The following is a 51,395-nucleotide window of genomic DNA, read 5'->3' as shown; positions in this document are numbered from 1 at the left end:
ACCGTGCCCACCCCCGCGCCGCCGCCGGCGCCCGAACCGGCGCGGGCCCACCGGCCCGCGCCCTGGGTCCGCACCCGGCTGCGCGCGATGCCGCTGGCCGCGCTGCTCACGGCGGCCCTCGCGCTCGTCACCGTCTTCCTGGCGGCGGCCTTCCCGCGCATCGCGGACCGGAACGCGGACAGCGCGCTCCAGGAGTTCACGCGCGGCCTGGGCACCAACGTCACCAACCTGGAGGTCACCTCCGGGCTGGCCCCCGGCGACGACGGCGCCGCCCTCGAAGCCCTGCAGCGGAAGTTCGACGCGCAGATCGGACGGCAGCTGCCGCTGAGCGCGTCCGCGCAGGTCCACGGCACCCGGATCAAGACCGAGCGGAAGATGTTCAACCCGGGGTTCACCCGGCTCTCCGACCGGGCCGTCCCGGGGCTCGGCCTGTTCTACCTGCACGGCCTCGCCGACCGGGCGACGCTGACCGCGGGCACCTGGCCGGGCCCCGCCCCGGTCGACGGCCCGCTGCCGATCGCGCTGAGCCAGCAGGCCGCCGAGGCCATCAACATCAAGGTCGGCGACGTCATCGAGAGCGGCACCGACGGACCGGTCGCGCTGCGCACCACCGTGACCGGCCTCTACCGGGTCAACGACCCCCAGGACCCGTTCTGGGAGGGACTCGGCTGCCCGTCCAGGGCCTGCCTGGGCGTCAAGGGCGAGGACGCGTGGTACTGGACCAGCGGCTTCGTCGACGGCGGCAGCCTGACCGCGCTGGCCCGCTGGGGTTCGAGCGGCCAGAACTTCTGGCGGCTGCCCGTGGACCCCGGCTCGCTGCGCGCCGACGAGCTCGACCACACCCGCGAGGTCCTCGGCTCGTACACGGCCGGCCCCGGCATGACCGCCCTGATCGACGCCACCCTCCGGGCCGACCTGCACGCCACCTCGCTGATGCCGGACGTCCTCGCCCGGGCCACCGCCCGCTACCAGGCCGCGGCCCCGCTGGGCGCGATCGGGCCGGCCGGTGTCGCCGGCGTCGCGGTCGTGGTGCTCTGCCTGGCCGCGGCGCTCAGCACGGACCGGCGCACGGCCGAGATCCGGCTGCTCCAGGCCCGCGGCGGCTCGCGCACCGGAGTGCTGCTGCGGCTGCTCGGCGAGGGCGCGGTGACCGTGCTGCCCGCCGCCGTGCTCGGGACGGCCCTCGCGCTGGTGCTGCTGCCCACCCCGCGCTGGGGCACCCCGGTGCTGCTGGCGCTCGCCGTGACCCTGCTCGCGATCCTGGTCTTCCCGGTCCGGGCCGCGCTGCTCTGGGCGCGCCCGCGGGCGGCCGGCGGCTGGCGCCGGATGGTCGGCGAACTCGCCGTGCTGGCCGTCACCGCCGCGGCCGTGGCCGAGGTCCGACGTCGCGGCGTCGGCCACCCCGGTAGCGGCGTCGACCCGCTGCTGGTGGCCGCCCCGCTGCTGCTCGCCGTCTCCGGCGGCCTGCTGCTGGCGAGGATCGAGCCGGTCGTGGTCGGCTGGCTGGCCGCACTCGCCGGCCGCGGCCGTGGCCTGGTCGGCTTCCTCGGCCTGGTCCGGGCCGCCCGCGACAACTCGGGCCGGCGGCGGCCCTCCGCGCTGCCGCTGCTCGCCCTGCTGATCGCCGTCACCGCCACCGGCTTCGGGGCCACCGTGCTCGACACGGTGGACCACTCCCGGGCGCGTGCCGCGCGGCTCTCCACCGGCGGCGACGTGTCCGTCTCCGTCCCGCTCTACGCCAACCTGCCGGAGGCCTTCACCAAGGCGGCCGGCGAACTGCCCGGCGTCCGGGCGGCGACCGGCGCGTGGATCGAGGAGCGGGCCACCTTCGTCGGCGCCGACCGGGAGACCGCCGAGGCCGTCCTGGTGGTGGTCGAGCCCGAGGCCTACGCGGAGATCTCCCGCACCGTCGGGGTCGGCGGGTACGACCCGGCCAGGCTGACCGCCGCCCCGGGCGGCAAGGACGGCCCGGTCCCCGCGCTGTTCAGCCGGGACCTGGCCGCGCACCTGGACTCGGGCGCACCGCAGGTGCGCACGCCCTCCGGCAGCCAGATGGCCACCAGCGTCGCGGGGATCGTCACCGCCACGCCCGCCTTCCCGGACCCCGGCAAGCCCTTCGTCGTGGTGCCGGCCAGCCCCGCCGCGGAGCACCTGCCGGAGCTCAAGCGGTCGAACCGGGTGAACAAGTGGTTCGCCGTCGGCGACGTCGATCCGGACCGGGTCCGCGCCCTGCTGCGGGAGCGCGCCATCGGCAGCGGCGAGCTCCTGGGGCGCGTCGCCAAGCTGATCGACGCGGAGGCCACGGCGGCCGGGAAGACCACCGCCGGCCTGCCCCCCGGCTATGTGGTGCACAGCAGCCGCGAGAAGATCGCCGAGCTGGCCGGCGACCCGGTGCAGCACGCCGCCGGGCGGCTGTTCTGGTACTCGGGCTTCGCCGCCGCCGGGTTCGCCCTGCTGGCCGTGCTGCTGACGCTGCTGCGGGCCGCGCCGGACCGTACGGCGGTGCTCGCCCGGCTGCGCACCATGGGCCTGCGGCCCCGGCAGGGCCTGGTGCTGATCATCGCCGAGGCGCTGCCGCAGACCCTGGCGGCGGCCGTCGGCGGCGGGCTGGTCGCGCTGGCCGCGGTCGCCCTGCTCGGGGGCGCCTTCGACCTCTCGGCGCTGGTCGGTGCCACCGTCGGCGAGACCCTGGCCCCGGCGGTGCTGCCGGTGCTGCTGCCCACCGCCGGTCTGGCCCTGGTGGTCGGCCTCGGCGTGGTGCTGGAGACCCTGGTCGCCGGCCGGCGCCAGATCGCCACCGAACTGCGAGCGGGGGAACGGCAATGAGGCCGGCACGGATAGCGGCGGACCCGCCGGGAGCGGCGGGCGGGGGCGGTGCACGGGCCGTGACAGCGGCCCGGTCCGCCGGGACAGTGGAGAGCGGTGCGATGAAGCAGACAGTCGAGACAGGAGACCACCGGTGAAGAGCACTCCCCAGGAGCGGACGGTCACCGAGGCCCCCAGCCTCCAGGAGCTCCAGCAGCGGGCCCTCGCCGCCGCCTCGCCCAAGGCGTACGGCGAGGGAGCGGCCATCGTCTGCGACCGGCTGGTCCGGATCTTCAGCGCGGAGGGGGTCGAGGTCCAGGCGCTCCAGGGCCTGGAGCTGACCATCCGCCAGGGCGACCTGGTCGCCCTGGTCGGCGCCTCGGGCAGCGGCAAGTCCACGCTGCTCACCATCCTCGCCGGGCTGGACGTGCCGACCGCCGGCACCGCCACCGTGGCCGGCTGCGACCTGCTGGAGATGTCGGTCAAGGAGCGGCTGCGCTACCGGCGCGAGGTGGTCGGCTTCATCTGGCAGCAGACCGCCCGCAACCTGCTGCCCTTCCTCACCGCCGCCGAGAACATCGCCCTGCCGATGCAGCTGCGCGGCCGTCGTTCGGGCGCCGGCGGGGCCCGGCAGCAAGCGGCCCGGGTGGCGGAGCTGATGGAGGCGCTGGAGATCGGCGAGCTCGCCCACCGCAAGCCCAACGAGCTCTCCGGCGGCCAGCAGCAGCGGGTGGCGATCGCGGTGGCGATGGCCAACAACCCGCCGGTGCTGCTCGCCGACGAGCCCACCGGCGAGCTGGACTCGGAGACCGCCGGGATCATCTTCGAGTCCTTCCGCACCGTCAACCGCGAACTGGGCGCCACCGTCGTGATCGTCACCCACGACCCGATGGTCGCGGGCGAGGTCCGTCGCACGGTCGCGATCCGGGACGGGCGGACCGCCAGCGAGGTGCTGCGCCGCACCGTGACGGACGAGCACGGCGAGGAGTCGGTGAACGAGCGCGAGTACGTGATGCTGGACCGCAGCGGCCGGGTGCAGCTGCCGGTCAAGTTCCTGGAGTCGCTCGGCATGGAGCACCGGGTGGCGGTCGATCTCGCCGCCGACCACATCGAGGTCCGGCCGGACGACATCGCCGGGCACTGACCGGCGGTGGGCGGCGCGGCGTCAGCTGTCGCCGCCCATCCGCTGGAAGAGGCCGCTGCCCTCGGCGTCCGCCCGGAGGTCGGGCGGCGCCTCCTCCGCGGCGCGCTCGCCGTGCGAGGTGGCGGTGCAGAGGGCGAAGACGATCAGGGCACTGGCCGCCACGGCGAGGATGCCCAGTGCGGTCAGGACGCGTAGCCAGGTCAAGGGAGTGCCTCCTGGGGGGACGGTGCGGCCCACAGCGACGTGCACGGCGCTGCCGGGGATGTATCGGCAGGTCGGGCCGCACGATCGAGTGCCCACGGACGGTTCTTCCCGCCGGGTGGCGCACGAGAGGTCGCCCGCGTAGGCGCTCGATGCACTCGTCGGGCGCGTCACACCCCGTCGCGCGCCCCCGCGGTGGCGGCCGCCCGTCCGCTCCCGGCGTCCACCTGGGCCCGCAGGGCGGCGAGGTCCGGCTTCCCGAGGCCGTTCAGCGGGATCGCGGGCAGCAGCAGGAGCGAGTCAGGGGCGCACCGGCCGAGGCCGTGCGCCCGGGCCCAGCGGTGCAGCTGCCCGGCCGTCAGCCGCGAGCCGGGGACGAGGGCGACGGCGGCGTGCACCCGCTCCAGGCGGTCCGGGTCGGTGGTCGTGAACATCACCGCCTCGCGGACCTCCGGGTGGGTGCGCAGTGGCTCCTCGATCTCGCGGGGGAACACATTGTGCCCCTCGACGACCGCCATCGGGTCCCGCCGCCCGGCCACCGTCAGATAGCCGGCCGCGTCCAGGCTGCCCAGGTCGCCGGTGTGCAGCCAGCCGTCCCGGAGCACCTGCCCGGTCAGCTCCGGGTCGCGCCAGTAGCCGGCCATCGCGGTCGGCGTCCGGACGCAGATCTCCCCGGTCCGGTCCGGCGGCAGCTCGGCGCCGTCCTCGTCCAGGACGCGCAGCCCGGTGTCCGGGTACGGGCGGCCCGCAGTGGTCAGCAGCCGCAGTGCCAGGTGCTCGTCCGGGCCCAGCCGGGAGACCGGCCCGCACTCCGTCAGGCTGTAGGTCTGGTGCAGCACCCGGCCCAGCCGCCGGGTCGCCTCGGCGAGCCGCCGCGGCGAGGGCGCGCAGCCGGTGTACCCGACCCGGCGCAGGCTGCCGGTGTCGGTCGTCGGCAGCAGCGGGTGGTCCAGCAGCCGGTACAGCAGGTGCGGCGGCAGGTACATCCGGGACACCCGGTGCCGCTCGACCGCCGCCAGCACGGCCCCGGCGTCGAACCCGTCCTGCATCACCACCGTGCCCCCCGCCGCCAGCGCCAGGTCCGCCGTGGTGCCGCCGCCGTGGCAGAGCGGGGTGCACAGCAGGAAGACCGAGCCGGCCGGCAGCGGGGGGCGCGGCGGACGGGCGAAGCGGCGCAGCACGCCCTTCGGGCGCCCGGTCGTGCCGCCGGTGAACCGCACCGCCATCACGTCCTCGGGCCGGTAACGGGGTGCCATTGGGGCGGGGGAGCGGCCCGCGGCGAGGTCCAGCAGGTCCGTGCCGAGCCCGAGCGGCGACGGGCCCAGCGAGAGCAGGACGGCCGAGGGCACGGCCCGCGCGACCCCGTCGGCCGCCGCCGCGCACCGGACCGGGTCGAAGACCAGCGCGGACGTCCCGGCGAACTCCGCCAGCGCCACCTGCTCGGCGACCGGCCCGTCCGGGAACGGCATCGCCACCCGGCAGCCCAGCAGATTCGCGGCCAGCCGCACCAGCAGCGCCTCCGGCCGGTTCCCGGCCAGCACCGTCACCCCGTCCCCGCGCCCGAGCCCGGCCCGCTCCAGCGCGCGGGCGGCGCGGTGCACCAGGTCCAGGCAGCGCTGCCCGGTCCACTCCTCGTCCCCGTACCGGAGCGCCACCCGGGCGGGATCGCGGGCGAGCCCGTCCAGCACCAGCGCGGTGTACGTCGGAGCCGCCTCCGCCATGGCCCGTCCTCCTGTCTGACGGCTCGTCAGCCTAGTGGACGGCGGGCCCACGGGTGCACTGCGGTCGCCGGGGGCCCAGGGGCACCGACGGGTGCGGGTAGGCGCCGACGGACCGGTGCGGGCCTGCGGGGTCCCCTCGGCCCCCGGCCGGAGGGCGCCCCCGCTTCCTCTCCATGAGGCGCGTACGCCCGACGCCGAGGCCCGGTCCGGCCGGATCCGCCGAGCGGCCGGCCGGGCGTTGTTGTTAGGGTTCCCGGTCGGACGTGAACGGGGGCTCGGACTGGTGGGCGGCGGGGTGGATGCGGTCGTGGCGCCGCGCGGCGTGGTCGATCTGCGGGGCGAGGCCGGGGCGGGGTTCGTCACCGCCTACCCGGCCGACGCCGTCGTGGTGGTGTCCGGGCTGCCGGGGGCCGGGAAGAGCACGCTGCTGCGGCGCTGGTCCGGTGCGGCGGTCCGGGCCGTGGACCCGCGGACGGTGCACGAGGCCTGCGAGGCCGTGATGCCCGCCGCCCTGCCGTACGCGGTGTACCGGCCGTGGGCCCGGCTGGAGCACTTCCGGCTGCTGCGCTCCTCGGTGCGCGGTGGCGGCCCGCTGCTGGTGCACGACTGCGGCAGCCGCGCCTGGATGCGGCGCTGGCTCGCCCGGGAGGCGGCCCGCCGGGGCCGCGAACTGCACCTGGTGCTGCTGGATGTCGGCGCCGCCACCGCGCTGGACGGCCAGCGGGCCCGCGGCCGGCACGCCTCCAGCCGGGTCTTCGCCCGCCACCGCCGCGGCCTGGAGCGGCTGTTGGCCGCCTTCACCCGGCACGTGCGCGCCGGCGGCCCGATGCCGACCCCGGAGGCCTCGTCCGTCCTGCTGCTGGACGCGGCCTCCCGCTCCCGCGCCGAGACGGTCCGCTTCGGCGCGGCGGGCTGAGCCGGGCCGGCGGCCGCCGTCACCGACGGGCCCGGCGCTCGGCCTCGGCGTGCCACCAGCCGGGCGGGGAAGGTCCGTTGACGACCGCGGACGCCTGCTCGGGGTGCAGCCCGATCGTCCGCAGGGCGTCGGCGTGGACCCGGACCTCGAACCAGCCGTGCCAACGGCCGTCCGGGCCGACCCCGCAGAGCAGGTCACTGCGCACCGCTTCCGCGGCGATGGGCATCCAGTCGATGCCCCGGTCGCGCAGTCAAGCGCGGAGGGCGGCCGGCGGGGCACCGGCGAGAACCGGCCTGCCGGAGGGTCATGATCGTCACTTCGCGCCCGCGGCGGGGCCCGGCACTGCCAGACTGGGGCCTGCAGAGTCCGTCACGGAGAGAGGTCGCACCCCGCATGTCCAGCAGCGCCGTCGTCGAGAATCCGTGGTTCCGCAGATTCAACCCGTCCGACTCCGCGCCCGCCCGGATCGTGATCTTCCCGCACGCCGGCGGCTCGGCCAGCTACTACCTGGAGTACGCCAACGCGCTGGCGCCGCACGCCGATGTGCTCGCCGTCCAGTACCCGGGCCGGCAGAACCGCATCGGCGAGCCGACGATCGGCTCGGTGACCGGCCTCGCCGAGCAGCTCGCCCGGGAGCTGCGGGAGTGGGCGGACCGGCCGCTCACCTTCTTCGGGCACAGCATGGGCGCGGCCGTCGCCTTCGAGACGGTCCGCTGCTTCGAGCGCGACGGCGTACGGGGACCGGACCGGCTGGTCGTCTCGGCCGGCCGCGCGCCCTCGCTGCCCCGGACGACCAGGGTCCACCAGCTGCCGGACGACGAACTGCTCGCCGAGATCTCCGCGCTCGGCGGCACGGACGACCGGATCTTCGCCGTGCCCGGCCTGCGCGAGCTGGTCCTGCCGAGCCTGCGGGCCGACTACATGGCCGTCGAGACCTACTGCAGCACCCCGGACGCGACCGTGTCGCTGCCGATCACCGCCCTGGCGGGGGAGTCCGACGCGCACGCCACCGTCGACCAGGTCGGCCAGTGGGAGCGGCACACCACCGGCCCCTTCGACCTGCGGGTCTTCCAGGGCGGGCACTTCTACCTGGCCGACCGGACCCACGACGTGGTGGAGGTGCTCACCGCGCACCTGCGCGGCTGAGCCGGCCCGGGGCACCCCGGGCGACCGGGGCGGCGGCGCGGTCCGCACGCCGCCGCCTCCTTCGAACGGATGCGCCCGCCACCGGTGACCGGAGCGCGCCCGCTCGACTACTGTGCCTGCTTGACGGACCGTCAACAGACCACCAGGAGGCAGCGTGCGCCGGATCGCCGTCGTCGGAGCGGGCCAGGCCGGCCTCCAACTCGCGCTCGGGCTGGTGGCGGACGGGTATCGGGTGACGCTGGTCGCCGAGCGCACCCCGGAGCAGCTGCGCGGCGGCCGGGTGCTGTCCACCCAGGCGATGTTCGGCCCCGCCCTGCGGATCGAGGCGGCGGCCGGGCTGGACCTCTGGGCGGAGCGGGCACCGGCCGTCTCCTCGGTGGAGGCGGTGCTGGCGGCGCCCCCCGGCGTGCGGGCGCTGGAGTACACCATGACGCTGGACGAGCCCGCCCAGTCGGTGGACCAGCGGCTCAAGCTGGCCGGCTGGCTGGAACTGCTGGCCGAGCGCGGCGGCGTGGTCGAGTACCGCACGCTGGACCGCGGCGGGCTGCACGAGCTGGCCCGTCGGCACGAGCTGACCGTGGTCGCGGCCGGCCGCGGCGCCCTGTCCGGGATCTTCGAACGCGACGCCGTCCGCTCGCCGTTCGACGGGCCGCAGCGGGCCCTGTCCTGCCTGTACGCGCACGGCGTCGGCTCGCCGGACCCGGCCGGCGGGCCGAGGGCCCGGATGAACGCCCTGCCCGGCCTCGGCGAGCTGTACCTGCAGCCGGCGCTCACCCTCTCCGGCCCCTGCGACATCCTGCTCTGGGAGGCGCTGCCCGGCGGACCGCTGGACGCGTTCGGCGATGCCCCGCCGCCGGACGTCCAACTGGCCCGGATCCGCGAGCTGTTGGCCGAGTACCTGCCCTGGGAGGCGGAGCTCTGGACGGAGGCCGAGCCGACCGACGCCGGGGCCGGGCTGTTCGGCGCGGTCACCCCGGTGGTCCGGCGCGCGGTGGCGGAGCTCGGCTCGGGCGTGGACGCCGTCCACGTGCTGGGCCTCGGCGACGCGGTGGTGGTGACCGACCCGATCGCCGGACAGGGCGCCAACAACGCCGCCCGGGCGGCCGAGGCCTACCGCCGGGCCGTCGTGGAGCACGGCGACGCCCCGTACACGGCCGACTGGATGTGCCGCACCGCCGAGCGGTTCTGGCAGCAACAGGCTCGCCACAGCGTCGAGTTCACCGCCGCGATGCTGACCGTGCCGGACCACCTCCAGGGGGTGTTCGCGGCCGCCGCCGAACACCCGGAGGTCGGCCGCAGGCTCGCCAACACCTACGCCGAAGCGCGCGACTACGCCGCCTGGCTGGCCACCCCCGAGCTGACCGCCGCCTACCTGGCCTCGGTGGGCAACTCCTCAGCGGGGAGCCAGGTTCGGCTCGGCGACGAGGACGGGTCCGGCGGCTCCTGTCGGCAGGAACCGCCGGACCCGGGGGCCTAACGACAGCACGACCGGACACCGGCCTTCCGGGCCCGAGGCGGTCGGGCGCGGGTGCGGCCGGCTCAGCGCGGCCCGGTGCCCGTGGCGCGCAGTCTGTCGAGGGTGTGGTCCAGGTTGGCCTGGGTCGCCGCGACGGCGGCGTCCGGGTCGCCCGCGGCGATCGCCTCGACCAGGGTGCGGTGTGCGTGGGTGATGCCCTCCGCTTCGACGCCGTCGTGGAGCCGGTTGTCGGCCACCACGTGGCCGGCCGCTTCGCGCAGCGCGTCGACGAAGGAGTCGAAGAGGCGGATGAGCACCGGGTTGTGCGCCGCCCGGACGACCTGGCGGTGCAGTTCCAGGTCGGTCTCGACGAGCTCGGCCGGGTCGGCGGCCGCGTCGCGGGCGGCCAGCGCCGCCCGGAGCGCGGCGACGTCCGCCTCGGTGCGCCGCTGCGCGGCCAGCCGGCCCGCCTCCACCTCCAGCGCCGCCCGGACCTCGTACACGTCGAAGACCTCCGAGCGCCGCAGCTCCCGGTCGAACTCCGAGACCGGGGCGGCGGCGGCCACGTACGTGCCCGAGCCCTGACGGGCGCGCAGCTGGCCGTCGGCGATCAGCACCCGGACGGCCTCGCGGGAGGTGGTCCGGCCGACTCCGAGGAGTCGGCTCAGCTCCACCTCACCGGGCAGTTTGCTGCCGACCGGCCACTCGCCCGTGCCGATCAGTCGGCGCAGCTCGGCCGTGGCTTCCTCCACCAGTGAGCGATGGCGTACCGGGCGAACAGTCATGAGGACGACCCTATCGTCCTCCGGGTGCCGCACCCGTGGCGGCCTGCTCGTTCACCCGTTCCGGGGCCGGTTCCGGCCCCTGCTCCGGCCCCGCCTCCGGCAGTACGCGGTCGCGCAGCCGCAGCGCGGAGCCGAGCCCGAGCGCCAGCACGCCGAGGACCAGGGCGAGGACGGTCCGCAGGCCGTGGGCGTCGGCCAGGCCGCCGAGCGCCGGTGCGGCGAGGCCGCCCACGGACATGGCGAGTCCGAGGGTCAGCCCGCTGGCGGTGCCGGGCCGGGTGGGCAGGTAGTCCTGGGCGAGTGTCACCTGCGGGGCGAAGGGCAGGAACATGGCCAGCCCGAACGCCACCGCGCCGGCCATGGCGACCGCGACGGAGGGTGCGAAGGCCACGGCGGCCAGGGCGGGGACGGCCAGCAGGTAGCCGGTGCGGATCGGGGTCATCCGTCCGTGCCGGTCGCCGAGCCAGCCGCCGAGCAGGGTGCCGGCCGCCCCGGCCAGGGTGAGCAGGGTCAGCGCCGCGGCGCCGGTTCCCGTCGAGCCGTGGAGGTCGCGCTGGATGTGGAGGGCGAGCATCGAGGTGACGGTCACGTAGGGGATCGACCAGGCGACGGTGGTCGCGGCGAGGCGTCCGAACGCCCGCCAGTCGTCGCGGTGGGCGCTCGTCGCCGCACCCCGGGCGGCGGCCGGGGTCGCCGGGGTGTGGCCGCGGTACCGCAGCCAGCGGCCCTGCGCGGCCCACAGCAGGGCCGTCACCAGCGCCGGGACGGCCAGCAGCCAGCTGCCGCCCAGGCCGTACGCGCCGACCACGAGGGTGACCAGGGCCGGTGCCAGCGAGGCGCCGAGGGTGCCCCCGACGGAGAACAGGCTCATCGCCCGCTGGGACTGTCCGCCGGCGACCCGGGCCTGGTTGGTGGCGGCCGGGTGGTAGGCGGCGATGCCGATGCCGGCCAGCGCGGCGAAGAGCCAGGTCAGCGGGTAGCTGTCGGCGAGGGCGGCGCCGGTGATCCCGGCCGCGGCGGTGAGGAAGCCGGCCGGGATGAGCCAGCCGCGGGGGCGGCGGTCGACCAGCAGGCCGAACAGCGGCTGGACCACGCTCGACAGGCCGCTCGCGGCCAGGGCGATGCCGGAGACGGCGGTGTAGCTGTAGTGCCGCTGGGACATCAGGAAGGGCAGCAGGGCCGGGACAGCGCCCTGGTAGAGGTCGTTGACGATGTGGGTGCCGGTCAGGAAGGCCAGCTGTCCGCGCTTCACCGCGTCCCCCGCTCGGGCCGCGCCGTGTTCTGCCCGGTCGCCCGCTCCAGGACGGCCGCCTGCCGGGCGGCGTGGTGGTGCCAGGGCCGGGCCCGTTCCAGCTGGGCGCCGAGGGAGAGCAGGAGGCCCTCCTGGTGGAGCCGGGCGGTCAGCATCACGCCGATCGGCAGTCCGTCCGGGGTCCAGTGCAGCGGCAGGCTGATCGACGGCCGGCCGGTGAGGTTCGCCACCGGCGTGCGCGGGGTGACGGCGAGCATCCGGGCGTAGGTCCGCTCCGGGGCGTCCGGGTCGGCCAACGACCCGACCGGCAGCGGCGGTTGGTCCGTCGTGGGGCTCAGCACCGCGTCGAAGCGGTCGTACCGGTGGCAGATCGTCCGGGCGGTGGCGGTCAGCGAGGCCATCGCCGAGGCCAGCCGGACCGCGCTGTGCTCGTTGCCCCGGGCGCGCAGCCAGCGGGTCAGCGGCAGCAGCCGGTCCTCCCGCTCCGGCGGGACGGGCACGGCGGCGGCCAGCACGCTCCACAGCACGGTGAAGTCCGGCACGTACTCGGCGGGGTCGAACGGCGGGGCCTCCTCCACCCGGTGGCCGAGGTCGGCGAGCAGGTCGGCGGTGCGGCGGGAGGCCAGCGCGGCCTCCGGGTGCCACCCGTCCGTCCGGGGCAGGACGCCGATCCGCAGCGGGCCGGGCTCGCGTTCGACGCAGGCCCTGAAGTGGCCGGCGGGGGAGGCGGGCAAGGTGCTGCCGTCGCCCGGGACGCTGCCGGCCATGACGTCCAGCAGGAGAGCCGCGTCCAGTACCGTCCGGGCCAGCGGGCCGGCGGTGGCCAGCCCGAAGGCGTCCGTGCCGGGGGCGGTCGTCACCCGGCCCCGGCTGGGCTTGAGGCCGACCACGCCGCAGGCGGCGGCCGGGATCCGGACCGAGCCGCCGCCGTCGCTGCCCAGAGCCCCGGCGGCCAGGCCGGCGGAGACCGAGGCGGCCGCCCCGCCGCTGGAACCCCCGGCGCCGCGGCCGGGGTCGTACGGGCTGCGCGCGGTGGCGTGGACCGTCTCCGTGTAGGCGGAGCAGCCGAACTCGGCGGCCGTGGTGGTGCCCAGCAGCACGCCGCCCGCGGCCCGGAGGGCGCCGACCACGGCGGCGTCCTGCGGAGCGGTGCGGTCGTCGAAGGCGGCGGAGCCCGCGGTGAACGGGAGCCCGCCGACCGGCCAGGTGTCCTTCACCGACAGCGGCACGCCGAGCAGCGGCGGCAGCCCGGCGCCGTTCCCGGTCCCGGCGCCGTCCCCGGCGGCGGCCAGCCGGGCCTCGGCCGCACGGGCGGCCCGGCGGGCGCCGGGCGCGTCGACCGTGCGGTAGGCGCCGAGCACGCCGTCGAGTTCCTCGATCCGGCGCAGGTGGTGGTCGACCAGTTCGGTCGGCGAGACGGTGCGCCCGCGGATCGCCGCCGCCTGTTCGGCCAGCGTCAGGGCATGGAGGTCTGACATGATCACTCTCCCCAAGTAGTCCTCAGGTCCCCAGGTCTTCAGGTCCTCTGAGGACTTCACCATAGAGGCGGGCCCGACTCGATGGCAAGGCAAGCCTTACCGGCTGCCCGGGTGCGCGTTGGTCCTGCACCGGAGGGTCCGGGGAGGGGGGATGGGTGGTGTGTCGCCCCTTCATCTCCCTTGATGGCACCCGCCCTTCCGGACACTACGGTGACCGTACTATGGTGATCGGCGTGACGAAGAAACGCTCCATGCAGGAGCCCACCTTCCTGCTGCTCACCGCCCTCGCCGACCAGCCCCGGCACGGCTACGCGCTCGGCGACGAGGTCGCCACGATCTCCGACGGCCGGGTCCGGCTCGGCGCCGGAAGCCTGTACGGCACGCTCGACCGACTGCTCGCCGAAGGCCTCATCCGGGTCGAACGGGAGGAGACGGTCGACGGGCGACCCCGCCGCGTCTTCGCCCTCACCCCGACCGGCACTCAGGCCCTCACCGACGAGAGCCGGCGGCTGCGGGCCGCCCTCCGCGAGGCCGACCGCCGCCTCGCCATCACCCGGAACAGGCTCGCGGGAGGCCCGGCATGACCGTGCACCAGGACCACCAGAATCACCAGGACCACCAGGATCAGAGCAGGGAGGGCCGCCTGGCGACCCACCTGCTGCGCCGCGCCCTCGCCCTCTACCCGGCCTCCTACGGCACCCACGCGCTGGCGGAGGTCGCCGATCACGCCGAGCGCCGCGTCCGAACCGCGAGTCCGCTCGCCGCTCTGCGTGAGGTGGCCGATGTGGCGGGGCACGGGGTCCGGGTCCGGCTCGGCCTGGTCTCCCACCGGCCGGCGGGCCGGGCCCTGGCCACCGCGGCCCCGCTCGCCGCCGCACTGGCCGGCGGCTACGCGGCCGTGCACCTCTATTGGGCGGTCCGGGCCGCCACCGACCCGGACGGCGGGATGCGCGTCGGGTCGCTCGGCGCCACGATGGCGCTGCTCGTCCCGGCGGTGCTGATGGCCGTCGCGGCGCTGACCGGCCGTTGGACGGCGGCCCGCGCCCTGGCGGCGGCCACCGTCGTGGCCCCGCTGCTCGTCCTGCTCGCCGGCCCCGAACTGCCCGGTGCGCACGCGCGGGGCCCGCTGACCTACGGTCTGGTCGGCCCGGACACGGTGCTGTTCGCCCTCAACGCCCTGGTGCTGCTGGCCGCCCCGCCGGACCGCACCACGCGACCGCGCTCCGCCGTACCGTGGGCGGTCGTGCTCGCCACCACGGCCTCGGACGTCGCCCTCGTCCTGGTCTCCGGCCCGGGGGAGGGAGTGTTCTTCCGGACCGGATTCCCCCTCGTCGCCCCGGTGGTCGTCGGCGCGGCCGTCGCCTGCACCACCCGTACGGTCCGCTCGGCGGCCCTGACGGCCGTCGTCCTGGGGGTGCCGCCCGTGGTCGCCCCCACGCTGACGGGCTACTACGTCATGAACGCGACCGCTGTCCTGTTCCTGGTGGTGCTGTTCACCGTCGGGTACGCGGTCGCCCTCGCGGCGGTCCGGCTGACGGGCCGGTTCGGCCCGCGGACCGACCCGCGGACCGACCCGCAGCAGCCCTGACCCCCGGGCACGGCCCCGGCCCCGCGTCGTGAACCCGCGCGTACGCCCGCGGGTCCGCGCGGCGTCGGACGAATGGTGGCATCCGGCCTGGTCGGGTCGGATGCCATCATGGCCGGCCACCCACGCGGGTGGCAGCCGGGGCCGGTGGGTCAGGGCGTCCTACGCCCCGGCGAGGAGCATCCCGCCCATCGCCAGCATGGTCGCCGCGACCAGTCCGTCCAGCACCCGCCAGGCCCTCGGCCGGGACAGGACGCCGCTCAGCAGCCGGGCGCCGAAGCCCAGGGCGGCGAACCAGCACAGGCTGGCCAGCGCCGCGCCCGCGCCGAAGGCCCAGCGCAGGTCGCCGCGGTCGGAGGCCAGCGAGCCCAGCAGGAGCACGGTGTCGAGGTACACGTGCGGGTTCAGCCAGGTCATCGCCAGGCAGGTGAGGACCGCTCGCCGGACGGAGCCGGTCTCCGGTCCGCCGCCGGTGAGCGCGGCCGCCGGATCAGGGCGCAGCACCCGTCGGGCCGCCAGGAAGCCGTAGCAGAGCAGGAACGCCCCGCCGACCAGGCCCACCGCGGTCAGCGCCGCCGGCCAGGCCGTGACCACCGTGCCCACCCCCGTCACGCCGAGCGCGATCAGCGCCGCGTCCGAGACGGCGCAGATGGCGACGACCGCGAGGACGGCGTGCCGGCGGGCGCCCTGGCGCAGGACGAACGCGTTCTGGGCCCCGATGGCCACGATGAGGGAGAGTCCGGTACCGAATCCGGCGAGGGCGGCGGCGATGGTGCTGCTGGTCATGGGTCCGACCGTATGGACCGCGTATAGATGAGTACAGCTAAAGATTCTAAAGTAACCTTAGCCGTACTTATGGACGAGCTTCCCCTGGACCAGGTCCGGACCCTGCTCGCGGTGGTCGACGAGGGCACCTTCGACGCCGCGGCCGCCGCCCTGCACGTGACCCCCTCCGCCGTCAGCCAGCGCGTCAAGGCCCTGGAACAGCGCACCGGTCGGGTCCTGCTGATGCGCACCAAGCCGGTGCGGCCCACCGAGTCCGGCGAGGTGGTGGTCCGGTTCGCCCGCCAGCTCGCCCGGCTGGAACGCGACGCCCGCGCCGAACTGGGCCTGGCGGCCGAGCAGGGCCCGGCCCGGGTCCCGATCGCGGTCAACGCCGACTCCCTCGCGACCTGGTTCCTGCCCGCGCTCACCCGGGTGCCGCAGGACCCGCCGATCTGCTTCGAGCTCCACCGGGAGGACGAGGCCCACACCACCGCCCTGCTGCGCGAGGGCCAGGTGATGGCCGCCGTCACCTCCTCGCCCGACCCGGTGGCCGGCTGCACCGTGCGGCGGCTCGGGCTGGCCCGCTACCTGGCCGTGGCCACACCGGAGTTCGCGGCCCGTCATCTCACCGGGGACCTGGCTGAGGATCTGGGCCGGGCCCCCACCGTGGCCTTCGACCGGCGCGACGAGCTCCAGGACGAGTTCGTCCGGTCCCTCACCCGGGGGCGGTCGGGCGCCGGGCGGATCCGCCACCTGGTGCCCGCCTCGGACGGGTTCCGGGACGCGGTGGCCGCCGGTCTCGGCTGGGGCCTCGTGCCCGAACCCCAGGCCGAGCCGCTGCTGCGGTCCGGGCGGCTGGTGGAGCTGGCACCCGCCCGGCCGATGGACGTTCCCCTGTACTGGCAGCAGTGGAAGCTGGACTCGCCCGCCCTGTCCACGGTCGCCGAGGCCGTCGCGGCGGCCGCCGCCGAAGCCCTGCCGGCCGGGCCCACCCGCCGCCGGCCGTAGACCGGCCGGGGCCCGGCCCGCCTTCGCTATCCCTCGTGTCCCTGGTCCTGCCCGCTCCGCAGGGCGGCGCCGTGGGCGAGCAGGACGCTCAGCGCCACGTAGTCCGATCCGGGGCGGCGGACGGGCACGAACACCTCCAGCCGGTCCCCTTCGGTGCGGTAGCCCGCCTTCGCCGCGCGCCCCGACAGGGCCCGGCTGCCGACGTGCGAGGCCAGTCCCCGGACGTCGAGCCGGACACCGTCCGCCGGGCGCGCGGAGACGAGTGTGATCCGGGACCAGGCGATCGGCGCGGGGAACGGGGAGAGGGTCATCCCCTCGGCGGTGAAGGTCAGGGCGCCCCAGCGGAACGACCCGCCCGCGCCGAGCTCGTCCAGGAGGCGTTGCGCACGGGCCACGGCGACGGACTGCGTAGCGTCCGAGACGAAGCGCGCGCCGGTGGTGGGGTGCGCCTTCGTGATCATCCGCCAGAAGCCGCACTCCTCCTGGACCCTGATGTAGTCCAGGCCCCGGAGGCGGATCCGGCCGCCCGAGTGGGGGCGGATCACGGTCTTGAGCACGTCGTGCGAGTGCGCCGAGTTGAAGTGGACGGACACCCGGGTCGACTCGACGGAGGCGATCTCCTGCCACGCGTACCGCAGCGTGCGGCGCCCCGGCCGGCGCAGCTCGAAGCCGTGCTCGTACTCCCGGATCCGGATCCGGGCGTGCCGCACGCACAGGGCGAGGCACCCCAGGGCCGCCACGGGCAGGGCCCAGAACGCGAGGCGGAACGAGGAGTCCTCGTCGTAGTACTTGCCGACGAGCGAGCACAGCACGCCGAACAGGATAAGGAGCACGACCAGCGCGGTCGTCGGCCTGCGTACGTAGGCCCCCTGGTAGGTCCACACCCGCTGCCCCAGCAGCCGCCCGCTCCGCTCCGACCCCGCCGCCGTGCCTGCCGTCACCACACACCTCGCATAGCCGTCCGATACCGCGTCGTCGAGTCTCGGGCGGGTGCGTGCGGGGGACAACGGGAGAACTACTCAATTCCCGCACGCTTTCCGTGCCGGTACCGTCAGCGCGCGTCCGTAGGATGACCACCCATGGGAACGGGGGCAGCCGCGGGGACGTTCGCCGGCCTCGGCGGCTTCGACGCCGAACTGACGCCGCTGATCGGGCGGCGGGCGGACACGGCCCGGATCGCCCGGCTGCTGTCCGGCGCGCGTCTGGTGACGCTCAGCGGCACCGGAGGTGTGGGCAAGACCCGGCTGGCGCTGCGCGTGGCGGCGGACGCGGCGCGCTCCGCCTTCCCCGACGGCGTGTACGTCGCCGAACTCGCCGACCTCCGGGACCCGGAGCTGCTCGCGTCGAGCGTCCTCGGCACCCTCGACGTGGCGAATCCGGGGCACCCCGGCGCCGACGCGGCGGCCGTCCTCGCCGCCCGGCTGCGCGAGCGGCGCGCCCTGCTGGTCCTGGACAACTGCGAGCACCTGGTCGACGCGTGCGCCCGCCTCACCGACGCGCTGCTGCGGGCCGCGCCCGGACTGCGCGTCCTGGCGACGAGCCGGCAGCCGCTCGGCATCGCGGGCGAACAGGTCTTCCCCGTGGAGCCGTTGCCGGTGCCGGACGCGCGGGCGGGTCACGGCCTGCGCGACCTGAACGGCAATCCGGCCGTCGCGCTGTTCGTCGACCGGGCCGCCGCCGTGCTGCCCGGCTTCACCCTGACCAGGCCGGACGCCGCAGCCGTCGCCGAGCTCGTCCGCCGCCTGGACGGGCTGCCCTTCGCGATCGAACTGGCCGCCGCCCGCATCCGGAGCCTGACGCCGCAGGAGATCCTGGAGCGGCTCACGGACCGGTTCGCGCTGCTCACCGGCGGGAGCAGCGTCGCCGCCGACCGGCAGCGCACCCTGCGCGCGTTGATCGACTGGAGCCACGAACTGTGCACGGGGCGCGAGCGGTTGCTCTGGGCGCGGGCCTCGGTGTTCCGCGGCGGCTTCGACCTGGAGAGCCTCGAACGGGTCTGCGCGGACGCCGAACTGCCGCCCGCCGCCCTGCTCGACGCCCTCGACGGCCTGGTGGCCCGGTCGATCGTCAACTGCCGCCACGTGCAGGGACGTTCGCGCTACCACATGCTGGAGACGGTACGGGAGTACGGGCACCAGCGGCTGGCCGCGTCCGGCTCGCTCGACGCCCTGCGCGGCCGTCACCGGGACCGGTACGCCGAACTGACCGCACGAGCAGGGCGGGAGTGGTTCGGGCCCCGGCAGGTCGACTGGTTCACGCGCCTTCGCCTGGACCACCCGAACCTGCGCGCCGCCCTGGGGTTCTGCCTGGAGCGGCCCGGGCAGGCGCGGGCCGGTCTGGCCCTGGCCGTGTCGCCCCGGCACTACTGGATGACCGCGGGCCTGCTCTCCGAGGGGCGCCACTGGCTGTCGCAGCTGCTCGCCGCCGACCACGCGCAGGACGGCGGTGACGCCGACGGTGACGGCACAGCGGGCCCGGATGCCGCCGTCCGTGTCCACGCCCGGGTCACCGACACGTACCTGCGCATCCTGCAGGGCGACCCGGACGCCGACGTACGGCAGGCGCTCGCCGCGTGCGAGGCGGCGGCCGAACAGGGCGGCCACCGGCAGGAGTCGGCGTGGGTGTGGCACCACCACGGGATCCTCGCCGTCTGGCGCGAGGACTACGCGAGCGCCGCCGAACTGTTCGCGCGGGCGCGCACCGAGTTCCGCGCGCTGGGCTGCCTCGACGCGGCCCTCGAGTGCCGGGTCAAGTTCGCCATCGCGCACGCCTGCGGGGGCGAGGCCGCCGTGGCCGAGGAGGCGTGCGGCGAGGTCGAGGCGGCCGCCCGCACGCACGGCGAGTCATGGCTGCACGGCATGGCCCTGCTCGCCCGCGCCCTGCTGGCCCTGCGCGCGGACGCGCCCGCCGACGCGACCACGCACGCCAGGGCGGCCATCGCCCGGCTGCGCCCGTTCCAGGACTGGTGGGACGTGGCCATGTGCGTGGAGGTCATCGCCTGGAGCACCCGGAACGACCCGCGGCGCACTGCCCGGCTCCTGGGCGTGCTGCACCTGTTGTGGGAGTCACTGGGCGGGCGGCTCGGCGCGGCGCCGTTCATGCGCACCCAGCACCTGCGCCTGGACGCCGCGGTACGGGAGGCGTTGGGCGCGGCCGCCTTCGACCGGGAGTTCCGCCGCGGAGCTCGCGCCACCGTGGACGAGGCGATGGCCCACGTCCTCGACGACCCGGCCGGGGTCCCGGGACTGACGAAGCGCGAGAGCCAGGTCGCGGAACTGGTCGCCGAGGGCCTCACCAACAAGGACATCGCGGCGCGCCTCACGATCGCGCAGCGGACCGCGGAGAACCACGTCGAACGCATCCTGGGCAAGCTGGGGCTCGCCTCGCGCACGCAGCTGGCGGTGTGGACGTACGAGCAGCGGGGCGGTCCCGCCCGGGGCCCGCGGCGCCGGGGGCCCACGGAGCGGTCGCCGGCGGACTGAGTCGGAGAACTGGGTTGTTCAACCCAGCCGATGGACTTTGTCGTTCGACCCAGCCGATGGACTGGGTTGCTCGACCCAGCCGCCGGACTGGGTTGTCCGACCCAGCCGGCGGACTGAAGTAGCAGACCGAGCCGACCGTCCGAGTCGGTGGACCGAGCCGACAGGCAGAGTTGATGGACCGAGCCGACAGACCGAGTCGGTGGACCGAGTCGACCGCCCTCAGCCGCGCACGTGCAGCCCGAACCCCGTGCGGCCCGCGGGCTCCAGCCCCTCCTTCAGGTGCAGCGAGGGGATCTCGTAGTCGCCGAAGTTCTGCCGCCGGAACGCGATCGGCTCGGTCGACTCCAGGGTGAGCAGGCGCTGCTCCCAGGCCCGGGCGACGGCCGGGTAGTCCTCGTCGGTCATCCGGTCGCTGCCGTACAGCACGAACGGCGGCAGCACCTCGATGCCCGGGTAGTAGAGGACGCCGTGCTGGAACGGGAACAGCAGATCGTCGATGGGGCCGCTGATCCCGCGAGCGGCGTAGTGCGACTCCGGGCCGCCGACGGTCACCGACAGCAGCGCCCGCCGGCCCGCGAGGGTGCCCTCGCCGAAGCGGTCGCCGTACCTGGTGGCGCTGTGCTCGCCGACGCCGTACGCGAAGCGGTAGGTGAACACCCGGTCCACCCACCCCTTGAGGATCGCGGGCATCGTGTACCACCACAGCGGGAACTGGAAGACGATCGTGTCGGCCCACAGCAGCTTCTCCTGCTCGGCGCGGACGTCCGGGGAGAGCGTGCCGGCCTCGAAGGCCCGGCCCGAGTCCAGGGCGACCTTCAGCGGACTCGAGGCCTCGGGGCCGTAGTCCGCGGCGTCCACGACCGCCTTCCAGTTCATCGCGTACAGGTCGCTCACCCGTACCTCGTGCCCGGCGGTCTCCAGGGTGGACACCGCGAGGTCCTTCAGCGAGCTGTTGAGCGACTTCGGCTCCGGGTGGGCGTGGACGATCAGCGTCTTCACGGGGGACTCCTTCGGATCGGATGCCTCTGATCCTGGACGCCGCGGCGCCCGGCGTTCAGGGGCGCCGCTTCCGTCGGACCGGACTTCCTGGTACCGGCAGGGCCACCCTCACGGGCACCCGAGCCGGCCGTACGGGCGCCCGCCGCGGCCATACTGAGGGGCATGGACGATCTCGCGGGCTTCCTAGGGACCAGGCGTTCCCGGGTCGATCCGGCCACCGTCGGCATCCCCACCGACAGCCGCCGCCGGGTCGCGGGGCTGCGCCGCGAGGAGGTCGCGCACCTGTCCGGCGTCAGCGTCGACTACTACGTACGCCTGGAGCAGGGCCGCGCGACCCAGCCCTCCGAGCAGGTCCTCGACGCGCTCGCCCGCGTCCTCGACCTCGACGAGACCGAACGCGGGCACCTCTACCGCCTCGCACGGCAGCGCCGCCGCCGCGCGACGGCGCCGGGCAGCCGGGTCCGGCCGGAACTGCTGCGCGTCCTCGACCTGGTGGCCGGCGCACCCGCGCTGATCATGAACCACCGCCTGGACGTCCTCGCCGGGAACCGCCTCGCCGGACTCCTCCTCGGCCGCCCGATGCCGGGCCTGAACACCGCCCGGCACATCTTCCTGGAGGAGGCCGACCGCGGCCTCTACGCCGACTGGGAGAACTGCACCCTCGACGTGGTCGGGCACCTGCGGCTGGCCGCCGGCCAGTACCCCGACGACCCCCGACTGGCCTCGCTCATCGGCGAGTTGGCGATGGGCAGCGAGCGCTTCCGCCGCCTCTGGGCCCGCGCGGACGTCCGCGCCCGCACCCACGGGCGCAAGGCGTACCGGCACCCCCTGGTCGGACCGCTGGAACTGCACCAGGAGAACTTCGCGCTGCCGGACGAGCCGGGCATCGAGCTGCTGGTGCTGTCCGCGGCCCCCGGCAGCCCCGCCGAGGACGGACTGCGCCTGCTCGCGGGGCTGGGCACGGACACCGGCGAGCCCCGCGGCGCGGCGGCCGTCGGTGCTGCGGGCGCCGCGGGTGACGAAGACCTGCTTCGGCGGGCGGGGAAGGCGTAGCGGCGGGGTGCCCCGTCAGCGGGTGAACTTCGCGATGGCCGCCGGGGTGACGGGCGTGAAGAAGTTGACGAGGTTGCCGTCGGGGTCGCGGAGCAGCAGGGAGCGGTTGCCCCAGGGCATCGTGGTGGGCTCGGTGACGAAGTCCGTGACGAATCCGGTCAGGTCGCGGTGGACGCGGTCCACGTCGTCGACGAGGAACTCGGTGATGACGCTCTGGTTGGCGGCCGGGCGGGCGGAGCCCGGGGCGAACAGCGGGACGGTGCGGGTGCCCGCGATCGCGAGGGTGGCGCCCGCGGTCCGGAGCTCGGCGAAGTCCTCGGTGGCCCACTCCGCCCGTACCTGCGTGGCGCGTTCGTAGAACTCGACCAGGCGTGCGACGTCGCCGGTGATGATGCGGATCGAAACGAAGTCCATGGTGTCCTCCTGGGACGGGGTCGGAGCCGCCCGCGGTCGCGCGGTTGAGTGCTGGTGCCGCTGAGCGGCCGTGCGCTCCGCAGACTAGGAGGGATAGTGGACAGAACCTGTCCACTATCCGCCTAGGCTGTGGACATGTCCCGACCCACCGGCCGTGTGCTGACCCTCCTGGAACTGCTGCAGTCGGGCGGTACCCGGACGCTGGCCGAACTGGCCGACCGCCTCGGCGTCGACGGGCGCACCGTGCGGCGCTACGTGGACCACCTGATCGACCTCGACGTGCCCGTGGAGTCGGTGCGCGGCCGGTACGGCGGCTACCGGATCTCCCCGGGCTACCGCCTTCCCCCGCTCATGCTCGGCGAGGACGAGGCGCTCGCCGTGCTGCTCGGACTGCTCGCCGGACGCCGGACGGGACTGGCGACGGCCGAGCGCACGGCGGGCGAGACCGCGGCCGCCAAGATCCGCCGGGTGCTGCCCCGGCACGTGGCGGCCCGGCTCGACACGCTCCTGGACGCCCTCTCCTTCACGGACGGCTCCGACGGGGACGCCGCCCCGGACGCCGGGGTCCTGCTCACCCTCGCCGACGCGGTGCGCCACCGCCGGCCGGTCTCCCTCAGGTACACCGACCGCGACGGCCGGCCCAGTGAGCGCACGCTGCACCCGTACGGGATCGTCGCCCACGCGAACCGCTGGTACGTCACGGGCGCGGACCCCGGGATCGGCGAGGACCGGACCTTCCGGCTCGACCGCGTCGCGGACGCGAGGGCCCTGCCCGGCACGTTCGAGGCGCCCGCCGGCCCCGACCCGGCCGACCGCCTGCTGTCGGGCTTCGCCACGGCCGACTACCGGCACGAGGTGACGCTGCGCATCCACGGCACGGCCGAGCAGATCCGCGCCCACCTGCCCGCCGGCGTCGCGACACTGGAGGACCACGACCCGGCACCGGCACCGGACGGGGACCCGACCGCCGAGCGCTGGCTGCGCGTCGAGCTACGGGCGGAGCGCCTCGACTGGCTGCCGCCGCTCCTCGCCGCGATCGACCGGCCGTTCGTCATCGAGCGCCCGGAGGAACTGCGCACCCTCGTCACCGCCCTCGCCGACCGCCTGGCCTCCCACGCCCGCCGGACCTGACGGCACCCGCCCAGCTCCCCGCGGGCCGGCCGTCGTGCCCGGGGACCGGAGCGCTCGGCCGACGTGTGAAGCACCACACTTCCGGTCCAGAGCGTGCCGGAACTCGCGGCCCGGCCGACGGCCAAGGACACTGATCGTCGTGACTGATGTGCGTGAGACCCTGGATTACCAGACCTTCGGGCGGGCGGTGCGCGAACTCGCGCAGACGATCGCCGACGACGGCTACGAGCCCGACCTCGTCCTGAGCATCGCCCGCGGCGGGGTGTTCGTGGCGGGCGGTCTGGCGTACGCGCTGGACTGCAAGAACATCCACCTGGTGAACGTCGAGTTCTACACGGGCGTGGGCACCACCCTCGAGATGCCCGTCATGCTGGCGCCCGTTCCCGCCGCGATCGACTTCACCGACAAGAAGGTCCTGATCACCGACGACGTCGCCGACACGGGCAAGACCCTGCGGCTCGTGCACGACTTCTGCCTCGACCACGTCGCCGAGGTCCGGTCCGCCGTCATCTACGAGAAGTCGCACTCCCTGGTGAAGTGCGAGTACGTGTGGAAGCGGACCGACGACTGGATCGAGTTCCCGTGGTCGACGGAAGGACCGGTCGTCAAGCGCGAAGGCCAGGTCCTCGACGCCTGACCGGAAGCGGTCCGCGCCGCACGCCGGGACGCTCCCAGGCCGGGAAGCCCCAGGCCGGGACGCCCCAGGGCGGACTCCTGCGGAGCAGAAAAAATCGGAAGGGTTGGGACCTGTCACCCCTTCGGGGGGTGGAGCTGGCGCGCGCGGGCAGGGGTGCGGCAGCATCGGGGCGGGAGCCCGGTCCTGGCAGGACCGGGGGTGGTTGAGGAGCGGGTGCCCGTCGTGGTGACGCGGGCACCCGCTTGGCGGTGTCCTCGCTGATACCGGTGCTCGCAGCCGGCACCGGTGCTCGCACCGCCCGCCCGATGCGTGACGACCGACGACCTACACCTCGTCGTCCCGGTCGCCGTCCTGCGGCGTCTCGCCGAACCGCTCCTGCGCCTCCGTCGGCCCGCAGCCGAAGGCGCGGCCGATGTACTCCCAGGTCATCAGGTTGCGGTGGGCCCTGCGGCCGGCCAGCAGCGCGGTCGAAGCGGCGGCGCGCTCGAACCGGCCGGCCGCACGGGCCGCGGCGTACGGCCTGCTCTCCGTCAGGTCGCAGATCCGGTCCACCAGCGCCGCGATCAGGTCCTCGACCTCGCGCGGCACCACACCCTCGGTCAGGTCGACGTGTGACTCCCAGTCCGCGAACGGCCCGGTGTCCTTGCCCACCGCCTCGGTCGCCGAGTCGTCGCCGAAGTCCAACCGGTGCACCTGCTCGCCCCGCCAGCCGCAGCTGCAACCACCGCGCACCGCGGTGGCCCGGGGGCCGTCCGCACCGTTGTAGAGCCACCAGGTGGTGCGCCCGTCCGGCAGCGGCTCCGGCTCGCTGCCGTCCGCCAACACCGCCGCCGGGAAACCCCGGTGGCGTTTGCTCTCGTCAACCCATGGCATGCCGTGTCCCTCGCGTCCCTGGAGTACAGCACCAGGGTTCTCAGCCCGTGGCGCAGTGTCAAGGCTTCGCGACAATCGGTGCGATCCGCGGATCACAGGGGCCGCGGCCGGGAGCACGCGGCGCCTGTGCGCGCATCGGGGCTCTCGCGGATCGGGTCAGCTGCTCGGATGGGAGGCCGCCCAGCCGTGTTCGAGCAGGGCGAAGGCCTCGTCGGCAGCCCGGCGCGGTTCGGGGTGCTGCAGGATCAGGCTGCGGGCCGCCAGGGCGAACCGGGCCAGGGCGACGCAGCTGACATCGTCGTCGGGCGCGTCCACGGCCTGCGCGATGGCCCGCGCCAGGGCCGTTTCGTGGCGGGTCCACATCCGTTGGGAGTAGTCGCGCAGCGCGGGGGTGTCCTGCACCAGGCGGGTGAAGTCGGCGAACCGAGGGTCGGCGGCGTGAATGGCGAACCGGGTCTGGTTCAGCAGCAGGTGCTCGCGCAGCGCCTGTGGGACCGACCGGCCCGGGGGCCGCTCGCGCACGGCCGCGACGAGGGCCGCCTCCAGGTCGTCGTCCTGGTCGAAGACCAGCGCCTCCTTGCTGGTGAAGTGCTTGAACAGGGTGGTCACCGAGACGTCCGCGGCGTCGGCGACGTCCTTGACACCGACCTGGTCGTAGCCGTGTTCGAGGAAGAGTTCGAGTGCGGCGTCGGCCAGGGACTGGCGGGTCTGGGCCTTCTTGCGCTCGCGGCGCCCAATCGCTTCGGTCACCCGACCACCATAGCCCGAAGTGCATCCACTCTGAAAGTGTAGTCATTGCACTTATTTAGCGAGTGTGCTTTCTTGGTGGTGTCGGGCCGACCGGTGACCCGCCCACCACCGGAAGGACGCACCCATGCCCACTGCCCGTGCCCCCCGCATCGCGATCGTCGGCGCCGGCCCCGGCGGCCTGACCTGTGCCCGGATCCTGCAGCAACACGGCCGCGCCGTCACGGTGTTCGAACGTGAGGCCGACGCCGACGCCCGCCCGCAGGGCGGCTCCCTCGACCTGCACGCCGACACCGGCCAGGCCGCCCTGCGGTCGGCAGGCCTGCTCGACCGGTTCCATGCCCTCGCCCGCCCCGAGGGCGACGAGTGGCGGGTGCTCGACCATGCCACCGGCGCCCTCCTCGCGCAGCGGGGGCCGACCGCGGGCGGGGGCCGGCCGGAGATCGACCGCGGCCAACTGCGCGGCCTGCTGCTGGACTCGCTCGCCCCGGACACGGTGCGGTGGGACCGTGCCGCCGCCGGGGTCACCCCGCTGGCGGGCGGCACGTGCCGGCTGCTGCTGGGCGACGGTACGTCCGAGGAGTTCGACCTGGTGGTCGGTGCCGACGGCGCCTGGTCACGGGTCCGCCCGGCGCTGTCACCCGTCGTACCCCACTACACCGGTGTCACCTTCGTCGAGACCGGCTTCGACCAGTGCGACACCCGCCACCCCGAACTCGCCCGACTGGTCGGCAACGGATCGCTGCTGGCGAAGGGCGTCGGCCGGACCCTGGTCGCCCAGCGCAACAGCAACGGTCACATTCGCGGCTACCTCGCGCTGCGCGAGCCGCAGGACTGGCACACGGCCGCCGGACTCGACCTCGGCGACCAACGGGCCGTGCGGGAGCACCTGTTGGAGCTGTTCGACGGCTGGGACGACAGCCTGTTGCGGATCCTGCGCGACAGCGACCACGGCTTCGTCAACCGGCCCCTGCACGTGCTGCCCGCCCCGCACGCCTGGACGCACGTGCCCGGAGTGACACTGCTCGGCGACGCCGCACACCTGATGCCCCCGGTCGGACTGGGCGCCAACCTCGCCATGCTCGACGGCGCCGACCTCGCCCACGCCCTCGTCACCGAATCCAGCGTCGGCGACGCCGTCCGCGCCTACGAGCGCGTCATGCTGCCCCGCTCGATCAAGGCGGCGACGGGAAGTGCCCAGGGCCTCGACCACCTCGTTCCCGCGGCGGCCCGCTGAGTCGACTCCACCACCGCTCGACGATGCCGAAGGCGCCGAAGTCGTCCAGGGGGCGGGACTACTACCTATCGACTCCGACGGCCCCCTCGACGCGTTCCGGTACCGCGTCCGCCCCGCGGAAGGCACGGGCGGAATGGTACGCCGGTCGTATACCGAAGGCCCGCCCTGGTGCGTCTGACGTACCGCCACTTCGTGTCACAGGGCGATGCCTTCGGAGCAGGTGCGTTGAGAGGCTCGACCGGCACGGCCCGGACCTCCTCCGGGCCGGACGCGTCCGTCACCCCTCCGGGAGAGAGCAGCATGACCATCACCGGCACCACCGTCCGGCGCGCCTCGGCCGCGGGCCTCGTCCTCGCCACGGGCCTCACCACCTGCCTGGCCGTCGCACCCGCCGCCCTCGCCGCGACGCCGGCCGTCGCCGTCGACGCGGCCCCTGCCGCCGGACTCGGCCGCTACTACCAGCAGCCCCTGGACTGGCACGGCTGCGCTCGGGGCGGGGAGGACCAGACGGGCCGCGCCCTCGACGCCGCGGGCGCGCGCTGCGCCGACGTGACCGTACCCCTCGACTACGGCGACCCCGGCGGCAGGACCATCACCGTCGCCGTGTCCCGCCTGAAGGCCACCGACACCCGCCACCGGATCGGCTCCCTCCTGGTGAACCCCGGAGGCCCGGGCGGCCCAGGCCTCGGCATCGGGCTCACCGTGCGCCCCGTGATGAAGGAAACCGGCGCCCGCTACGACGTGATCGGCATGGACCCGCGCTTCACCGGCCGCAGCACCCCCCTGGACTGCGGCCTGCCCTCCGGACCCGGCCTGCTGTCGGCCGGCCCCGACCGGGCCGGCTTCGACCGCCAGACCGCCCGGGCCAGGGACGTCGCGGACCGCTGCCGGGCCACCAACGCCGACGTCCTGCCGCACGTCACGACACGCAACACCGCCCGGGACATCGACGTCGTGCGCGGCGCGCTCGGCGAACGGAGGATCTCCTACCTGGGCTACTCCTACGGCACCTACCTGGGCACGGCCTACACCCAGATGTTCCCCGCCCGCTACGACCGGGTGGTCCTCGACAGCGCCCTGGACCCCGACCGCTACAACCCCCGCCTCATGAAGGGAACCGAGGCCGAGAACGAGAAGGCGTACGACGACTGGGCCGACTGGACCGCCGCCCGCGACAGCACCTACGGCCTAGGCCGCACCCGGGAGGAGGTACGCGCCACCCTCGACGGCGTCATCGCCGCCTCCTCCCGCGAACCGCTCACCGTGGGCACCGCCCCCGACACCTTCCGCCTCGACGACAGCCAGGTCCCCGCCCTGCTCTTCACGGGAATGGCCGACGACACCGACCCGGTGCGCGCCTCCCTGGCCGAGCAGATGTCCCTGCTCGCCCGGGCCGCCAACGGCCACCCCTCCACCCTGCCGCCCGCCTTCGCCGACCTCCTGCGCTCCGTGTTCACCCCCGCCGGCTCCGCCACCGGCAGCGCCCAGACCGCCATCCTGTGCGGAGACGCACCCGCCCCGCGCGATCCCGAGACGTACTGGAGCGACATCGAACGCGCCCGCGCCGCCCACCCGCTGTTCGCCCCGCTGACCGAGAACATCACCCCCTGCGCCTTCTGGGACCGCCCCCGCGAAGCCCCCGTCCAGGTCCGCCACGACACCCCGGCCCTGATCGTCGCCTCCACCGGCGACCCCCGCGTCCCCTACACCCGCAGCACCGCCCTGCACGACCGCCTCCCAAGCTCCCGCCTGCTCACCCTCGCGGGCGCCAACCAGCACGCCAACTACGGTGTCCACGGCAGCTCCTGCGTCGACACCGCCGTCAACGCCTACCTCGCCACCGGACACCTCCCCGCCCGCGACCGCACCTGCACCGCGTAGGCCTACTCAGGGGCCCTTGAGTACGTCCGCTCATGCGTTCCGACCAGCTGTTTCCCTACCGTGACCCGCATGGACACGAACGCGGCTCCCGCCTGCCCCCGGCCCTCCGACACCCCGCGCTGGGCCACCGTCCTCGGGGTCGCGCTGGCGGTCCTCACCGCCCTGGTCGTCCTGGGAGCCATGGCGCTGGCCAAGTTCGAGGACTCCCTGACCCAGCACGGGTACGTCAAAGGCCCCGGAACCGTCGTCGAGCCCCTGGGCGCGGGCGGGACCGCCCGCTACGACGACGGCCTGAGGATCACCGTGGGCCCTCCCCGCCGGGAACCCGACGGCAGCTACAGCTTCACGATCACCTACGACAACGGCATGGGCGAGGAGTTGCGCCCCGGTGGGACGTCCCCCGACGCCGGCGTCGGCACGACCGGTGGCTCCGCCGCCGTCGTGGTCCGGGCGGGGAAGGCCATCGACTCCGGCCCGCTGTCCACCCCTTCCGCCTTCGGCTCCGCTCCCGTCCCTGCTGCGAGCATGACCTTCCTGGACCAGGCCGCGACCGTCACCGCCCTCACACCGCCCCTCGGCACGGAGCAGAAGCGCACCGTGCCGGTGCGGGTGAAGCCCGACAAGCAGGGAGGCCCGGTCACGGTGGAGGTCGCCCCGAAGTCGCCCGGGTTCCGCGACACCGCGTACTGGCAGTTCGACCTCGGCTGACTCCACGTACAGGTGCCGCCTCTGCCGCTCCGTGGTGAGTGGCCGACGGTCAGGGCCGCTGTGAGGAGCCGGACGCGTGCGAGAGCGCGTCAGGCCCCTGCCGCGGCCCGGCGGCAGCTGCGCGCAGCCGGTCCAGGGCCGCCTGGCTCTCCGTGTCCGCCGCACGGTAGATCACCAGCAGCTGGTCCGGGTCCTGGAGCGGCCTGAGGGTCTCGAACTGCACGGTGAGCACGCCGGCCTCGGGGTGTCGCAGCGCCTTGTGGCCGCGGCCGTTGACCCGGACGTCCCGCTCCGCCCACAGGCGCGCGAACTCCTCGTCACCGGCGGCGAATTCGGCGATGAGGCCGCTCAGGGCCCGGTCTTCCGGGTGGGCGGCCCACGCGGCGCGCAGGTGGGCGATCCCCTCCCGCACCACGCGTTCGCGGTCGAGGTAGAACTCCCGCACCCGCGGATGCATGAGGCACAGCCACATCGCGTTGCGCTGCGGGGGCGGCAGGGCGTCGAAGTCCACCATCAGTCCCGCCATTTCGGCATTCCAGGCCAGAATGTCGTAGCGGTGGTTCAGGAGCATGGCGGGCAGCGGTGCGAGGTCGGCGACCAGCCGGGCGAGCGGCGGCGCGGCGGCGGTGGCGGGCCGGTCGGCGCCGGGGGGCCGCCGCAGGGCCAGGTCGAAGAGGTAGGCGCGCTCGTCGGGGGCCAGGCGCAGCGCCCCGGCCAGGGCCTGGAGCACGTCGGGGGAGGGGCGCAGCCCGCGGGCCTGTTCCAGCCGGACGACGTAGTCGACGCTGACCCCGGCCAGTTCGGCGACCTCCTCACGGCGCAGCCCCGGGGTGCGGCGGTTCCGGAGGCGCGCCGGCAGCCCGACGTCCCGGGGATCCAGGCGTTCGCGCCGGCTGCGCAGGAACGCGGCCAGCTCCTGGGTCTGGGTCCTGTCCGGCGCGGAGGTCGTCATGACCGGCGCAACAGCCAGGGTGGGACAGATGTTCCCAGGAAGTCCCCTCCCTTATCCGTGCCCCGTCGCCGCCGCAGACTCGCTGTCGACGACGGATCACGAACACGGGAGGTCACCATGGCACTCACCCTCGACAGCTACCGGCTGCTGGGCCGTTCCGGACTGCGGGTCTCACCGCTCGCGCTGGGCACGGCCACGTTCGGCACCGAGTTCGGCTGGGGCGCGGAGAAGGCAGAGGCGCGCAGGCTGTTCGACGCCTACGTCGAGCGCGGCGGCAACTTCATCGACACCGCCAGCACGTACACCGACGGCAGTTCCGAGCGCCAGCTGGGCGAGTTCACCCGGGGCGGCCGCGAAGGCCTGGTGCTGGCGACGAAGTACACCACGCTGCGCCGGCCGGGCGACCCGAACTCCGCGGGGAGCCACCGCAAGAGCATGTTCGCCTCGGTGGAGTCCAGCCTCCGGCGGCTGGGCACGGACTACCTCGACCTGCTGTACCTGCACGTGTGGGACTTCACGACGCCGGTCGAGGAGATCCTGCGCGCCATGGACGACCTGGTCCGGCAGGGCAAGGTCCTGTACGTGGCGGTCTCCAACGTCCCGGCCTGGGAGGTCTCGCGCATGCAGGCGGTCGCCGACCTGCGCGGCTGGTCCCCGCTGGTCGCCCTGCAGATCGAGTACAACCTCCTCAACCGGGCGGCGGAACGCGATCTCGTCCCGATGGCACGGGAGATGGGCCTGGGCGTGCTGCCGTACTCCCCGCTGGCGGGCGGCCTGCTCACCGGCACGTACGGCCGCGCCGACCTGACCGCGGCGGCCGCCGGCGCGGGGGAGGGCACCCGGAGGAGCTTCAACGCCGGGCTGGGCATGGTCACCGAACGCGCCCTCGCCGTCGCCGAGGTCGTGAAGGAGGTCGCCGCCGAACTGGGCCGCACACCCGCGCAGGTCGCGCTCGCCTGGACGCTGAACCGGCCGGGCGTGACGGCGCCCGTCGTCGGCGCCCGCACGCTCACGCAGCTGGAGGACAACCTGGGCGCCCTGGAGGTCGAACTCAGCGCCGCCCAGTCGGACCGCCTCGACGAGGCCGGCCGCATCGAACTCGGCTACCCGCACGACCTGCTGGCCGGCCCCCACATCCGCCAGGTCACCCGGGGCGACCTGAAGATCGCCCCCCGCCCCTGAGACCCGACGGCGCCCCGAAACACCACCCACCTGACTCCCCGAGCAGACCGCACGGGCCATCCTGGGAGCGGTGCCGCACCGGACGATCAACACCTAAACCCCGTAGGGAAGTTAGAGAGGACATGGGCACCACCGAAACCAGTCTCACCCCGCTCCCGATCGTGGACGTCCACGTCGTCCTGCACCACCAGGACCCGGCGGCTCTGTGCTCGATTGTTCACCTCACTGAGACCCGTAGAGCTCCCACTGCCTCATGACCTCTGCGTAGAGGTAGGAACACGCCTCTTCCTCCGATTCGAAACTCGCTTCCTCCCAGTGCTCGCCACGCTCATAGACGTCGATCGTCCATCGACCATCGCGGCCCTCGGTGAGGACGGGGGCCGCCTCGTGCAGATGGTTGGACGTCGAGAGACCCCGCGTGCTGATCCCGTAGAAGCGGTCGCTCACTCCTGCCTCGGTGAGGCGTGTCAGAAGTTGGTGACGATCCATCAGCAGGATTTTCCATTCTCGAAGACAAGGTATTCCGCGGCGCAGAGTACCTTGACGGGCTTTTCAAGGGAGAACTGAGTGGCGCCTCCGGGTTGTTCGAACCACGGTGCGGCCTTGGTTGCCGTAGGAATCCACTGCATGCGAATTCCAGCACTTCCCGACGAACTGCTCCCTCGCCAGGTTGTCGTATCGCTCCCACTCCTCGGCAAGGCGCCCGGCGTCGGCGTGGGTGGCGCCGCGCGCTCCCCGGCTGCTCCTGTGCGCTGTACCACCCGAAGCGTTGGCCCACCCGGGATGGTCGGCCAGCCGTGCCTGTCCCGCGAGGAGGAGCGGTGGGACCGCCATTTACTTTGGGTGTTCGTTCACCTACGCTCTGCTCTGAAATTCTCGGAGCGTCGCACAGAAGGGGGAATCACCCGTGGGTGACGAGAACAAGGGCGGCCCGAACGCCGGTAGGGGCGGCTCCCACGCCAAGCCCGGCGGCCCGCAGATCGGCCCCAAGCCGAATCCCGACGGACAGGGCCCGACTCCCGATCCGAAGCACAAGTGACGGCGATCGCCGACCTCCAGGGTCGGCTCGTCGACCGGTTGGAGGCCTCGGGTGCGCTGACCCCGGGCTGGCGTCAGGCCTTCCTCGACGTCGGGCGCCACCTGTTCCTCCCGGACGTCGTCTGGGCGAGCACCAGCGACGGCTACGAGCGCTGCGACCGGACGGAGAACCCCGGGAGGTGGCTGGAGCTCGCGTACTCCGACGTGGCGATCGTGACGCAGTGGGAGGACGACGCGGACGGCGGGCAGCGGGAGCCGACGTCGTCGGTCTCCATGCCGACGATGGTGGCCTCCATGCTGCGCGACCTGGACGTCCACGAGGGCCACACGGTCTGGGAGGGCGGGACCGGACCGGGCTGGAACGCCGCACTGCTGGCCCGGCGCCAAGGCGCGGATGCCGTGGTGACCGTGGAACTGGACCGGGAGGTCGCCGCCCAGGCCGAGGCGAATCTCCGAGCCCTCGACGACGCCCCGACCGCGGTAGTGGGCGACGCCGCCGACGGGTACCCGCCACGGGCCCCGTACGACCGGGGGATCCTCACCTGCTCGGTACGGGAGGTCCCCGCGGCCGTGATCGGGCAGATCCGGCCGCAGGGCGTGCTGGTGCTGCCCTTCGCGCCGCTCTTCGGCGGCGGGGCCGTCGCCCGCCTCACCGCCGCCGGCCGCACCGCCGAGGGGCCGTTCACCGGGTCCTCGGCGTTCATGCGCATGCGTCAACAGCGTTACCAGGGCCCGCCCGTCGACGACTACCTGCCCGGCGACTGGCCCGGCGACGCCGCGGAGGAGTACACGACCCTCAGCCCGCTCGATGTCGTGGACGACTGGCTGGCGTCCTTCGTCGTGGGCCTGGCCGTGCCCGATGTGTACTACCGGCGCAGCGACGGCGACGGGATGACCACCCTGTGGCTGTTCGACACCGGCGTCACGTCCTGGGCCACGGTCGACTTCGTGGACGGCGCGGAACGGTACGAGGTCCGCCAGTCGGGTCCTCGCCGGATGTGGTCGGAGATCGAGGACGTCGTCCGCTGGTGGGAGAAGCAGGGCCGCCCGGGCTTCGACCGGTTCGGGCTGACCGTGGACACGGACGGCAGGCACCGGGCGTGGCTGGACGAGCCGGCCAACCCGCTGCCGTCCGTACGGGGGTAAGGCTGAGCCCGGCCGGACAGCGGCTTCCCCCGCGGTCCGGCCGGCACGTCTCCCGATACCGGATCGGCCGGGAGACGAGACCTCCCGTGCTCCTCGGCGGCCCGCCGCCCCCGTGTCCTGCGGCGCCCGAACGTCCCGCTGTACGGCGGCCGTTGACCAGCAGGTCGGCGTCTCATCATGCGTCAGGACGGCGCTCCGTCGTCCGATGGCGCTGACGTCCAGCACCAGCACCAGCACCTGCTCGCCCGCCGGCCGGCCGGTCGCGGCACGCACGGCCTCCCGGCCGAACCAACGCCGCTCAGACCACCGCCCCGTTGTGGTCGCGCGCCCGGGCCGCGCCCGCCGCGTGAGGCGCCGGTGCCTCCCCGGCCTCCTGCGGCCGGTCCGGGAACCGCTCCTGGAGCAGGACGACCACCGGCATCGCGGTGAACACCGTCGACGCGGTGCCCAGCAGGACCCCGGCCAGCAGCGCCACCGAGAAGTCGGCGAGCGAGTCGCCGCCGAAGGCCGCCAGGGCCACCAGGACGAACAGCGCCCCCATGCCGGTGTTCACCGTCCGGGGGAGGGTCTGCGCCACGGCGCGGTCCGCGAGATCCGCCCAGCTCGCCTTCGTCCCGGTCCGGCGCAGCTCGCGCAGCCGGTCCAGGACCACCACCGTGTCGTTGACCGAGTACCCGACGATGGTGAGCAGCGCGGCGAGGAAGACGCTGTCCACCGGCTTGCCCAGCCAGGCGAAGAGGCCGAGGACGAGCAGCAGGTCCTGCGCCATCGCGATCACCGCTGCGGCCGCGAAGGCCCACCGGAAGCGGATCGTGAGGTAGAGCAGTTGGGCGGCGACCGCGAGCCCGAGCGCGGCCAGCGCGTAGCCGCGCAGCTCGCTGCCGAGGCTCGGCCCGATCAGCTCGTCGCGCTCCACGGACAGCTCGCCGGTGACGCCGGTGAGCGCCTCCCGGATGCGCTGCTGCTGGTCGTCGCCGGTCTCCTTGGTGCGGACGGACACCCCGGTGTCGCCGGTGGTCTGAACCACGGCCTGCGGGAACCCGGCGCCGACCACCGCCGCGCGGGCGGCGTCCGCGTCGACCCGCTGCGCGGCGGTGTACTGCGCCACCCGACCGCCGGTGAACTCGACGCCGAAGTCCAGGCCGCGCCCGCCGATCCCGGCCACGGCGAGCAGCAGCAGGCCGGCGCAGACGCCCAGCCAGCGCCGCCGGTGGCGCATCAGCCGGGGCGGCCGCCGGGTCAGCCGGGTCCGGAGCCGGCCGACGGTGGTCATGCCGGTCAGGGCGGGCCGCCGGGCGACGGCGGGCCGGCGCACCGCCCACTCGGCGAGCAGCCGGGTGATCAGCATGGCCGAGAACATCGAGGCCAGCACGCCGATCGAGAGCGTCACCCCGAAGCCCTTGACCGGGCCGGTGGCGAACACGAAGAGCAGACCGGCGGCGAGCAGCGTCGTCACGTTGGAGTCGGCCACCGCGCTCCATGCCTTCGCGAACCCGACGCGCAGCGGGCGCCGAAGGTCGCGCTCCCTTCCGGGGCCGGCCGCCCGAGGCGCGGTGTACTCCTCCCTGGCCCGTTCGAAGACCAGCACGTTGGCGTCCACCGCCATGCCGATGGCGAGCACGAAGCCGGCCAGCCCGGGCAGGGTGAGCGTCGCGCCGAGCGCGACCACGGCGGCGTACGAGATCAGTCCGTAGAGGGCGAGGGCGACGGTGGCCAGCACACCGAGCAGGCGGTACACCGCGATGACGAAGGCCCCGGTGCAGAGCAGGCCGATGGCCGCGGCGAGGGCGCTGGCCCGAATCGCCTCGGCGCCGAGGGTGGGGCCGACGGTGCTCTGCTCGATCACCGTCACCGGTACGGGCAGGGCACCGCCCTTGACCAGGGCGGCGAGATCGCGGGCCTCGTCGGCTGAGAATCCGCCGGTGATCTGGGTCGAACCACCGGTGATCCCCTGCCCGCAGGGCACGCTGTCCTGGACGCCGGGGGCGGACAGGACGCGGTCGTCGAGCACGATGGCGACCCGGCGGGCGGGGTCGGCCGGCGCGGCGCATGCGGCTTCCCCGGTGAGCCGGGCCCAGGCGTCGCCGGCCGAGCCGCGGAAGGAGAGGTCGATGCTCCAGCCGAGGCCCGTCCGGGTGTCGAGCACGGCCGAGGCGTCCTTGACGCCGTCGCCGGTCAGTACCGGTGGCCCCAGCCGCAGGTGGCCGCCGGGGAGGCCGGGGTCGGCGAGGACCCGGGAGCCGTCCGCCGCCGGGGGGCCGGCCGGGCCGTCGGCGGTCGCGGTGACGGCGTGGAAGGTGAGCTGGGCGGTGCGGCCGATGACCCCGGCGGCCTCGCGGGGGTCCTGGACGCCGGGGAGTTCGACGACGATGCGCCGTTCCCCGGCGCGGGCGAGCGAGGGTTCGGCGACACCGAGACCGTCGACCCGGCGGCGCAGTACCTCCAGCGCCCGGTCGGTGGCGTCCGTGTCGGCGCGGACAGTGGGCGAGTCCTGGGTCTCCAGGACGATCCGGGTGCCGCCGCGCAGGTCGAGCCCGAGGCGGGGCGGGGTGGTCAGGGCGACGTAGAACGAGACGCCGACGACGGCGAGCGCGACGAGCGCGCGCCAGAACGCGGCACGGCGAATAGGCATGGGTACTCCACGGGCGGTCCGCGGGAGCCGGGCGTCCGCGGAGGGACGCCGCACCCGGGACGGGCGGACGCGAGGGGACGGCGCGCCGCCGGGAACGCTCCGGGCACGGTGGCCGGAGCCCTCCCGTCCGGGCCGCGGGCAGGCCGCGGCACCCGGATCGGCGGGCGCGGTGGAACGTCAGCTGGACCGGGTGGAAGGGGGACCGCGGGTGTGGCGGGGGTCGTAGCGATCGGACGGCGGCGCCCGCTCCTGGCGCGGCCCCGGGGCGTACATCCCGGGCCGGGGCCGGGGGGCGTCCGTCCGGCCGGACGGGAGCGCGGCTGGCGGGAGCGCGGGCAGCCGGACACCGGCCTCGGCGGCGGCCGTCTGCCGCTGGGCGACGTCGTGGCGGGGGCGGTCCGCAGCGCGCCGGACCTCCGCGCCCGCCGGGCCGAGCCGTACGACGGCGGGGGCCGCCGGGGCGGCGACGGCGGGCGGCGTGCCGGGGGCCGGCTGCGCCGCGCCCGTCGCCGTGCCTGTCGTCGTGCCGAGGAGGACCTGGCAGACGGCCCAGGCCGTGAGGAACGCCCAGGACAGCGCGGCCGCCGCGGTCCGACGTACCCGTCGCTCCACTCCGGCCCCCTCCCCGCTCGTGCCGCCACCAGGCCCCGCCCGCAAGAAGCTCTCACTGTAGGCGACGACACCGTCGTGCGGGGAGGCCAGGGCGGCGGAGCGGACCGGCCGAGGCGGGGTCACGGCCCGGCGGGGACCTCCGCGGTGGCGTGAGGGCGCCCTCCCGAAGGACGGCGCCCTCGATCCGGCGCCCTTGACTCGGCGTCAGCGGATCAGTGCCGCCGGCCGAGGAAGTAGCCGATCTCCAGCGTGCACCCGCCGTACGATCGCTCGCTCCGCCTGCGCGGGGAGGCCCGAACCGAGGACGTCGACCTCTGGGACTTCCACGCGTCCGCCTCGCCCATGGACAGACGAAGGCCGTCGGCACGCTCGACGGGATCGCCGTCCGCGCTCTCATCGCGCTCCGGCGGCATGGCGGTCGGGCTGGTCGGCCGCTTGGCGTCGCCTTCCCGCTCTGTCATCCTGCGGGAACGGTGGCCGGGGGTGGGCCGTCGGGTGGTCCGTGCTTCAGGGGGCTTGATGGGATCGGTCGGTGTGGTGTGCGCGGTGGCCGCGCTCCTCGGGGCGGGGCTGCTGCGATGGCACCCGGCTCGGGGGAGGGCTGACGGCCTGACAGCCGCGGCGATCGCGGGGGTACGTGGGGGGTCGAAGGCCGCACTGGTCGTGGTCGTCGTCGAGCTGCACCTCGCGGGGGTGCTCGACACCGACCGACGCGGCCGCCTGCGGCGGGTGGTGCACGCCCACTCCGCGCAGGACACAACCCCACTGCACCGGGCAGCGCGGACGGCGTTCGGCCGGGACCTGTCCTGGGCCGACGCCGTGACCACCCCACCTGTGCGGCGGGCCCGCGAGGAGACCCGCACCGACCTGGTCCGCCGCGGCCTGCGCTGCGGTCCGGCCCGGCTGGCCACATCCAGCGTGCTGGCTGCGGCCACGTGCGCCACGGGCGCGTTCGCCACCGCCCGGGGCGCCTGGTGGACAGGACTGCCCATGACCGTACTCCCGCTCATACTGCTCTGCGCTCCGGCCCGCACCCTCGCCGGACACAGGCTGCTTCGCGAGCTGCGCCGCCGGCACCCCCTGAACGGGGCGGCGACATCAGGTGGCACACCATCGGAGCCTGACGGGGCAGGACTGCTGACCGCGCTGTACGGACGCCGGGCGCTGCGCCTGCTGCTGCCGGACTTCGCCGCCCGGGCCGCGCTCCTCGGCGGGCGCGGGGCCCGGGAGACCGTCGCCCGCACCGGCAGCGACTACGGCCCGTACGAGGGGTCCGGCGACGCCGCGATCTACGGCGGCGACCTCTGATCTCGGGTGACCCCGAATGCCGCTGCCGGTACAGGCGCCCGTCGGCGGACTGCGGCTCAGCACCGCTGCCGGGCCCTCCCGCCGCGGTGCGCGCCAGCGCGGACCTGTGGCCCGCCGGTCCGCACACCGCACCGACCACGACGCCCCATCGGCCCCGCCAGTGCGGAGGCTTGCCTGCGGCCTTCTCCGCACCGCATGTGGCTCATGCGGCCCGATCCTGTCAACAGCCGCTGGTGGCAGGTGTGTTCAGCAAGGGACGGCCTGGGCGCCGATGAGGCCCTGGCCGGTAGCGGCGGCTCTTCGCCAGACCGGTACGAGGTCGTCGAGCAGGGCGGCGGCGTCCTCTTCCGAGACTTCGTCCAGGATGTCGTACAGGCGCTGCTCCACGGTGCTGCGCTGGTCGGGTGTCAGGTCGAGTGCGGCCTGGACGGCGGGGAGCGTGGCGCGGACCTCCTGCGGGGTGAGGACGAAGTGGCCGAACCAGCCGGGCAGGGCGAGGAACCGCTCGGCTCGGAGCGCGTGGGCGAGGCCGACGGCGGGGTAGCCCTTGCGGCAGGAGGACTCCAGGAACGGGTCGGCCGCCTCGTGGGTGCCCCAGATCCCGAAGAGCACGTCGAGGTGGTCGTCGAGGAGGTAGGGGGCGGCCAGGTCGTGAAGCTCCGTCACGTCCGGTCGTCCCGGGCTTTCGTGGCGCCACCGCTCCAGCCCCTCGCGGCCTGCCGCCGCCTGGGCGTCGATCAGGGGCGTGAACACCGGGGCCACGTCGGCGACCACGTCGACGGGCACCGGCATCACGACCCAGTACCCCCTGAAGCTCATACCGCGAGGATAGGCGGACCGTGTGACACCCGGGCCGTTGTTCCCGGGGCCGTTACCGGCGCCCGACGATGGCGTTGGCGGCGGTGTGGCGGGAGGACGGGTCGTCGGGGCCGCCCGGTGTCCTGGCGACGATGGAGTCGGTGGTGAAGCTCCACCCGGGCCTGCCCGTGTCGGCGAGGGGAGTGCTGGCGACGGCGAGCCCGGAGCCGTCGGCGGGGGCGGCGACCTCGCTCAGGGTGGCGTTGCCGTCGCGGTGGGAGGCCCGCAGTCCGTTGTACGTGCCGTGGATGGTCTGGCCGCCGTCGCGCAGCGGGCTGAGTGAGGCGGTGGGGGTCTGGTACGGGTCGCCGGCCGGGCCGAGGTTCGTGAAGACGATGCTCGCGGTCGGTTTCGTCGGGTCCGCTTTCCCGGCTGCGACGGCCAGGTTGCGTGCGGCGGCGGCGTCCGCGGGAAGGGTCCCCACCGCGGGGTCGGGCGGGACGTAGGCGGCGATGTGGGTGGCGGTGTCGGGGTTGCCGTAGGCGAGGACGGCGCCCGGGACGTGGGACACCGAGCGGGGGTCGTCCACGCTGAGCAGGAGCTGGGGCGGAACGCCGGGGGTGTCGATCTGCTTCTGGAGGGCGTCGAGGCCGTCCAGGTTCGCCTGGGTGATGTTCTGCGAAGGGGGGCCGGTGAGTTCTCGCGCCATCTCCTCGCGGAGCTGGGGCAGCCAGGCCCGGTTGGCCTGGTCACGGACCTCGGCGGGCACGCCGTCCAGGGACCCGATCCAGCCGGGGCGGTCCTGGATGAGCTGCTGCCGGGTGGCCTCGGGCAGGGAGTCCCACCACGCCCGGTTGGATTCGGGGTTGCCGCCGCCGCTCCCTACGCCGCCGCCCGGCATCCGGTCGAGTTCGGCGACGGCCTTGGTGATCTCGGCGACCTTCTCCGGGTAGTAGTCCCCGTCTTGCTTGGCGATGTAGTCGAAGGCGGCCAGGGCACGGGCGAGGCGGTCGTCGTCGCCCCGGGCGGAGGTGCACAGGGCGTCGATGTCCGTCACGAGGCGGTCCCGGGCGGCCTCCACCTCCTTGCGCCACTCGGGGTCGTTGCGGGCGTGCTGGTCGGGCGGCAGGACGCGCACCACCGGTGTGGCGTTCACGTCGGCGGCGACGATCTCCAGGCAGTTGCCGGTCGCCCGTGTGATGAGCGTCTGCTGGCGTGCCTGCAGGAGGAGGACGCTGTCGATGCCGTCGGTCAGCATCCGGCGCAGGTCCTCGATGAACTGGTCGACGAGCAGCAGTTGGTTGGTGCGGTTCTGGAGCGCGGTGGTGGTCGCGTCCGAGGCCTGGCCGTGCCAGGACGAGGAGGCGAGGGTGCGCTGCATCGTCTGCCAGGCGGTGACCTGCTGCTTGTACCTGCCCTCGAAGGTCGTCAGGACCTGGACGGCCGTCCTGAGCGTGCCGACATCGGCTTCCTTGATCATTCCCCAGTAGTGCGGCATCAGCCCTGCCCCCCTGTCCCGGTCTGCGCCCCGGCGCCGTCGACCGTCGAGGCGGCGCCGTTGTCCGTGTTCTCGTAACTCCTGGCGATGATGGACAGGTTGCCGGCCGCCTCCGCCAGGGTTCTGGTGGTGATGCGGTCAATGTGCTCACCCAGGTCGTGGAGGGCGGCCTGGGCCGCTCCTTCGAAAGACCAGTTCGGCAGGCCCAGGACCGGCGGCGCGTGGCCGAACGCCTCCGCCCAGTCCTGCTGGATGCCCTTCGCCACCGCGTAGCCGCTCTTCGACGCGTCGCGCAGGTCCTGCGGATTCACTCGGAACCCTGCCATCGTCTCAGCCCCCTCAGACACACCAGTTGCGTGATCGAACCGCCGCCCAGCGTAAACGACGAGCCCGAACAAGCCCAACACACCAGAGTTTTGACGGACAGTCGGAATAGGTGGCATCCATCGTCCCCGGGGTCCGACTGCGGGATCGAGCCCCGGGTGGCACTCGGGCTCCCGACCACTGCCACCCGGCCTCGGCCCTTCGAGGTGGCGTACGACCCGGTCATCGAGCAGATCGTCCCCCGGTTCGATGATGTGCTCCAAGGACTTGGTCGTCGACGCCGTCGAGACGATCCGCCCCGCCGACCACCACCGGCCTGCACACGAGCTGATCCACTGCGCGGTCCTCGACCTGTATGCCCGCGGTGACCCGGCCGACGAGGGCGCCAATGCCCCTGGTGACGAGTCGGTCGTCGGCATGGGCCGTAGTCCCAGTAGCGGTCCGGGTAGTCCCCGCAGGGAAACTGCTGGACCTGCAGGCCTTCCTCCCGGCCCCTGCGATTGTCCGTGACTTCGACCAGCTCACCGCGGACAATCCCGGAGGCGCTAGGGCGGGAACCATCCGGCTCACACTTCCCGGAGCTGGCCGATCAGGGCCGCCCGCGCCGTCACCAGCTCGGCCTCCAGCCGCCGCAGCACCGCCAGGTGCGCCCGTACCCCGTCCGCCACCACCGGCTCGGTGCCCGGCTCCAGACCGTCGTCGGTCCGGGCCCGCAGACGCTCCTGATCGACCAGTGGCCCGACGGCGTCCTGCTCCGACCGCGCTGCCTGCCGCACCTCGTCGGCGCTCTGCCTGGTGGGACCGTACCTCGGCCAGACAACGCGTCGCTTCCCGCAGCCGGGACTGCCGGAGCTCCGCTGGGCCCCGTCGACGGCCGGCTGCCACGCGGCCGGACCCGGTCCCATGGCCGTGTCCGCGGCCAAGCCGGGTTGTCCGCCGCTCACCTGGGCCTCGGCCAGTTCTTGTAGATGGACAATCCAACAGGCCGCAGTGTGGAGCTACCACCGGCACTTCGGACAACGTGGAAGGTCCCGCGGTACGGCCGGCTCCGCCTACGAACGGGGCCGACCGCACCGCGAACGGCCCGACGCCACGGGGGAGTGACGAGCACCGCCGGCCCGCCGCATCGGCGACACCGTTCGGCAGGAGCCGAGGGCCCCGCTCGGATCGTCCGGAGCACCGCGTGTGAACAACGCTCCCAACCGCAAGACCGACAGGAATGAGGAGACACATGCGCAAGCACTTCGCCCTGGCCGCGGCCAGCGCCGTCCTGATGCTCGCCTCCGCGACCGGTACCGCCACGGCCCAGGCCGCCGTCGGAGAGCGGAGCGGCTCCCCCACCGTGATCTACCCGATCGCCGTCAGCGGCGACTCCCTGGCCACGGTGTGGGACAACTGCCTGCACACCCAGGCGTGCCTGTTCACCGACACCAACGGCGGCGGCCTGATCTGGGAGGTGCCCAGCGCCGGGTCCTTCAAGCTCGCCAACTACGGTTTGGACAACAAGGTGAGCTCCTTCTGGAACCGGAGTGGCGGCACCCTGAGTCTGTTCGACGGCTCCGACTTCACCGGGTACCTGGTCGGCTCCGGCCCGTTCGGCTCGCCGGTGAACGTCCCGTGGGGGGTGAACGACAGGGCGAGCTCCATCACGCTCTACTAGCCCGCTGTCAACGTGCTGGTCACGGCCACGCTTCGAGGGCCGTGACCAGCACTGCCGCTTCCTGCGTTTCCTGCGACTCATGGCGGAGGCGGCCGAGGGACCGAGAGCCATGGCCTATGGGAAGAGTCCTGTCCTGGTGTTCCACATGATCTTCGCGTGGAACACCAGGGCAATGAGCGGACGCCGTACGCTCACGGCCCGGCGTCCCCGGCATCACCTGCCCGGTGGTGCACATCCTCAAGGTCCGACCACGCGTCCGGTACGGGCCGGCTGTACGTCAACGGCCGCCCGCTGAACCGCTGGTGCGCCGAGCAACCGCGCGAGTAGGTGCCGGAGCCGGCCTCGGACGGCGACCGCCTTCAGGCGATGCTCGCGAGTGGCTGGACTCCCCGGCTGGAGACCGCGCCCTGGCCTGGTCGGCGTGCCCCGCATCGACCCCGTTTCGCCCGCCGCACCACTCCATTGCCACCACACCGTCAGTCCGCACCAGCCTTCCCCGCCGTGGATCACGAGTGGCCCACCCGGACGGCGCGAGGAGGCGCTCCGGGCCCGCTCGGGCGATCGCCCGGCCCGGTAGCCCGGTCGCGCGTTCGAGTGGTGTCGAGCCGCCGGTCGAGCGAGATCGGCGCTGCGCTCCTGCTCGTCGAGGGCGTCAGGTGCATGGGTGGGAGGGGCACTTCGGTGCCCGGTCCCTGTTCCCGGAGTACGGAGCGTTCATGTCACCGCTGTCCGTGGCCCGTCGCCTGGTCGTCGTTCTGCTGTCCCTGCTCGCCGTCGCCATCGCCGGCGGTACGGCAACAGCGTCCGCCGCCGCGGCGAGCGCGGGGGTCCGAACGGGAGTGGACTGGGATGCCGTCGCCAGGTGCGAGAGCGGAGGGCGCTGGCAGGCCGACACCGGCAACGGCTACTACGGGGGGCTGCAGTTCGACAGCGGGACCTGGCGCTCGAACGGCGGCCTCGCCTACGCGCCGCGCGCGGACCGGGCGACCCGCGAACAGCAGATCGCCGTGGCCGAACACCTCGCCGAGCGCCGCGGCCTGACCCCGTGGCCCGCCTGCGGAGCCCGTGCCGCACACGGCGGCGACCACCCGGCCGCTCACACCGGCAGCCACCGGCCGGCGCACACTCGGCCCCATGCCTCCGCCACCCCGCCATCCCACGCCGACGCCCCCGCTCCGGTCTGCACGGACGACGAGGAGGACTGCCCGGACACCTGGACCGTGGAACCCGGCGACACCCTCGGCGGCATCGCCGAGGCCTTCGCCACGGACGGCGGCTGGCCCGCCCTCTACGAACTCAACCAGGACACCATCGGCGACGACCCCGACCTGCTCCTGCCCGGCCAGGTCATCGCACTGCGCTGACGCCCGTCGGTGGAGCGGGCCCGTACGAGCGGCGGCTCGACCCGTAGCCCGGGCGCCTCATGGTCCACCTCGCCACCCGCGCCATGCCATCATCACCCCGCCTGTGAAGGAGCGTTCCAACGCGGCACTGGTGTGGAGTCGCCAACGACTCAGGACCGGGCGGAGATTCACGAACCAGCCTCCCGTGACGTCGGGAGCCGGGCGCCCGGCCGGACGGCTTCCAGCCCTTGGAGAGGCGTCCGCTCCTGGTCGGGCGGTCCGCCGCAGCGGGCACGCTCCGTCTCCTGGCCGTGCTGTCAGAGTCCGGTGCGATGCTCAACCACCATGGACACCCAGCAGTTCTGGAACCTGATCGAGGAAGCCCGCTCGCGAGTGCCGGACCCGGACAACGGCCACGCTGTCGCGATCCGGGCCGGCGCGCTACTCGCGCTCCGCCCCGCCGGGGAGATCGTCGCCGCCGAGCAGGTCCTGCGGAACCTGATGGCCGACTCGTACCGGGCTCCGCTGTGGGGCGCCGCCTACCTGATCAACGGCGGTTGCTCCGACGACGGTTTCGACTACTTCCGCGGTTGGCTGATCACACAGGGCCGTACGACCTTCGACAGCGTCATCACCGACCCGGACCGGCTCGCCGCGCTCCCGGCCGTACAGGCGTACGCCGCCGACGGGATCGACATCGAATGTGAAGAAGCCCTGAGCATCGCCTGGCGCGCCTACCGGGAAGCCACCGGTGAGGACCTCCCCGACGAGGCCCTCACCGTTCCGTACCCGCCGCTGGACCCGGCCTGGAACTTCGACTTCGGTGACGGTGACCAGCTGAGCCGACGGCTGCCACGCCTGGCGGCGCTGTATTCGGACTGACGAAGCAGACGCCGCGGCGCCGCTCGAGGTCCGGGCCGACGGGCCGCCGCCCGTGGGCTACTGGATGCTCCAGCGGTGCGGATGTCCGGGATCGTTCGGGCAGGCGAAGGTGTTGAGCTCGCCGAATCGGCCGACGGTGATTCCGGTGGGGGTGGCGGACCGATGGGTGGGTAGGTCTCGGTCTTCCAGTGGCTTCCAGCTGCCGCTGCCGCCGTCCCACTCCGAGCTGTCGATGGTCAGCAGAAGGTGCATCGGTGTCCCGCAGGTCTGGCAGTCCATCGGGTAGGGGTCCGTCGCGTGCCAGGAGGCGAAGCCGCCGACGCGCCAGCCGGGCGGGACGGACAGGTCGTACTGGTAGCCGATCGGCTGTACGGAGCGCCCGTCCGTGGACCTGGCGGCCTCCTCCTGCGCTTCGTCCCAAGCGTCGAGCCGGGCGCACAGGTCCTCGGGCAGCAGGCCGGCGAACGGGTACGTGGCCACCTGCTCCGGGTGCAGGACGCAGGGCTCGGGAACGAACCTGTCCGATTCGACGACCAGCGGCTGCGGCTGAGTCGTCAGCACTTCGCCGACCTCCGACGACCGCCGCCAGTGGAGGTGCAGCTCGAAGTCGTACCGGTTCGGGCCATGGGCGTTGAAGGGGCACCAGAACACCTGCAACAGGTCGCAGCCGTCCGGCCCCTCCGGCAGGTCGGGGACATCCCGGCGGTACAGCTGCGCCAGGCCGATCATCGGCAGCGGATCCGTCTCCGACACATCGGAGAGCCGGTGCTCGCGGCTCAGCTCTGTCAGGAGCTCTCGTTCCTCCGCCGTGGGGCCCGGATTCTCTTCCCGGACCCATGCGGCAGCCAGGGTCCGCCGGTAGCGGTCGATGTCGGCCAGGCGCCGACCCCGCCCGCGGCCGTGCGCCTCACCGCACACCGGCCACGGCTCGTCCGCCGGCCACAGCATCGGACCGCCCACCGAACTGGCCGACATCTGCGGGCTGCCCGGCCGCGGGTGGAGCCGGGTCGTCGTACCCCGGTGGGCGGCCAGTTCCGGGAAGAGCGCCTCGACATCGAGTGGGCGTGGGGGCGTGGTCCTCGTCATGGAACGCGACCTTAGACACCTGACGGCTTCGGCCGTCGAACACCCCGGCAGGTGAGCGAGCGTGGCTGCCTGGACCTGCGCTGGTTCACCGAGGACGGCCTGCCCGACGACCTGATCCCGTACCCCGTCGCCGGCATCCGCGGCGGCCCCACCAGGGAGCGGCAGCCCGTGGGGGCCTTCCGGCCGGGTTCCGTTGCCGGAAGGCCCCCACGGATGGTCGGGCGGGTGCCTACCAGACCTTGTGGAGCTCGAACAGGTCGGCCTTGAAGGAGCCCTGGGTGACGTGGGATCCGGAGTTGGAGCCGTCCACCGAGAGCCAGCGGTTGCTGTGCTTGGCCATGATCGCCTTCAGGTTGGTGCCCGGCACCGGCTGGATGAAGAAGATCTCGCTCTGCGAGTAGTTGCAGGGCTCGTCGATCAGCCAGTTGCCGTCGTCGGTCATGGCCCGGTCGATGCCGAGGCACCAGTGGCGCGCATGGTCCATCAGCTTGTAGTACTTGCCGTCGGTCCGGGTCGGATTGTTCTCGCCGCACAGTGTCCACTGCCGGTCGGCGGCGTCCTGCCACGGCTCCTGGATGATCGAGCCGTTGTCCCACGACGCCTGGGACCAGCCGAGCACCATCCGGTCGCTCGCATAGGTGTACGGGGTGAAGATGCGGTACCCGCCGCTCTCGCAGGTGAAGCCGTCCAGCGGATTCGCCGCGTGCGCGGCCGGCGCCGCGACGGTCAGCAGCGAGCCGACGAAGGCGACGCTGCCGAGCACGGCTCCGAGTCGGTGGGTGGAGCGCTTGCCGGACTTCGCCATGGTCTTCCCTCCTGGGTGGGACGCGGTCACGGGTCAGTGCTTGCAGAGTTCGAGGCGGGCCGCCTCGCGGACGGTCCCGGCCGGCTCGGGGTACGAGCAGAGCACCACGCCCTCGCTCGCCGCCCCGTACGTCGTGTAGTAGCCGGTGCCGTTCGGGTTGGCTTTGATCCAGTACCCGGTGCCCTGGCCCGAGCGGGCGCACAGGTAGCGGGTCCACTCGCCGTCGACGCGCAGGAACCCGCGGAAGATCCCGTAGTTGCCCGGGGCGTTGATGTTCACCGTCCGGGAGGTGTCCGTGGTCCGGGTGTTGGCCCGGCTGGTCTCGACCTGGAACCCGGTCTTGAAGCTGACCTGCGCCAGGGCGGAGCTGTAGCTGAGGTTGAAATCGGCACTGTTGTTGATCTTGGTGGTGATCATCGTCACCTGGGAGAGCCGTTGCTGCTGCTGCCCCGTCGTCCCGGGGACGACGTTGAAGGACGTGAACTCGGTGACCACCGGGGTGACGGTGGCCGTCACGATGTCGTCCCAGACCGGCTCGATCTCGGGGTTGCAGGTGGCGCGTGGCGGTGCGTCGGCCTGCGCGGGGGCGGCGGTGAGGCCCAACCCGGCGACGGCGAAGAGGGCGGCCAACCCCGAGGTGAAGACGGTCCGTCGACGCCTGGGTGATGCTGTCATGAGGAGATCCCTCCGGTAGGGGGAATGGTTCCGGTCCGACCTCCCGGAAGCCTCGCGCGCGGCCTGACGCCCTGTCCATCCGAGATATCTAGGGGGGCCCTGCGCACACGATGGTTTTCGGCCGGGCGGGACCCGGCGGGCCTGCGGGACGGCATCGGGTATCGGCAGCGGCGGTCGAGGCGGGGCACCCGGCCGTCGCCGCTCGCCGGTTCGTGGGGTAGGAATGGGAGCTGTACGAACCGGGGGAGGGGTGCGGATGAGAGCGGCGCGAATCGCCGTGGTGGTGGCGGGCGCGGTGGCGCTGGTCGCGGGGTGCGCTTCGGGAGGTTCCGGGGGATCCGGGGAGTCCGGGGGGATGTCGGCGCAGGCGCACGGCTACCTGTCGGAGGCGCTGGACCTGTTGCAGCGGGAGTCGTTGAACACCGCGACGGTGGACTGGCCGAAGCTGCGGGGCGAGGCGTTCGCGCGGGCGGCCGGGGCGCGGACGGCGGCCGACACCCATCGGGCGGTCGGCGGCGCGGTGGCGGCGCTCGGGGACGGCCACAGCCGGTTCTACCCGCCCGGCGAGGCGGCGGCCGTGGACGCCGACCCCGCGACGGTCGACGCCCCGACGGTCGAACAACTTCCCGGCGGCATCGCCAGGTTGAACCTTCCGGCGGTGAACGGCTCGGAGCGCACCTACGCCGAGTACGTCGCCCGCGGCCGCGCCGCCGTCGCCGGGGCGAGCGCCTGCGGCTGGGTGGTGGACCTCCGCCGGGAGAGCGGCGGCGGGATGTGGGCGCCGCTGGCCGTGGCGGCTCCGCTGCTCGGGGACGGTCCGGTGGGGGCCTTCGTCACGGCGGACGGCACCCGCAGCGTCTGGTCGGTGCGCGGGGGCGTGCCGTTCCTGGACGGGGCCCCGCAGGCGGAGCCCCCCGGGGCCGGCGCGGACGCGTGGCCGAGCGCGCCCGTCGCCGTTCTCACCGGCCCGGGGACGGGCAGCGCGGGCGAGGCCGTCGCCATCGCGTTCATCGGCCGCCCGGACACCCGTAGCTTCGGCGCGCGCACCTACGGGGTGCCCACCGGCAACGCCGTACACCGGTTGTCGGACGGTGCGGTCGTCCTGCTCACGGGCGCCGCCGAGGCGGACCGCACGGGCCGGATCCACGCGGGGCCGATCGAGCCGGACGAGCCCGTGGACACCCGTAAGGAGGGGGATCCGTCGCTCGCCGCCGCGACCGGCTGGCTCGGGCGGCAGGCGTCCTGCCGGAGCACCCCGTAGTACCCCGTTGTCCCGCGGTGGCCGGAGCGATCGTCCGTGTCCGTCATGGCGCGGCCGGGGCCGTACGGGACGCGCGGTGCCGTGCGCCGGTGACGACGAGGGAGACGTTCTGCCCGCCGAAGCCGAAGGAGTTGCTGAGCACGGCCTCCTGGGGGACGTCCCGTCGCTCCGCGACGACGTCGAGGCCGATGTCGGGGCCGATGCCCGCCGCGGTGAGGTTGCGGGTCGGCGGGATGACGCCGTGCTCCACGCTGAGGACGGCGATGAGCGCCTCGATCGCGCCGGCGGCGCCGAAGAGGTGGCCGAGCGCGGCCTTGGGGGCCGTGACGGTGGCGCGGCCGAAGACCTCCCTGATCGCGTGCGCCTCGGCGGCGTCGCCGACCGGCGTTCCGGTGGCGTGGGCGTTGATGTGACCGATCTGCCCGGGAGTCAGACCGGCCTGGGCGAGGGCCTTGCGCATGGCGGAGACCTGACCGGCGCCGTCGGGGGCGGGCGCTGTGATGTGGTGGGCGTCGGCGGCGATGCCGGCGCCCGCGAGCACCGCGTGGACGTGCGCGCCCCGGGCGGCGGCGTGCTCGGCGCTTTCGAGCACCAGGACGGCGGCGCCTTCGCTGAGGACGAATCCGCTGCGGTCCGCCGCGAACGGCCGGGACGCCGAGGCGGGATCGGCGGTGTGCCCCGACAGTGCCTGGGCCCGGGCGAACCCGGCGACGGTGATCGGGGTGGTCGCGGCCTCGGTCCCGCCCGCGATGACCACGTCCGCCTCGCCGGCCCGGATGAGACGGGCCGCCAGCGCGATCGCCTCGGCCCCGGAGGAGCACGCCGAGACGGGCGTGTAGACCCCGGCCCGCGCGCCGTACTCGATGCTGATCAGTGCCGCCGCCGCATTGGGCATGAGCATCGGCACCGTACGGGGAGAGACGCGCCGGGCTCCGGCCGTCTCCAGGACGTCGTCCTCCCTCAGCAGCGTGCCCACGCCGCCGATGCCCGTGCCGATCGCGGAGGCGAGCCGGTCCGGGTCCACCTCCGGGGCTCCGGCGTCGGCCCAGGCCTGGGCCGCCGCGGCGAGGGCCGCCTGCTGCGAGCGGTCGAGCCGCCTCGCCTGTACCGGCGGCAGCAACGTGGCGGGGTCCACCGCCATCGTCCCCGCGACGGTGTCGGGGAGGCCGAGTCCCTCGTGGGCGCGCAGGACGTCCCCGCGGAGGCCCGACGCGCCGGCGAGCAGGGCCTCCCAGGTGGACGCCACGTCGGCCCCGAGCGGGGTGATCGCGCCGAGTCCGGTCACGACGACTTCGGTCCGGTTCATGCTCCTCAGCCTTTCTTGTATGCGATACAAGTGAATGCGGGGCAAGTTGTATCACATACAATTCCGGGATGGAGAGCGAGCGAGTGGAGAAGGAGCGCGTGGAGGAGCCGGAGCGCGTGGAGAAGAAGCGAACCGGAGCCCGACCGGCCCCGGGCCGCTCGCGGGACCGCGGTCGCGCGACGAGGACCAGGCTGATCGAGGCGACCGCGGAGCTCTGCAAGGAGCGGCCCGGCGCCGAGCTGAGCGTCGCGGAGATCGCGAACGCGGCAGGCGTCTTCCCCAACCAGGTCACCTACCACTTTGGTTCCAAGGACTCACTGCTCGTGCACGCCGCCTTCCTCGGCCTGCTGCACGACGCCCGACGGATCGAGCGCATCGGCCGCCAGGCCCCCGACGCGGCGACGTTCCGGCGCAACATCGCCCGCGCCGTCCTGGCCATGCCCTCGCTCCCGTCCGTCACGCGGGCACTCGCCGCCGGGATCTCCAAGCCCGAACTCGCCCCCGTGGTCGACCGGCACCTCCAGCTGCTGTTCCGGCAGTCCGAACGCTTCGTCGGCCAGCTCGTCGACAGCCGCGGCTGGGCGGCCCGCCGACCGCTCGCCGTGGAGGCACGGACGTTCTGGAGCACCGCGCTCGGCGCCGTGCTGCTCGTCCGCGCCGGAGCGCACGGCACCGTCGCCGACCTCGACCTCGCCGGATCACTGACGATCCACGACGAACCCGGTCCCGGCTGAGCGGGCGTGTCGTCCGGGACGGCTACGCTTCCGGACCATGTGGAGACAAGCGGCCCGCGAGGCGTTCCCCGACGCCGGTTTCGCGGAGCCCGCCGACGCGTCGGTCCTGGCGGGGGCCGAGCGCAAGCTGGGGGAGGAACTACCGTCCGAGCTCAGGCAGTTGCTGCTGGAGAGCAACGGAATCGTCGGGCGGACCAGCGTGGACACCGTCTGGGCCGTCGAGCAGAACCTCCACTTCCGTACGGACGGTTCCTTCGCCCGGCTGTACATGCCGTTCGACGCACTCCTGTTCTTCGGGAACAACGGTGGCGGCGACCAGTTCGCCTTCGTGCGGACGCCGCGGAGGCCGGACGTCTTCGTCTGGGAGTACGAGACCGACAGCCGCCGCTGGGTGGCCGGCGGTCTCCGGGACTACCTCGGACGCTCACTCGCCTTCCCTGTCAAGTGAGCGTGTTGGGAAGCGAAGCCATCTGCTGACTCAAGGTCGCTGGACCGAGTAGTGCTTTGTTAGGTCGGGGCTGGTCTTGGTCTGGGCAGTGGTCGTTGGCAGGTTGGAAACCCAGTGGTGGGACGGCTTCGGCAGGTGGGCGGGCCACTGGGCCGGCAGCCGGCACGCGGGAACGGTGCCGTCCTCCTCGATCCGGGGCCGGCGTCCGGCCAGCCGGACCCGTAGAACGATGAAGTCGCTGGTCAGGTGGTCGCGGGAGCCGTGTCGCCAGGTGATCGCTG

The 51,395-nt window shown here is 74.1% G+C and carries 50 protein-coding genes and 1 pseudogene; 24 read left to right on the top strand and 27 right to left on the bottom strand.

Annotated elements, in window-relative coordinates; all coding sequences use genetic code 11:
- Together ACFU7Z_RS01490 and ACFU7Z_RS01485 are read left to right on the top strand one after the other, a co-directional pair.
- Positions 1 to 2,826 (top strand): hypothetical protein (locus tag ACFU7Z_RS01490; RefSeq protein WP_380775223.1); only part of this gene is annotated, 2,826 nt, incomplete at its 5' end.
- 133 nt (positions 2,827 to 2,959) lie between these two features.
- The gene (locus ACFU7Z_RS01485; protein WP_049658967.1) at positions 2,960 to 3,949 is read left to right on the top strand and encodes an ABC transporter ATP-binding protein; all 990 of its coding nucleotides are present in this window, start codon (positions 2,960 to 2,962) and stop codon (positions 3,947 to 3,949) included.
- A gap of 21 nt (positions 3,950 to 3,970) precedes the next feature.
- On the opposite strand, the gene ACFU7Z_RS01480 is transcribed toward ACFU7Z_RS01485, so the two are convergent.
- On the bottom strand, positions 3,971 to 4,153 hold the full coding sequence (locus ACFU7Z_RS01480; protein WP_380775221.1) for a hypothetical protein: 183 nt from the start codon (positions 4,151 to 4,153) through the stop codon (positions 3,971 to 3,973).
- A gap of 167 nt (positions 4,154 to 4,320) precedes the next feature.
- Positions 4,321 to 5,871: an AMP-binding protein gene (locus ACFU7Z_RS01475; protein ID WP_380775219.1), complete on the bottom strand. Its 1,551-nt coding sequence runs from the start codon at positions 5,869 to 5,871 to the stop codon at positions 4,321 to 4,323.
- Positions 5,872 to 6,166: 295 nt separating this feature from the next.
- On the opposite strand from ACFU7Z_RS01475, the gene ACFU7Z_RS01470 reads away from it, so the two are divergent.
- Positions 6,167 to 6,787: an AAA family ATPase gene (locus ACFU7Z_RS01470; protein WP_380775216.1), complete on the top strand. Its 621-nt coding sequence runs from the start codon at positions 6,167 to 6,169 to the stop codon at positions 6,785 to 6,787.
- 19 nt (positions 6,788 to 6,806) lie between these two features.
- Here the strand turns inward: ACFU7Z_RS01470 and ACFU7Z_RS01465 are convergent, their stop codons facing one another.
- On the bottom strand, positions 6,807 to 7,013 hold the full coding sequence (locus ACFU7Z_RS01465) for a hypothetical protein (protein ID WP_380775214.1): 207 nt from the start codon (positions 7,011 to 7,013) through the stop codon (positions 6,807 to 6,809).
- A 167-nt stretch (positions 7,014 to 7,180) separates the two neighbouring features.
- Here ACFU7Z_RS01465 and ACFU7Z_RS01460 point away from each other — a divergent pair, with 167 nt between their 5' ends.
- Both ACFU7Z_RS01460 and ACFU7Z_RS01455 read left to right on the top strand, forming a co-directional pair.
- A complete protein-coding gene (locus tag ACFU7Z_RS01460) occupies positions 7,181 to 7,933 on the top strand; it encodes a thioesterase II family protein (protein ID WP_049657441.1) in 753 nt (250 codons plus the stop codon).
- A 154-nt stretch (positions 7,934 to 8,087) separates the two neighbouring features.
- On the top strand, positions 8,088 to 9,410 hold the full coding sequence (locus tag ACFU7Z_RS01455; RefSeq protein WP_380775212.1) for a styrene monooxygenase/indole monooxygenase family protein: 1,323 nt from the start codon (positions 8,088 to 8,090) through the stop codon (positions 9,408 to 9,410).
- Positions 9,411 to 9,472: 62 nt separating this feature from the next.
- On the opposite strand, the gene ACFU7Z_RS01450 is transcribed toward ACFU7Z_RS01455, so the two are convergent.
- From ACFU7Z_RS01450 to ACFU7Z_RS01440, 3 genes are read right to left on the bottom strand one after another with little or no spacing between them, the layout of a single operon-like run.
- Positions 9,473 to 10,174 carry a FadR/GntR family transcriptional regulator gene (locus tag ACFU7Z_RS01450; protein ID WP_049657443.1) on the bottom strand — a complete coding sequence of 234 codons (702 nt, stop codon included), beginning with the start codon at positions 10,172 to 10,174 and terminating at the stop codon, positions 9,473 to 9,475.
- A 10-nt stretch (positions 10,175 to 10,184) separates the two neighbouring features.
- A complete protein-coding gene (locus ACFU7Z_RS01445; RefSeq protein ID WP_074003587.1) occupies positions 10,185 to 11,426 on the bottom strand; it encodes an MFS transporter in 1,242 nt (413 codons plus the stop codon).
- Positions 11,423 to 12,904 carry an amidase gene (locus tag ACFU7Z_RS01440; protein ID WP_380775209.1) on the bottom strand — a complete coding sequence of 494 codons (1,482 nt, stop codon included), beginning with the start codon at positions 12,902 to 12,904 and terminating at the stop codon, positions 11,423 to 11,425. The genes ACFU7Z_RS01445 and ACFU7Z_RS01440 overlap by 4 nt, the downstream gene beginning before the upstream one ends.
- Positions 12,905 to 13,155: 251 nt before the next feature.
- Here ACFU7Z_RS01440 and ACFU7Z_RS01435 point away from each other — a divergent pair, with 251 nt between their 5' ends.
- A complete protein-coding gene (locus ACFU7Z_RS01435) occupies positions 13,156 to 13,488 on the top strand; it encodes a PadR family transcriptional regulator (RefSeq protein ID WP_380775225.1) in 333 nt (110 codons plus the stop codon).
- Entirely contained in the window at positions 13,485 to 14,492 is a 1,008-nt protein-coding gene (locus ACFU7Z_RS01430) for a hypothetical protein (protein WP_380775207.1), read from the top strand. The genes ACFU7Z_RS01435 and ACFU7Z_RS01430 overlap by 4 nt, the downstream gene beginning before the upstream one ends.
- A gap of 159 nt (positions 14,493 to 14,651) precedes the next feature.
- On the opposite strand, the gene ACFU7Z_RS01425 is transcribed toward ACFU7Z_RS01430, so the two are convergent.
- Complete coding sequence (locus tag ACFU7Z_RS01425) at positions 14,652 to 15,275, bottom strand: LysE/ArgO family amino acid transporter (RefSeq protein ID WP_049651185.1); 624 nt, start codon at positions 15,273 to 15,275, stop codon at positions 14,652 to 14,654.
- Positions 15,276 to 15,344: 69 nt separating this feature from the next.
- Here ACFU7Z_RS01425 and ACFU7Z_RS01420 point away from each other — a divergent pair, with 69 nt between their 5' ends.
- Positions 15,345 to 16,262: a LysR family transcriptional regulator ArgP gene (locus tag ACFU7Z_RS01420; RefSeq protein WP_380775205.1), complete on the top strand. Its 918-nt coding sequence runs from the start codon at positions 15,345 to 15,347 to the stop codon at positions 16,260 to 16,262.
- A 26-nt stretch (positions 16,263 to 16,288) separates the two neighbouring features.
- Here the strand turns inward: ACFU7Z_RS01420 and ACFU7Z_RS01415 are convergent, their stop codons facing one another.
- Positions 16,289 to 17,203, bottom strand: coding sequence for a hypothetical protein (locus ACFU7Z_RS01415; RefSeq protein ID WP_380775203.1), 915 nt, complete (start codon positions 17,201 to 17,203; stop codon positions 16,289 to 16,291).
- Positions 17,204 to 17,341: 138 nt separating this feature from the next.
- Here ACFU7Z_RS01415 and ACFU7Z_RS01410 point away from each other — a divergent pair, with 138 nt between their 5' ends.
- Positions 17,342 to 19,744, top strand: coding sequence for an ATP-binding protein (locus tag ACFU7Z_RS01410; RefSeq protein ID WP_380775201.1), 2,403 nt, complete (start codon positions 17,342 to 17,344; stop codon positions 19,742 to 19,744).
- 219 nt (positions 19,745 to 19,963) lie between these two features.
- On the opposite strand, the gene ACFU7Z_RS01405 is transcribed toward ACFU7Z_RS01410, so the two are convergent.
- Positions 19,964 to 20,743 (bottom strand): NAD(P)H-dependent oxidoreductase, encoded by a 780-nt coding sequence (locus ACFU7Z_RS01405; protein WP_380775199.1) that lies wholly within the window; start codon positions 20,741 to 20,743, stop codon positions 19,964 to 19,966.
- A gap of 162 nt (positions 20,744 to 20,905) precedes the next feature.
- Between ACFU7Z_RS01405 and ACFU7Z_RS01400 the strand changes: the two genes are divergently transcribed.
- The gene (locus ACFU7Z_RS01400) at positions 20,906 to 21,796 is read left to right on the top strand and encodes a helix-turn-helix transcriptional regulator (RefSeq protein WP_380775197.1); all 891 of its coding nucleotides are present in this window, start codon (positions 20,906 to 20,908) and stop codon (positions 21,794 to 21,796) included.
- A gap of 15 nt (positions 21,797 to 21,811) precedes the next feature.
- Here the strand turns inward: ACFU7Z_RS01400 and ACFU7Z_RS01395 are convergent, their stop codons facing one another.
- Positions 21,812 to 22,210, bottom strand: a complete 399-nt coding sequence (locus ACFU7Z_RS01395) for a VOC family protein (protein ID WP_380775195.1) — start codon at positions 22,208 to 22,210, stop codon at positions 21,812 to 21,814.
- Positions 22,211 to 22,345: 135 nt separating this feature from the next.
- Between ACFU7Z_RS01395 and ACFU7Z_RS01390 the strand changes: the two genes are divergently transcribed.
- Positions 22,346 to 23,341 (top strand): helix-turn-helix transcriptional regulator, encoded by a 996-nt coding sequence (locus tag ACFU7Z_RS01390; RefSeq protein WP_380775193.1) that lies wholly within the window; start codon positions 22,346 to 22,348, stop codon positions 23,339 to 23,341.
- Between the two features lie 139 nt (positions 23,342 to 23,480).
- Positions 23,481 to 23,978 carry a phosphoribosyltransferase gene (locus ACFU7Z_RS01385; protein ID WP_049651192.1) on the top strand — a complete coding sequence of 166 codons (498 nt, stop codon included), beginning with the start codon at positions 23,481 to 23,483 and terminating at the stop codon, positions 23,976 to 23,978.
- 324 nt (positions 23,979 to 24,302) lie between these two features.
- On the opposite strand, the gene ACFU7Z_RS01380 is transcribed toward ACFU7Z_RS01385, so the two are convergent.
- Both ACFU7Z_RS01380 and ACFU7Z_RS01375 read right to left on the bottom strand, forming a co-directional pair.
- Positions 24,303 to 24,851, bottom strand: coding sequence for a hypothetical protein (locus tag ACFU7Z_RS01380; RefSeq protein ID WP_380775191.1), 549 nt, complete (start codon positions 24,849 to 24,851; stop codon positions 24,303 to 24,305).
- Positions 24,852 to 25,007: 156 nt separating this feature from the next.
- A complete protein-coding gene (locus tag ACFU7Z_RS01375) occupies positions 25,008 to 25,601 on the bottom strand; it encodes a TetR/AcrR family transcriptional regulator (protein ID WP_074003577.1) in 594 nt (197 codons plus the stop codon).
- Between the two features lie 124 nt (positions 25,602 to 25,725).
- Here ACFU7Z_RS01375 and ACFU7Z_RS01370 point away from each other — a divergent pair, with 124 nt between their 5' ends.
- The 3 genes from ACFU7Z_RS01370 to ACFU7Z_RS01360 all read left to right on the top strand — a co-directional run bounded on the left by ACFU7Z_RS01370 (position 25,726) and on the right by ACFU7Z_RS01360 (position 29,424).
- A complete protein-coding gene (locus ACFU7Z_RS01370) occupies positions 25,726 to 26,835 on the top strand; it encodes an FAD-dependent oxidoreductase (RefSeq protein ID WP_380775189.1) in 1,110 nt (369 codons plus the stop codon).
- A 300-nt stretch (positions 26,836 to 27,135) separates the two neighbouring features.
- Entirely contained in the window at positions 27,136 to 28,716 is a 1,581-nt protein-coding gene (locus tag ACFU7Z_RS01365) for an alpha/beta fold hydrolase (RefSeq protein ID WP_380775187.1), read from the top strand.
- Positions 28,717 to 28,785: 69 nt separating this feature from the next.
- Positions 28,786 to 29,424 carry a hypothetical protein gene (locus ACFU7Z_RS01360; protein WP_380775185.1) on the top strand — a complete coding sequence of 213 codons (639 nt, stop codon included), beginning with the start codon at positions 28,786 to 28,788 and terminating at the stop codon, positions 29,422 to 29,424.
- A gap of 49 nt (positions 29,425 to 29,473) precedes the next feature.
- Here ACFU7Z_RS01360 and ACFU7Z_RS01355 read toward each other — a convergent pair whose 3' ends face one another.
- The gene (locus tag ACFU7Z_RS01355; protein ID WP_380775183.1) at positions 29,474 to 30,376 is read right to left on the bottom strand and encodes a helix-turn-helix domain-containing protein; all 903 of its coding nucleotides are present in this window, start codon (positions 30,374 to 30,376) and stop codon (positions 29,474 to 29,476) included.
- Between the two features lie 117 nt (positions 30,377 to 30,493).
- Between ACFU7Z_RS01355 and ACFU7Z_RS01350 the strand changes: the two genes are divergently transcribed.
- Positions 30,494 to 31,558 carry an aldo/keto reductase gene (locus ACFU7Z_RS01350; RefSeq protein ID WP_380775182.1) on the top strand — a complete coding sequence of 355 codons (1,065 nt, stop codon included), beginning with the start codon at positions 30,494 to 30,496 and terminating at the stop codon, positions 31,556 to 31,558.
- A gap of 222 nt (positions 31,559 to 31,780) precedes the next feature.
- Here the strand turns inward: ACFU7Z_RS01350 and ACFU7Z_RS01345 are convergent, their stop codons facing one another.
- Both ACFU7Z_RS01345 and ACFU7Z_RS01340 read right to left on the bottom strand, forming a co-directional pair.
- Positions 31,781 to 32,047, bottom strand: coding sequence for a hypothetical protein (locus ACFU7Z_RS01345; protein ID WP_380775181.1), 267 nt, complete (start codon positions 32,045 to 32,047; stop codon positions 31,781 to 31,783).
- Complete coding sequence (locus tag ACFU7Z_RS01340; protein WP_380775179.1) at positions 32,047 to 32,187, bottom strand: glycohydrolase toxin TNT-related protein; 141 nt, start codon at positions 32,185 to 32,187, stop codon at positions 32,047 to 32,049. Before ACFU7Z_RS01340 ends, ACFU7Z_RS01345 begins: the two co-directional genes overlap by 1 nt.
- A gap of 406 nt (positions 32,188 to 32,593) precedes the next feature.
- On the opposite strand from ACFU7Z_RS01340, the gene ACFU7Z_RS01335 reads away from it, so the two are divergent.
- Positions 32,594 to 33,742 (top strand): protein-L-isoaspartate(D-aspartate) O-methyltransferase, encoded by a 1,149-nt coding sequence (locus ACFU7Z_RS01335; protein WP_380775178.1) that lies wholly within the window; start codon positions 32,594 to 32,596, stop codon positions 33,740 to 33,742.
- A 298-nt stretch (positions 33,743 to 34,040) separates the two neighbouring features.
- Here the strand turns inward: ACFU7Z_RS01335 and secD are convergent, their stop codons facing one another.
- The 3 genes from secD to ACFU7Z_RS01320 form a co-directional block, all read right to left on the bottom strand.
- Positions 34,041 to 36,374 (bottom strand): protein translocase subunit SecD, encoded by a 2,334-nt coding sequence (secD, locus tag ACFU7Z_RS01330; protein WP_380775177.1) that lies wholly within the window; start codon positions 36,372 to 36,374, stop codon positions 34,041 to 34,043.
- Positions 36,375 to 36,551: 177 nt separating this feature from the next.
- A complete protein-coding gene (locus ACFU7Z_RS01325; protein WP_380775176.1) occupies positions 36,552 to 36,986 on the bottom strand; it encodes a hypothetical protein in 435 nt (144 codons plus the stop codon).
- A gap of 212 nt (positions 36,987 to 37,198) precedes the next feature.
- Positions 37,199 to 37,447 carry a hypothetical protein gene (locus ACFU7Z_RS01320; RefSeq protein WP_380775174.1) on the bottom strand — a complete coding sequence of 83 codons (249 nt, stop codon included), beginning with the start codon at positions 37,445 to 37,447 and terminating at the stop codon, positions 37,199 to 37,201.
- A gap of 58 nt (positions 37,448 to 37,505) precedes the next feature.
- On the opposite strand from ACFU7Z_RS01320, the gene ACFU7Z_RS01315 reads away from it, so the two are divergent.
- On the top strand, positions 37,506 to 38,294 hold the full coding sequence (locus ACFU7Z_RS01315) for a TIGR04222 domain-containing membrane protein (protein WP_380775173.1): 789 nt from the start codon (positions 37,506 to 37,508) through the stop codon (positions 38,292 to 38,294).
- A gap of 246 nt (positions 38,295 to 38,540) precedes the next feature.
- Here ACFU7Z_RS01315 and ACFU7Z_RS01310 read toward each other — a convergent pair whose 3' ends face one another.
- The 4 genes from ACFU7Z_RS01310 to ACFU7Z_RS01295 all read right to left on the bottom strand — a co-directional run bounded on the left by ACFU7Z_RS01310 (position 38,541) and on the right by ACFU7Z_RS01295 (position 41,690).
- Positions 38,541 to 39,113, bottom strand: coding sequence for a hypothetical protein (locus ACFU7Z_RS01310; protein ID WP_380775170.1), 573 nt, complete (start codon positions 39,111 to 39,113; stop codon positions 38,541 to 38,543).
- A gap of 52 nt (positions 39,114 to 39,165) precedes the next feature.
- Entirely contained in the window at positions 39,166 to 40,572 is a 1,407-nt protein-coding gene (locus ACFU7Z_RS01305; RefSeq protein WP_380775168.1) for a hypothetical protein, read from the bottom strand.
- A 17-nt stretch (positions 40,573 to 40,589) separates the two neighbouring features.
- Positions 40,590 to 40,916, bottom strand: coding sequence for a hypothetical protein (locus tag ACFU7Z_RS01300; protein WP_143204587.1), 327 nt, complete (start codon positions 40,914 to 40,916; stop codon positions 40,590 to 40,592).
- 564 nt (positions 40,917 to 41,480) lie between these two features.
- Positions 41,481 to 41,690, bottom strand: a complete 210-nt coding sequence (locus ACFU7Z_RS01295) for a hypothetical protein (RefSeq protein ID WP_380743358.1) — start codon at positions 41,688 to 41,690, stop codon at positions 41,481 to 41,483.
- 455 nt (positions 41,691 to 42,145) lie between these two features.
- Here ACFU7Z_RS01295 and ACFU7Z_RS01290 point away from each other — a divergent pair, with 455 nt between their 5' ends.
- From ACFU7Z_RS01290 to ACFU7Z_RS01280, 3 genes are all read left to right on the top strand, one after another.
- Entirely contained in the window at positions 42,146 to 42,574 is a 429-nt protein-coding gene (locus tag ACFU7Z_RS01290; RefSeq protein WP_380743360.1) for a peptidase inhibitor family I36 protein, read from the top strand.
- A gap of 716 nt (positions 42,575 to 43,290) precedes the next feature.
- Positions 43,291 to 43,938: a transglycosylase family protein gene (locus tag ACFU7Z_RS01285; RefSeq protein WP_380775166.1), complete on the top strand. Its 648-nt coding sequence runs from the start codon at positions 43,291 to 43,293 to the stop codon at positions 43,936 to 43,938.
- Positions 43,939 to 44,262: 324 nt separating this feature from the next.
- Positions 44,263 to 44,799, top strand: a complete 537-nt coding sequence (locus ACFU7Z_RS01280) for a DUF4240 domain-containing protein (protein WP_380775164.1) — start codon at positions 44,263 to 44,265, stop codon at positions 44,797 to 44,799.
- Between the two features lie 57 nt (positions 44,800 to 44,856).
- Here the strand turns inward: ACFU7Z_RS01280 and ACFU7Z_RS01275 are convergent, their stop codons facing one another.
- The 3 genes from ACFU7Z_RS01275 to ACFU7Z_RS01265 all read right to left on the bottom strand — a co-directional run bounded on the left by ACFU7Z_RS01275 (position 44,857) and on the right by ACFU7Z_RS01265 (position 47,365).
- Entirely contained in the window at positions 44,857 to 45,885 is a 1,029-nt protein-coding gene (locus ACFU7Z_RS01275; RefSeq protein ID WP_380775162.1) for a hypothetical protein, read from the bottom strand.
- A gap of 229 nt (positions 45,886 to 46,114) precedes the next feature.
- Complete coding sequence (locus ACFU7Z_RS01270; protein ID WP_380775160.1) at positions 46,115 to 46,690, bottom strand: RICIN domain-containing protein; 576 nt, start codon at positions 46,688 to 46,690, stop codon at positions 46,115 to 46,117.
- 33 nt (positions 46,691 to 46,723) lie between these two features.
- Positions 46,724 to 47,365, bottom strand: a complete 642-nt coding sequence (locus ACFU7Z_RS01265; protein ID WP_143204585.1) for a hypothetical protein — start codon at positions 47,363 to 47,365, stop codon at positions 46,724 to 46,726.
- Between the two features lie 355 nt (positions 47,366 to 47,720).
- On the opposite strand from ACFU7Z_RS01265, the gene ACFU7Z_RS01260 reads away from it, so the two are divergent.
- Complete coding sequence (locus ACFU7Z_RS01260) at positions 47,721 to 48,626, top strand: S41 family peptidase (RefSeq protein ID WP_380775158.1); 906 nt, start codon at positions 47,721 to 47,723, stop codon at positions 48,624 to 48,626.
- A gap of 43 nt (positions 48,627 to 48,669) precedes the next feature.
- On the opposite strand, the gene ACFU7Z_RS01255 is transcribed toward ACFU7Z_RS01260, so the two are convergent.
- A complete protein-coding gene (locus ACFU7Z_RS01255) occupies positions 48,670 to 49,932 on the bottom strand; it encodes a beta-ketoacyl-[acyl-carrier-protein] synthase family protein (protein WP_380775156.1) in 1,263 nt (420 codons plus the stop codon).
- A 68-nt stretch (positions 49,933 to 50,000) separates the two neighbouring features.
- Between ACFU7Z_RS01255 and ACFU7Z_RS01250 the strand changes: the two genes are divergently transcribed.
- Together ACFU7Z_RS01250 and ACFU7Z_RS01245 are read left to right on the top strand one after the other, a co-directional pair.
- Positions 50,001 to 50,666 carry a TetR/AcrR family transcriptional regulator C-terminal domain-containing protein gene (locus ACFU7Z_RS01250; RefSeq protein ID WP_380775154.1) on the top strand — a complete coding sequence of 222 codons (666 nt, stop codon included), beginning with the start codon at positions 50,001 to 50,003 and terminating at the stop codon, positions 50,664 to 50,666.
- A gap of 37 nt (positions 50,667 to 50,703) precedes the next feature.
- The gene (locus tag ACFU7Z_RS01245; RefSeq protein WP_380775152.1) at positions 50,704 to 51,114 is read left to right on the top strand and encodes an SMI1/KNR4 family protein; all 411 of its coding nucleotides are present in this window, start codon (positions 50,704 to 50,706) and stop codon (positions 51,112 to 51,114) included.
- A 30-nt stretch (positions 51,115 to 51,144) separates the two neighbouring features.
- Here the strand turns inward: ACFU7Z_RS01245 and ACFU7Z_RS01240 are convergent.
- A pseudogene (locus ACFU7Z_RS01240) lies at positions 51,145 to 51,395 on the bottom strand (hypothetical protein); the annotation flags it as partial.

Origin of the sequence: Kitasatospora sp. NPDC057518 (assembly GCF_042802075.1) — a bacterium.
Classification (GTDB): Bacteria; Actinomycetota; Actinomycetes; order Streptomycetales; family Streptomycetaceae; genus Kitasatospora.
The sequence above is the reverse complement of the archived record's forward strand: the minus strand, read 5'-3'. Positions and strand labels throughout refer to the sequence as shown.

Excerpts from the sequence above, each read along its gene's own strand:
- ACFU7Z_RS01475 (WP_380775219.1), bottom strand. The coding sequence starts at position 5,871 with ATGGCGGAGGCGGCTCCGACGTACACCGCGCTGGTGCTGGACGGGCTC.
- ACFU7Z_RS01465 (WP_380775214.1), bottom strand. The coding sequence starts at position 7,013 with ATGCCCATCGCCGCGGAAGCGGTGCGCAGTGACCTGCTCTGCGGGGTC.
- ACFU7Z_RS01460 (WP_049657441.1), top strand. The coding sequence starts at position 7,181 with ATGTCCAGCAGCGCCGTCGTCGAGAATCCGTGGTTCCGCAGATTCAAC.
- ACFU7Z_RS01450 (WP_049657443.1), bottom strand. The coding sequence starts at position 10,174 with ATGACTGTTCGCCCGGTACGCCATCGCTCACTGGTGGAGGAAGCCACG.
- ACFU7Z_RS01440 (WP_380775209.1), bottom strand. The coding sequence starts at position 12,904 with ATGTCAGACCTCCATGCCCTGACGCTGGCCGAACAGGCGGCGGCGATC.
- ACFU7Z_RS01435 (WP_380775225.1), top strand. The coding sequence starts at position 13,156 with ATGCAGGAGCCCACCTTCCTGCTGCTCACCGCCCTCGCCGACCAGCCC.
- ACFU7Z_RS01430 (WP_380775207.1), top strand. The coding sequence starts at position 13,485 with ATGACCGTGCACCAGGACCACCAGAATCACCAGGACCACCAGGATCAG.
- ACFU7Z_RS01425 (WP_049651185.1), bottom strand. The coding sequence starts at position 15,275 with ATGACCAGCAGCACCATCGCCGCCGCCCTCGCCGGATTCGGTACCGGA.
- ACFU7Z_RS01420 (WP_380775205.1), top strand. The coding sequence starts at position 15,345 with ATGGACGAGCTTCCCCTGGACCAGGTCCGGACCCTGCTCGCGGTGGTC.
- ACFU7Z_RS01410 (WP_380775201.1), top strand. The coding sequence starts at position 17,342 with ATGGGAACGGGGGCAGCCGCGGGGACGTTCGCCGGCCTCGGCGGCTTC.
- ACFU7Z_RS01400 (WP_380775197.1), top strand. The coding sequence starts at position 20,906 with ATGGACGATCTCGCGGGCTTCCTAGGGACCAGGCGTTCCCGGGTCGAT.
- ACFU7Z_RS01395 (WP_380775195.1), bottom strand. The coding sequence starts at position 22,210 with ATGGACTTCGTTTCGATCCGCATCATCACCGGCGACGTCGCACGCCTG.
- ACFU7Z_RS01390 (WP_380775193.1), top strand. The coding sequence starts at position 22,346 with ATGTCCCGACCCACCGGCCGTGTGCTGACCCTCCTGGAACTGCTGCAG.
- ACFU7Z_RS01380 (WP_380775191.1), bottom strand. The coding sequence starts at position 24,851 with ATGCCATGGGTTGACGAGAGCAAACGCCACCGGGGTTTCCCGGCGGCG.
- ACFU7Z_RS01370 (WP_380775189.1), top strand. The coding sequence starts at position 25,726 with ATGCCCACTGCCCGTGCCCCCCGCATCGCGATCGTCGGCGCCGGCCCC.
- ACFU7Z_RS01365 (WP_380775187.1), top strand. The coding sequence starts at position 27,136 with ATGACCATCACCGGCACCACCGTCCGGCGCGCCTCGGCCGCGGGCCTC.
- ACFU7Z_RS01360 (WP_380775185.1), top strand. The coding sequence starts at position 28,786 with ATGGACACGAACGCGGCTCCCGCCTGCCCCCGGCCCTCCGACACCCCG.
- ACFU7Z_RS01355 (WP_380775183.1), bottom strand. The coding sequence starts at position 30,376 with ATGACGACCTCCGCGCCGGACAGGACCCAGACCCAGGAGCTGGCCGCG.
- ACFU7Z_RS01350 (WP_380775182.1), top strand. The coding sequence starts at position 30,494 with ATGGCACTCACCCTCGACAGCTACCGGCTGCTGGGCCGTTCCGGACTG.
- ACFU7Z_RS01345 (WP_380775181.1), bottom strand. The coding sequence starts at position 32,047 with ATGGATCGTCACCAACTTCTGACACGCCTCACCGAGGCAGGAGTGAGC.
- ACFU7Z_RS01340 (WP_380775179.1), bottom strand. The coding sequence starts at position 32,187 with ATGCAGTGGATTCCTACGGCAACCAAGGCCGCACCGTGGTTCGAACAA.
- secD (WP_380775177.1), bottom strand. The coding sequence starts at position 36,374 with ATGCCTATTCGCCGTGCCGCGTTCTGGCGCGCGCTCGTCGCGCTCGCC.
- ACFU7Z_RS01320 (WP_380775174.1), bottom strand. The coding sequence starts at position 37,447 with ATGACAGAGCGGGAAGGCGACGCCAAGCGGCCGACCAGCCCGACCGCC.
- ACFU7Z_RS01315 (WP_380775173.1), top strand. The coding sequence starts at position 37,506 with ATGGGATCGGTCGGTGTGGTGTGCGCGGTGGCCGCGCTCCTCGGGGCG.
- ACFU7Z_RS01310 (WP_380775170.1), bottom strand. The coding sequence starts at position 39,113 with ATGAGCTTCAGGGGGTACTGGGTCGTGATGCCGGTGCCCGTCGACGTG.
- ACFU7Z_RS01305 (WP_380775168.1), bottom strand. The coding sequence starts at position 40,572 with ATGATCAAGGAAGCCGATGTCGGCACGCTCAGGACGGCCGTCCAGGTC.
- ACFU7Z_RS01300 (WP_143204587.1), bottom strand. The coding sequence starts at position 40,916 with ATGGCAGGGTTCCGAGTGAATCCGCAGGACCTGCGCGACGCGTCGAAG.
- ACFU7Z_RS01290 (WP_380743360.1), top strand. The coding sequence starts at position 42,146 with ATGCGCAAGCACTTCGCCCTGGCCGCGGCCAGCGCCGTCCTGATGCTC.
- ACFU7Z_RS01285 (WP_380775166.1), top strand. The coding sequence starts at position 43,291 with ATGTCACCGCTGTCCGTGGCCCGTCGCCTGGTCGTCGTTCTGCTGTCC.
- ACFU7Z_RS01280 (WP_380775164.1), top strand. The coding sequence starts at position 44,263 with ATGGACACCCAGCAGTTCTGGAACCTGATCGAGGAAGCCCGCTCGCGA.
- ACFU7Z_RS01275 (WP_380775162.1), bottom strand. The coding sequence starts at position 45,885 with ATGACGAGGACCACGCCCCCACGCCCACTCGATGTCGAGGCGCTCTTC.
- ACFU7Z_RS01270 (WP_380775160.1), bottom strand. The coding sequence starts at position 46,690 with ATGGCGAAGTCCGGCAAGCGCTCCACCCACCGACTCGGAGCCGTGCTC.
- ACFU7Z_RS01265 (WP_143204585.1), bottom strand. The coding sequence starts at position 47,365 with ATGACAGCATCACCCAGGCGTCGACGGACCGTCTTCACCTCGGGGTTG.
- ACFU7Z_RS01260 (WP_380775158.1), top strand. The coding sequence starts at position 47,721 with ATGTCGGCGCAGGCGCACGGCTACCTGTCGGAGGCGCTGGACCTGTTG.
- ACFU7Z_RS01255 (WP_380775156.1), bottom strand. The coding sequence starts at position 49,932 with ATGAACCGGACCGAAGTCGTCGTGACCGGACTCGGCGCGATCACCCCG.
- ACFU7Z_RS01250 (WP_380775154.1), top strand. The coding sequence starts at position 50,001 with ATGGAGAGCGAGCGAGTGGAGAAGGAGCGCGTGGAGGAGCCGGAGCGC.
- ACFU7Z_RS01245 (WP_380775152.1), top strand. The coding sequence starts at position 50,704 with ATGTGGAGACAAGCGGCCCGCGAGGCGTTCCCCGACGCCGGTTTCGCG.